The following is a 56062-nucleotide window of genomic DNA, read 5'->3' as shown; positions in this document are numbered from 1 at the left end:
CAGCTCAAGCTTGCCGCCATGCCGCGCAACTCGGCCAAGATCCGCATCCGCAACCGCTGCGAAGTCACCGGCCGTCCGCGCGCCTACTATCGCAAGCTCAAAGTATCGCGCATCGCGCTTCGTGATCTCGGCAATAACGGCCAGATCCCGGGCCTGGTCAAGTCGAGCTGGTAAGGAGGACATAACATGTCATTGAGCGATCCTCTCGGCGATATGCTGACCCGCATCCGCAACGCGTACGGCCGCAAGAAGTCGAGCGTTTCGACGCCGGCTTCGCGTCTGCGCACCCGCGTCCTCGACGTGCTGAAGGCTGAAGGCTATATCCGCGATTACAGCCAGACCGACTTCGACAACGGCAAGTCCGAAATCGAGATCGAGCTGAAGTATTTCGACGGCGCGCCGGTCGTGCGCGAAATCGCCCGCGTTTCGAAGCCAGGCCGCCGCGTCTATGTTTCGGCCAAGTCGATTCCGCAGGTCGCCAACGGCCTCGGCATCGCCATCCTTTCGACACCGAAGGGCGTGATGGCCGACCATGAAGCACGTGAACAGAACGTCGGCGGTGAGATCCTCTGCCAGATCTTCTGATCTGGCAGTTGACCGCAAAGTGGAATCCGGTCTTCGGATCGTTCCCGAAGACAGAGACCTGAAACAAGAGAAGTGACGAGGACAACAAAATGTCTCGTATTGGAAAGAAACCCGTTTCGCTGCCGCAGGGCGTGACCGCGACCGTCAACGGCCAGACCGTGACGGCGAAGGGCCCCAAGGGTGAGCTGAAGTTCGTGGTGAACGACGAAGTGCTGGTCAAGATGGAAGGCAGCGAGATCGCTGTCCAGCCGCGCGACCAGACCAAGACCGCCCGCTCCAAGTGGGGCATGTCGCGCACGCAGATCGTCAACATCCTGCAGGGCGTCAAGGACGGTTTCGAGAAGAAGCTCGAGATCACCGGCGTCGGCTATCGCGCGGCACTTCAGGGCAAGAACCTGCAGCTGGCGCTTGGCTTCAGCCATGACGTCGTCTATGAGACGCCGGCCGGCATCACCATCACCGTGCCGAAGCCGACCGAAATCACCGTGGCCGGCATCGACAAGCAGCAAGTCGGCCAGGTTGCGGCCGAGATCCGCGAGTATCGCGGTCCCGAGCCCTACAAGGGCAAGGGCGTCCGCTATGCCGGCGAGAAGATCGTCCGCAAGGAAGGCAAGAAGAAGTAGCGGGCCTGGCCTCGAGAAGTTGAGGCCAAGCCAAGAAGTGTAACGCCGCGGGGAGCGGTCGCGGGAGGCGCTTTCGCCTACCGCATATGGCGGCCCCCGTTTTTTGAAGGCAAGGAAGACCATCATGGGTACCAAGGAATCCACGCAGCGCCGCGCGCAGCGCGTCCGTCGTCAGATCAAGAAGGTCGCCGGCGAGCGTCCGCGTCTGTCGGTCCACCGCACGTCGAAGAACATCTACGTGCAGGTCATCGACGACGCCAAGGGCCACACCATCGCTGCCGCTTCGACGCTCGAGAAGGACCTCAAGGGTTCGCTCAAGACCGGCGCCGACACCGCCGCCGCCGCCGCGATCGGCAAGTTGATCGCCGAGCGCGCCACCAAGGCCGGCGTCAAGGAAGTCGTTTTCGACCGCGGTGCCTACATCTATCACGGCCGCGTCAAGGCGCTCGCCGAGGCTGCCCGCGAAGGCGGCTTGAGCTTCTAAGCATAGTCCCGAAAAGTTGCAGACTTTTCGGATAGGGATTATGCGAAGGAATTGATTTCGCCCCCGGTGACCGTTTCCCGATTTATTCGGGGCGAGGCACCGGATCTTATCAGCAACCGTGCTTCCGGAAAAAAACAAGGAACAGGATATGGCACAGGAACGTAGGGATGGCGGCCGCGGCCGCGATCGTGAAGAACGCGATGACGGCATGGTGGACAAGCTCGTCCACATCAACCGCGTCGCCAAGGTCGTCAAGGGCGGCCGTCGCTTCGGTTTTGCAGCACTCGTCGTCGTCGGCGACCAGAAGGGCCGCGTCGGCTTTGGTCACGGCAAGGCGCGCGAAGTGCCGGAAGCCATCCGCAAGGCAACTGAATCGGCCAAGCGCGACATGATCTTCGTGCCGCTGCGCTCGGGCCGTACGCTGCATCACGACGTCGAAGGACGCTGGGGTGCTGGACGCGTGCTGCTGCGCGCCGCCAAGCAAGGTACCGGCATCATCGCCGGTGGCCCGATGCGCGCTGTCTTCGAGACGCTCGGCATGCATGACGTGGTCGCCAAGTCGATGGGTTCGTCGAACCCCTACAACATGGTTCGCGCCACCTTCGACGCGCTGAAGAGCCAGATGCATCCCAAGGATGTGGCTGCTGCTCGCGGCATCAAGTATTCGACCCTTCAGGCCCGCCGCGGCACCGCCGTTGCGGCTGAAGAATAGTCGATCTGACCAGGGATTTTGACCATGGCCAAGAAAGCAACCAAGACCATCACCGTTGAGCAGATCGGTTCGCCGATCCGCCGTCCGAAGGAACAGCGCGCGACGCTGGTCGGCCTCGGCCTCAACAAGATGCACAAGCAGCGCACGCTGGAAGATACGCCCTCCGTGCGCGGCATGATCGCTGCCGTCCAGCATCTCGTCCGCGTCGTGGACGAGGGCTGAGCCAGAGCGCAGGAGAACTCAGATGAAACTCAACGATCTGCGTGACAAGGACGGCGCGACGCACTCCAAGAAGCGTCTCGGCCGTGGTATCGGCTCCGGCTCCGGCAAGACCGGCGGTCGTGGCGTCAAGGGCCAGAAGGCGCGCTCCGGCGTCGCCATCAACGGCTTCGAGGGCGGCCAGATGCCGCTCTACCGGCGCCTGCCGAAGCGTGGCTTCAACAACATCTTCGCCAAGAGCTTCACCGTTGTGTCGCTGGCCCGCATCCAGGTGGCCATCGACGCCAAGAAGCTCGACGCCAAGGCGACCGTGACGGCTGAATCGCTGGTTGCCGCCGGCGTCATCCGCCGCGTCAAGGACGGCGTGCGCATCCTCTCGGACGGCGAGATCAAGGCGAAGCTCGCCTTTGACGTCGCCGGCGCCTCCAAGGCCGCGATCGAAAAGATCGAAAAGGCCGGCGGTTCGGTCAAGCTGCCGCAGGAAAAGGCAGCTGCCGAGTAACGGCAATTTGAAGCGCGATCGGCAAGAGTGGGATCCGTTTTTGCTCACGATTGCGCTTTGATCTGCTCGACGAGGCGGCCGCGTCAACGCGGCCGCTTGCATGTTTAGAGCCCGGAGCTTATCTCGTGAGCTTCGGTGAAACGCGCCGCCTGACCTCAGGGCCATCAAGCGTTACCAAGCGGAGAATCAGGCATGGCTTCGGCTGCTGAACAATTAGCTTCGAATCTGAATTTCTCGGCCTTCGCCAAGGCGGAGGACCTGAAGAAACGAATCTGGTTCACGATCGGCGCGCTGCTCGTCTATCGCCTCGGCACCTACATCCCGCTTCCCGGCATCAATCCCGACGCCTTCGCCCAGGCCTTCTCTTCGCAGAGCAAGGGCGTGCTTGGCATGTTCAACATGTTCGCCGGCGGCGCCGTGCAGCGCATGGCGATCTTTGCGCTCGGCATCATGCCTTACATCTCCGCCTCCATCATCATGCAGCTGATGACTTCGGTCATCCCGTCGCTGGAAGCGCTGAAGAAGGAAGGCGAACAGGGCCGCAAGGTCATCAACCAATACACGCGCTACGGCACGGTGCTGCTTGCGCTGGTTCAGGCCTATGGCATTTCTGTCGGTCTGGAAGGCGGCAACGGCATCGTCAGCGATCCCGGCATGTTCTTCCGCATCTCGACCGTCGTCACGCTGGTCGGCGGCACCATGTTCCTGATGTGGCTGGGCGAGCAGATTACCGCGCGCGGCATCGGCAACGGCATTTCGCTGATCATCTTCTCCGGCATCGTCGCCGGCCTGCCGCACGCCATCTCCGGCACGCTGGAGCTTGGTCGCACCGGCGCGCTGTCGACCGGCCTGATCCTGGCGATCATCGTGCTGGCCGTCGTCGTCATCGCGCTCATCGTGTTCTTCGAGCGCGCCCAGCGCCGCTTGCTGATCCAGTACCCGAAGCGCCAGGTCGGCAACCGCATGTTCCAGGGCGATACCTCGCATCTGCCGCTGAAGCTCAACACGTCGGGTGTCATTCCGCCGATCTTCGCGTCGTCGCTGCTGTTGCTGCCGGCCACCGTCGCGGGCTTCTCGCAGACGGCCAACATGCCGGCCTGGGCCAGCACCATCCTGGCCGCGCTCGGCCATGGCCAGCCGCTTTACATGGCATTCTATGCGGCGATGATCGCGTTCTTCGCCTTCTTCTACACTGCGATTGTCTTCAACCCGAAGGACACCGCCGACCAGCTCAAGAAGCATTCGGGCTTCATCCCGGGCTATCGTCCGGGCGAGCGCACCGCCGATTACATCGATTACGTTCTCACCCGCATCACCGTCGTCGGCGCCATCTATCTGGTGCTGGTGTGCCTGTTGCCGGAGTTCCTGATCTCGGCGACTGGCGTACCATTCTACCTTGGTGGCACATCGCTTCTGATCGTGGTCAGTGTCACGCTCGATACGGTTGCGCAGATTCAGGGCCACCTGATCGCGCACCAGTATGAAGGCCTGATCAAGAAGTCGAAGCTGCGCGGGGGGAAGAAAGCCAGATGAGGTTGATATTGCTTGGGCCGCCAGGAGCGGGCAAGGGGACGCAAGCACAAAGACTGGTAGAAAAACACGGCATACCCCAGCTCTCGACGGGCGATATGCTGCGTGCTGCCGTCCAGGCAGGCACCGAAGTCGGCAAGCGCGCCAAGGCGGTGATGGATGCCGGTGAACTGGTGTCCGATGCGATCGTCAACGCGATCGTCGCCGAGCGTATCGATCAGCCCGACTGCGCCAAGGGGTTCATCCTCGACGGCTATCCGCGGACCCTGGTGCAGGCGGATGCGGTCGAGCAGATGCTGTTGGATCGCTCCCAGGCCCTCAACGCCGTCATTGAGCTCGTGGTCGACGACAAGGCCCTGGTTGGCCGGATCGTCAAGCGCGCCGACGAGGCGCAGGCCGCCGGCCTTCCCGTTCGCAAGGACGACAACCCGACCGTGTTCGAAGAGCGCCTGAGGGAATACTACAAGAAGACGTCGCCGCTGATTGGCTACTACTATGCCAAGGGCAAGCTCCGCAGTGTCGACGGCATGGCCGATATCGACGCCGTGACGGAACAGATCGAAGCGGTGCTCAAGGACGCAGTGCGGGGAAATTAACGATTGCACTTGACGGAGGCGGTTCGCTGCGGTATGGCGGCCCGTCTTCCTATCAGGCATGAGCTTTGCTTGTCCGCAAGGGCAAGGCAGCCGCATTGAACTGGAAACTCCCGCATGGGCCGGCCTCCACCGGACGCGGGGCAACTTAAGACAGCGCCGTGCCCGCCTCGTTTTTGAGGATTGGCCGGCCCACATGGAGAAGGGAAGAACATGGCTCGTATAGCCGGCGTCAACATTCCGACCAACAAGCGCGTTGTCATTGCGCTTCAGTACATTCACGGCATTGGCAAGCGGTTCGCCCAGGAGATCGTCGACAAGGTCGGCATCCCGGCCGAGCGCCGCGTCAACCAGCTGACCGACGCGGAAGTGCTGCAGATCCGCGAAACCATCGACCGCGATTACCAGGTTGAAGGCGACCTGCGCCGCGAAGTCTCGATGAACATTAAGCGGCTCATGGACCTCGGCTGCTACCGCGGCCTGCGTCACCGCCGCTCGCTGCCGGTCCGCGGCCAGCGCACGCATACCAATGCGCGCACCCGCAAGGGCCCGGCCAAGTCGATCGCCGGCAAGAAGAAGTAATTTTTTAGGGGAATAAGGGAGTAGGGGAGTAAGGCAGTAGGGAATGCCCGCCAGTCGGGTCGCACTTTTCCCTACTCCCTTACTGCCCTATTCCCCTACTCCCTTACGAAGGTGGAGCCGCTGGCATTACGGCGGTGTAGAGATCAACTGAAAGGACTATCATGGCCAAGGAAGCCGCTCGTGTTCGCCGTCGCGAACGCAAGAACATCTCGTCGGGCGTTGCCCACGTCAATTCGACCTTCAACAACACGATGATCACCATCACCGACGCGCAGGGCAATTCGATTGCCTGGTCGTCGGCCGGTGCCCAGGGCTTCAAGGGTTCGCGCAAGTCGACCCCGTTCGCTGCCCAGATGGCTGCCGAGGATGTTGCCAAGAAGGCCCAGGAACACGGCATGCGCATGCTCGAAGTCGAGGTCTGCGGACCCGGCTCCGGTCGTGAATCGGCATTGCGCGCCCTGCAGGCGGCCGGCTTCACCATCACCTCGATCCGTGATGTGACGCCGATCCCGCACAATGGCTGCCGCCCGCGCAAGAAGCGTCGCGTCTAAGCATTTACCGAACGCCGCGCGAGCGCCCTTGGGCGCTCCTCCGCGGCATTCCAGGTCGCCCGCCACGATTGGATGGTGGCGGGTCAACGGAAGGAAAGCATCATGATCCAGAAAAATTGGCAGGAACTGATCAAGCCGAACAAGATCGAGTTCTCGTCGAAGAAGAAGACGCTGACCACGCTGGTCGCCGAGCCTCTCGAGCGTGGCTTTGGCCTGACGCTGGGCAACGCGCTGCGCCGCGTGCTTCTGTCTTCGCTGCGCGGTGCGGCTGTTACCGCCGTGCAGATCGACGGCGTTCTGCATGAATTCTCGTCCATCGCCGGCGTGCGCGAGGACGTGACCGACATCGTCTTGAATATCAAGGAAATCGCCATCCGCATGGAAGGCGATGGTCCCAAGCGCATGGTCGTTCGCAAGCAGGGACCGGGTGCTGTTCTTGCCGGCGACATCCAGACGGTTGGCGACGTCGAGATCCTCAACCCCGACCACGTCATCTGCACGCTGGACGAAGGCGCTGAAATCCGCATGGAATTCACCGTCGACACCGGCAAGGGTTACGTGCCGGCCGACCGCAACCGCGCCGAAGACGCGCCGATCGGCTTGATCCCGGTCGACAGCCTTTATTCGCCGGTCAAGAAGGTCTCCTACAAGGTCGAGAACACCCGCGAGGGCCAGGTTCTCGACTATGACAAGCTGACCATGACGATCGACACCGACGGTTCGATCACCGGCGAGGACGCGGTGGCTTTCGCCGCCCGCATCCTGCAGGACCAGCTCGGCCTGTTCGTCAACTTCGACGAGCCGCAGAAGGAAGTCGCCGCCGAGGCCGTCACCGAGCTCGCCTTCAACCCGGCGCTGCTCAAGAAGGTCGACGAACTCGAGCTTTCGGTGCGTTCGGCCAACTGCCTGAAGAACGACAACATCGTCTATATCGGCGACCTGATCCAGAAGACCGAAGCCGAGATGCTGCGCACCCCGAACTTCGGCCGCAAGTCGCTGAACGAGATCAAGGAAGTCCTGGCGGCGATGGGCCTGCACCTCGGCATGGAAGTGCCGGACTGGCCGCCGGAAAACATCGAAGATCTCGCTAAGCGTTACGAAGACCAATATTGAGCATGAATTCCAAGGATGGGCGGCGTGGGCCGCTCGATCCGACGGTCATGCGGAAAACCATCAGAGGCCGCGGCCTCTTGAACAACTGAAGAAGGAAAAGAGCCATGCGCCACGGTTTCAAAGGCCGTCGCTTCGCCCGAAGCATTAGCCATCGCAAGTCGATGTTCGCCAACCTCGCCGTGTCGCTGCTCGAGCACGAGCAGATCGTCACGACCTTGCCGAAGGCGAAGGACCTGCGTCCGATCGTCGAGAAGCTGGTGACGCTCGGCAAGCGCGGCGACCTGCATGCCCGCCGCCAGGTCATTGCCCAGATCGGCAATGAAGGCGTCGTCAAGCGTCTGTTCGACACCATCGCGCCGCGCTACGCCAACCGCAATGGCGGCTATCTGCGCATCATGAAGGCGGGCTTCCGTCACGGTGACAACGCCGCCATGGCCGTCATCGAGTTCGTCGATCGCGACGTTTCGGCCAAAGGCGCCGGCGACCGCGCTCGCATCGAAGCCGAAAGCGCTGACGCGGACGCCGCAGCCGCATAAGGCTCGGTTTTCCCAAATGAGTTCAAAGGGGCCTGCGGGCCCCTTTTTTGTTTGCCGATGTTTGCTGTCCATCGGCCAGCGCCAGGTACTGGCTTCCGCTCAACAGCTTCCAATCGAATGCACCCGGTACCTCTTCAGTCTTCGGGTAAGGATATGAATAGATACTGTCGAGGACGGCTCGAGAATCGATTTTCGCCATCGCTTGCGACGGGGAGGAGGCCTTCAAATAGGTTTCGGCATCTTGGTTGCCGATGAAGTCGGCAGCCACATGAAAATGTATCTGAATCGGTCCGGCGCAGATGTTCATCCCGATGTCATGGCCGGATGCCGCGTAGAAAACCTTGGCCTGATCTGGAGTCCAAAGGCCGGCACCCAGGAACTCTGATGGCTTTGTCTTTCCGCTGAACCCGTCCAGAGAGAGTGCAAAGCGAGTGGTGAGAGCCTCCAAATCGCCTTTGAGGTAACTGGCCTGCTCAATTTGAAACCAGTTCATCTGGCGAGGCGGCGTGATATCAAAGGAAATTTCGAGCTTTCCGAACGTCCAGTAATCTGGATCGACATGCTCAGGCATGCCGAGCACTTCGACAATCTCGGCCATTGTCATGTCGGGGGAGATCGGCCCCAAGCTGCCGGTCTTCAAAAAGTCACGGAAAGACAGGAGTTGTTTTTTCATCAGGGCCACGAGGTTTTCGGTTTCAAGGTCAGCTGTAGCTGTTTTGCTGCCCAAAATAGTCGGATTTCAGCGGCTTAGCCTTTCATTTTGCACAATCGTCGGGACAATGCCCCCGAACTTGCCTTGGAGGATTCGCGAATGCGCGCCAGAAGACTGCCCTTTGTTCTGCTTTTCGCCATCATGGCGTTTGCGGCCGCACCGGTGGTCAGGCAGGCATTGGCCGAGGAGACGAAGACCGATCCCGGCCTGTCCGATGTGCTGACCGACCTGCTGCATGGCGTGGAAGGCGAAAACGCCACGGCTGGTCCCGACAAGCGCGTACCCTTCGGCCGCGAGGAGGTGCAATTGTCGTTTGCGCCGCTGGTCAAGCAGACAGCCCCGGCCGTGGTCAACGTCTATGCCTCGCAGACGGCCAAGGTCACGTCGCCTTTCGACGGCGATCCGTTCTTCGAGGAATTCTTCGGCCGCTCGCAGCCGCGTGCGCAGTCTTCGCTCGGCTCCGGCGTGCTGGTCGATCCGACCGGCGTCGTGGTCACCAATTACCACGTCATCAAGGATGCCGACCGGGTCAAGGTGGCGACGGCGGACGGACGCGAGTTCGACAGTAAGGTGCTGCTCAAGGACGAGACACTCGACCTCGCCGTGCTCAAGATCACCTCGGACAAGCCGTTTCCGGTTATCGCCATCGGCGATTCCGACGCGCTTGAGGTCGGCGACCTGCTGCTGGCCATCGGCAACCCCTTCGGCGTCGGCCAAACCACCACCAGCGGCATCGTCTCGGCACTGGCCCGCAGCCATATCGGCGTCTCCGATTCCAGCTTCTTCATCCAGACCGACGCCGCCATCAATCCTGGCAATTCCGGCGGCGCGCTGATCAACATGGGCGGCCAGCTGGTCGGCATCAACACCGCAATCTATAGCCGCAGCGGCGGTTCGATCGGCATCGGCTTCGCCATTCCCTCGAATATGGTCCGCGCTTTTGCCGACGCGGCCAAGGCCGGGCTCGACTTCTTCGAGCGGCCCTATATCGGCGCCGAGTTCGAAGCGGTGACGCCGCAGATCGCCGAATCGCTCGGCATGGAGAAGCCGACCGGTGCGCTGGTCTCGTCGGTCGAAGCGAGCGGTCCGGCCGGCAAGGCAGGACTCAAGCCCGGCGACGTGGTGCTGCAACTCAACGGCAAGCCGGTCGAGAGCATCGAAGCGCTGGACTACCGGATGGCGACGCTGTCGATCGGCACCACCGCCAATTTCGCGGTTTTGACCAAGGGCCAGCAGGCGGCGATGGATATCGCGCTGGAGCGTGCTCCGGAAGGCATGAAAGCTGCCGAGGTGACGCTGCATGGCCGCAGCCCGTTTTCGGGCGCCAAGGTCGCGGAGCTGTCGCCCCGGCTCGCGCAGCGGCTTGGCCTGCGCACGGACATCAAGGGCGTCACCGTGATCGACATCAACCGCGATTCTCCGGCCGCCGATTTCGGCTTCCAGCCGGGCGACATCGTGCGCGAGGTGAACGGCACCACCATCGATACCGCGGCGACCCTGGAGTTGGCGGCCAGGACGGATACGCGCTGGTGGCGCTTTACCGTCGAGCGTGGCGGGCAGATAATGCGTCAGGTGTTGCGTTATTAGGGCTGGGTTCCGTGCATTCGGGCTCATGCTCCAACGAAAAAGAAGTGCATGGCCGATCTGTTCAGCGTCGATGAACCGGAAAAGACCCCGCCTGGGCGGCCGCTGGCCGACAGGCTGCGGCCGAGAAACCTTGGCGAGGTCGTCGGCCAGGAGCATCTGACCGGCCCTGACGGCGCGCTGACCCGGTTGATCGGTTCCGGCTCGCTCGGCTCGATGATCTTCTGGGGGCCGCCCGGCACCGGCAAGACCACCGTGGCGCGCCTGCTTGCCGGCGAAACCAGCCTGGCCTTCGAGCAGATATCGGCTGTCTTTTCCGGCGTCGCCGACCTGAAAAAGGTGTTCGAAGCGGCCAAATTGCGCCGCACCAATGGCCGCCAGACCTTGCTGTTCGTCGACGAGATCCATCGCTTCAACCGTGCCCAGCAAGACAGCTTTCTCCCGGTCATGGAGGACGGGACAGTCGTGCTGGTTGGCGCCACGACCGAAAACCCGTCCTTCGAACTGAATGCCGCTTTGTTGTCACGCGCGCGCGTTCTGGTCTTCCATTCGCTTGGCGAGAAGAGCATCTCCAAGCTGATGGTGCGGGCGGAGGAGACCGAGGGCAGGGCGCTGCCGCTCGACGACGAGGCGCGGACCATGCTCATCCGCATGAGCGATGGCGACGGCCGGGCCTCGCTGACGCTCGCGGAAGAAGTCTGGCGGGCAGCCAAACCCGGCGAGGTCTTCGATCCCGAGGGACTGCAGCGCATCGTCCAGCGCCGCGCGCCGATCTACGACAAGGGCCAGGACGGCCATTACAATCTGATCTCGGCGCTGCACAAATCGGTACGCGGTTCAGACCCTGACGCGGCTCTCTACTATCTCGCACGCATGTTCGATGCCGGCGAGGATCCGCTCTATCTAGGCCGCCGGCTGGTGCGCATGGCCATGGAAGACATCGGCCTTGCCGACCCGCAAGCGCTTGTCGTCGCCAATGCCGCCAAGGATGCCTACGACTATCTCGGCTCGCCCGAGGGCGAGCTGGCTTTTGCCGAGGCCACCGTCTATCTCGCCACCGCGCCCAAATCCAACGCCGTCTACAATGCTTTCAAGGCTGCCACGCGGGCCGCGAAGGAACACGGCTCGCTGCTGCCGCCCAAGCACATCCTCAACGCGCCGACAAAGCTGATGAAAGAGGAGGATTACGGCGCCGGCTATCGTTACGACCATGACGAGCCGGATGCCTTTTCGGGGCAGGATTATTTTCCCGAGAAGATGGGCCGCCAGACCTTCTATGATCCGCCCGAGCGCGGCTTCGAGCGCGACATCAGGAAGCGGCTCGACTATTGGGCGAAGCTGCGCAAGGAGCGGGAGTAGCAGGCTTGCGTGAGGCCGTTGACCAGATCCGCCAGACAGCCAGCCGGCCGCGATAGCAGGGCCGTTGTGTGATACCCCAAAAAACCTTATCAAGGCGCACGACCGGGCGGTGGTCGTTGCCGTGATTTGGGCACTTCATTCGCAACAGGATCGCGCTCCGCGCGTGGAAAAATGACAAAAACCCTTCGCAAGTCCCTTCGCAAATTCGCCATTGCCATCCCGCTTCTCGCCCTTGGCTTCTATTTCATTCCCATCCTGACGACGATCTTCATCATCTGCGGCCTGATCGACGTGCTGCGCAACGACCGCAAGGATCTGTCGCTGTTCTCAGGCTATTTTCTCGGCAACGGCCTGTTCACCTGGCTGCTTTCGCCGTTCAATCTGCTGGTCGACCTCTTGTGCTACAGAAATCCGGGCGTCTGGAAGCTGGAGCAGTTTCCCGACGACTATCAGCGCGAGGTCAACGAGGTCCTGGACATCTTCAAGGCGCGCAAGGATGAGATCATTGCCGATATCGACGCCAATTTCGGCGCCGGCCGGCGCGGCATGTATGTCTACCAGTGGTACGGCAAGCACAGGATCGACAACGTCGTCGAGTTCAACAAGGATTTCAAGTACATCAAGACCATAGCCGTTTCCGTCTTCAGCAAGCGCGAATCCACGTCCTGGCATTTCGGCCCGCTGCGGCTCAGCCTGCGCATCCTCTACAATCTGATCCCGGTTAAGTCGGAGATTTTCGTCGAGTGCGGCAACGTCAAGAATTATTGGTACGACAATCCGCTGTTCATCTTCGACGACACGCTGCTGCACCGCTCGGTCAACGAGTATGACGGACGCCGCTACTGCGTGTTCGTGGACATCATCCGGCCGTCTCCGGTTCCCAGACTGATCGCGGGCATGCTCTCAATCGTCTCGGTCAGCGTCGAGCGCATCAATTCCATGTTCTACAAGAACTGGAAGATGATCGGTTCGACCAAGCCGAAGAATGCCGGGACGACCTGAACTTTAGAAAATCGGCGCTGCCGGCGGCATTTGGGTGCTCTGCGTGTGAGACTTGGCCATCCTTGTGGCCGCTCATGCGCCGGAACGGCTCCTGGCTGCATGAACGGCGGCCCCGGGCTGACTTTGACAGTTCTGCCTCTTCTCCTTCTGGCGGCTTCAAGTGACGAAGAACAGATCTCTCGGATTTTGGGCAACGACATATGTGTGCACCGCTCTGCTGGGAGTTGCTCTTGCTCTCACCTATGTAGGGCTTGAGCAGCCTGTCTATTACTGGGACTTCGCTGCCTATTTCGACACGTTCAGCCGGCAAGGCACGCTCTTGATTCAGAGCCCTCTCGAGTGGCTCAGCCATTTGAGGACCTCGATCGCCACGGATGACTACAGTGCGGCGATCCTGGTGCCGCTGATGCCGTTTCACATCATTTTTGGCGATTCGAGGTTTTCCTATATCGCCGGAATAGTTGCTGTTTATCTGGTCCCGACCGCTCTTCTCATCGGCAGAATTAGCTATCTGGAGGCGGCGACCGGGACGTCTTCATGCCGAAGCTGGCTCACCGTATGGATTGCGGCCTTTCTCTACACGCCGTTCTGGGCGGCGACGCTCCGTGGGTTGCCTGACATTGCCGGCTGTCTCGCGCTTTGCGCGGCAACCTATTTTCTCTGGAAATCGAGGTTCCTGACCCATGAACCGGTGATCAGCGGAATACGTGTCGGCGTATGCCTGTGGTTGGCGTTCGTGCTGCGCCGCTGGCACGCCTATCCTGTCATCGGGCTCGGAATTTCCGCAGCCTTCTTCTGTTTTCTGCAGGTTGCCAAAGATCGGGACTTTCCGGCACTCCGCAATGCCGCCGTCGGAGGCCTGTGTGCGATCCTCGTGGTTGTCGGAGCCGCGCTGACCTTCCAGCAACCCTTGATCTTCAAGATACTGGGAACCAGCTATGGCGATCTTTACAGCGGATACAAGACGGACTTCGTTTCGCAGATTGTCCAGGTGGGATCCCGGCTCAGCTATGTGAACTGGCTGTTGATCGTATTTGGCCTTTACATCTCCATTATACGCCAAAACAGATTTTCCCTGTTCTGTGCCGTTGCTTCGGCACTCACCTTCGTCCTCTTCACCCGCATGCAGGACCCGGATCGCCATCATTCGGTGCCGGTATTTCTTTGGCTCTTTCCTGCCTACGCCCAGGCAATCGTTGCGATCGTTTCGATGCCGGCACTGAGATCGCGATGGTCGAACGCCGCGATAGCCGTTGCCGCCGGGCTGGCGTTTTTCGGTACTTTTTTCCCGACTGGCCGCCAGGTTCTGTCGCCGATCAGCTACGTCTTTGCCAGGGAAGCCACGCTCCCGCTGCACCTCGACAATCTTCCAGAATACAGGCGCCTTATCGATGACCTTCTTGGAAAGATGGGACCTGGGGACCGGTTGTCGGTGTTTGCATCCAGCGGGATCATGAGCGATTCATTGCTGTATGAAATGGACAAGGACCTTTACCCTCGCATCGAGTGGGCTTGTCAGGTCGATAGTCGCGATCGATTCAGACCGGCGGCGTTGAAGTCCAAATACGTTGTCGTGACCGACCCGCCCGTTATCCATCTGCAGCAGGGCGCGCAGCTCTGTGTCTCGATACCGGACCAATACATCGTCGAGGGCAAAGGCATTGGCGCAGCATACAGGCGCATAGCGGCTTACCAGCTGTCCGGCGACGTCAAGGGCTACCTCTACGAACAGGTGCGCCCTATCGGCAAAACGGAGGTCGATGACCTCTATAACGAGTTCAGGAAAAAATATCCGGGATGGGCAACGCCTGAGTGGTGAGCTCGATCTGCGTGCGGTTGCGCCCGCAACGAGGGATTGACGGGGCAGCCGTGCGAGGGCAGTAAACGGTCATGTTCAATCTGCTTCTCGTCGTCGTCGGTGGCGGCATCGGCGCCGGAATTCGTCACCTTACCAACATCGGCGCGCTGCGTTTTGTCGGCCCCAGCTACCCCTGGGGCACGATGGCCATCAACATCATAGGCTCCTTTGCCATGGGGCTGTTCATCGCCTCCATGATGCGCCGTGGCGGATCGAACGAGGTCAGGCTGTTCGTTGCTACCGGCATTCTCGGCGGCTTCACCACCTTCTCAGCCTTTTCGCTTGATTTCGCGACGCTGTGGGAGCGGGGAGCCACGCTGCCTGCACTGGCTTATGCCCTTGCCAGCGTCATTGGCGCCATTATCGCCCTGTTTCTGGGACTTTGGCTCGCAAGAAGCCTGCCTTAGTGCTATTGCCGCGCCAAGAACAGGCCGAGCTTCGCTCGGGAAACGGATAAGCGACAAAAAACATGGCAGGCGTTGAACAGATCACGGTGGAGGCCGGCGAGGCGGGCATGCGGCTCGACCGCTGGTTCAAGACCCATTTCCCGGGCCTTGGTTTCGGCCATTTGCAGAAGCTTCTGCGCTCCGGCCAGATCCGCGTCGATGGCGGCCGGGTCAAGGCCGACACCCGTGTCGAGCCCGGCCAGATGGTTCGCGTCCCACCGCTCGAGGTCGACAAGAAGGGCGAGAGTGCACTGACCGGCCACTCGATCCGCAACCAGGGCGATGCCGATGTCCTGTCGAAAATGCTGATCCATGAAGATCCCAAGGTTTTCGTCTTCAACAAGCCGGCGGGCCTTGCGGTGCAGGGCGGCTCGGGCGTCACCCGCAATGTCGACGACATGCTGGAGGCCTGGCGCAGCCAGAAGGGCGAGAAGCCCAGACTGGTTCACAGGCTCGACCGCGACACTTCGGGTGTTCTGGTCGTCGCCCGCACCCGGCTGGCCGCCATGAAGCTCTCGGAAGCGTTTCGCGCCCGCGAGACCAAGAAGACCTATTGGGCGCTGGTCAAGGGCGTGCCGCCCAAGCGCGAGGACAAGATCTCGACCTGGCTGATCAAGGAGCCGACGCCGGACGGTGACCGCGTGCGTGTCGCCGCGCATGGCGAAAAGGGCGCCGATCACGCCGTCTCCTACTACCGCATCATCGAGCAGGCTGCGCAGACGATGACCTGGCTTGAAATGGAGCCCTATACGGGCCGCACCCACCAGCTTCGTGTCCACGCCGCCTACATCGGCTGCCCGATCCTGGGCGATCCGAAATATTTCGAGGCCGACACCAACTGGGACTTTCCAGGGGGCATTCAAAACCGCCTGCATCTGCACGCCCGCCGCATCATCATTCCGCATCCCGACAAGGGCGTCATCGATGTCACCGCGCCAATGCCGCCGCACATGCGCCAGAGCTGGAACCTGATCGGCTTCGACGACGCCAGCGCGGAGGACTGATCGTGAGCGGCGCCAATGACGCGCTCGACCGGCGCGACACGGTCGACATGGCCGCCGCCGCCATCATGGTCGGGCTGACCTTTTCCTGGGGGTTGAATTACGTCGCCGCCAAGATCTCCTACGCCGGCTATGACCCGGTCTTCCTGTCGATCGCGCGCTCGATCATCGGCGGCCTATGTGTCTTTGCCTGGTGCCGGTGGCGCGGCATCGCGCTTTTCACGCGCGACGGGACCTTGCTCGCCGGCATCGTGGTTGGCGCGCTTTTCGGCATCGAGTTCCTTTGCCTTTATGTCGGCCTGGAGCATACGACCGTTGCCCGCAACACGCTGCTGGTCAACACGATGCCGTTCTGGATGCTGCTCGGCGGCCATTTCCTGCTCGGTGAGCAGATCACATTGAGGAAATTCCTTGGCCTGCTGCTGGCCTTTGCCGGCCTTGTCGCGGTGTTTTCCGACAAGCTTGGCGGCGGCGGAGACATGCTGTTCGGCGATCTGCTGAGCCTCGGCTCCGGATTCTTCTGGGCTTTGACCAACATCCTCATCAAGCGGTCGAAGCTGGTCGAGGCGAGCGCCGAGAAGCTTCTGCTTTACCAACTCGCCGGGGCAGCGATCGTCGGCATATTGGTGCTGCCTCTCGCCGGCCCGCCCGTTCGCGACCCGACCGTGCTGCCGACCTTGGCGCTGCTCTTCCAGGCTGTCTACATCGTCGCCTTCACCTATGTGCTGTGGTTCTGGCTGTTGCGGCGCTATCCGGCGTCAGGCCTGTCCAGTTTCACTTTCCTGTCGCCGGTTTTCGGCGTGCTGTGCGGCGCCATGTTCTTGAATGAGCCGCTGACCATGCGCATTTTCCTGGCACTTGGCCTGATTGCCGCCGGCCTGATCATCGTCAACCGGCCAGTGCGCAAGCTGACGCCGGTGTAAGAGAGACCTTCTATGCGTGACATCCTCAACGACCTTGAAGCGGGCAAATATCTTTCGGATCCGGATCCGGTGCGCCGCGCCCAAATCCAGATGAAGACGTCTCTGCCGAAGCGCTTCTACAAGATCGTCTCGGTCGCGCCGGTCGAAGGCGGCTTTGCCGTGCATCTCGACGGCAAGCCGGTGCGCACGCCGGGCAAGGCGCTGCTGGCAGTGCCTACCGAGGCGGCAGCCGCGCTCGTCGCCGACGAGTTCGCCACCCAAAGCGAGACCATCAATCCGGTGACCATGCCGGTGATGCGGCTTGTGAACACCGCCATCGATGGCGTCGCCAGCGACCCGCAGGCGGTGCTGGAAGACATTCTGCGCTTCGCCTCGTCCGATCTGCTCTGTTACCGCGCCGACGCGCCGCAAGGGCTGGTGGAGCGGCAGAACCAGCATTGGGACTCGGTGATAGACTGGGCGAGGGGAACACTTGGGGTGCGCTTCAATCTCGCCGAGGGGATCATCCATGTCGAGCAGCCGCGTGAGACCATCGCGGTGCTGGGCAGCCATCTTGCCCAGCGAACAGAGCCGCTGCGTCTCGCCGCCATCCATGTGATGACGTCGCTCACAGGTTCGGCGCTGCTTGCGCTGGCTGTCGATTTCGGCGAGATCGACGCTGAGGCTGCATGGGCCGCGGCTCATGTCGACGAGGACTGGCAGATCGAGCATTGGGGGCAGGACGCCGAAGCCGTTGCCCGCCGCGCGGCTCGCAAGCACGACATGATGGCTGCTGTCGGCCTGCTGGAAGCGCTCAAGGGCTAAGGGTTTCCCAACTCGCCCGGTTTCATCCCGCAGCGCACCTAATACCAAAGTCATAATCCCAAAGACGCGCTGCCTTTGGCGGGCGCTTTCTGTCATTTTTCCCGAATGGCTGTCGTTGAGTCCGTGCTCGGAGGAGAACGCGGACGGTGTCGCGCAGCATCGAGAACGGGTCTCACGGGAGGATAACGAAATGGCAATAGCATCGACCGCCGGCGGAGCAAGCCGCGCCATGACGCGGGAGGAGAAGAAAGTCATCTTCGCTTCCTCGCTCGGCACCGTTTTCGAATGGTATGATTTCTATCTCTACGGCTCGCTGGCAGTGTTCATTGGTTCGACCTTTTTCAGTCCAGCCATCCCGGAAGCGACCCGCAATATCTTCGCGCTGCTGGCTTTCGCTGCCGGCTTCCTGGTGCGCCCGTTCGGCGCATTGCTGTTCGGCCGCATCGGCGATCTTGTCGGCCGTAAATATACCTTCCTCGTCACCATGACGATCATGGGCCTGTCGACCTTCCTGGTCGGCTTGCTGCCTGGCTATGCGACCTTGGGCATCGCCGCTCCGGTGATCCTGATCATCCTGCGCATGCTGCAGGGCCTGGCACTGGGTGGCGAATATGGCGGCGCGGCCACTTACGTCGCCGAACATGCGCCGGACAACCGGCGCGGCTACTATACCTCGTGGATCCAGACCACGGCGACGCTGGGCCTGTTCCTGTCGCTGGTTGTGATCCTGATCGTACAGGCTTCATTGAGCAAGGAAAACTATGCTGCCTGGGGCTGGCGTATTCCGTTCCTCGTATCCTTCCTGCTGCTAGGCATCTCGATCTGGATCCGGCTTTCGCTTTCCGAATCGCCGACCTTCCAGCGCATGAAGGATGAGGGCAAGGGCTCCAAGGCGCCGCTGACGGAAGCCTTCGGCCAATGGAAGAACGCCAAGATCGCACTGCTGGCGCTGCTAGGCCTCACCGCCGGTCAGGCCGTGGTCTGGTACAATGGCCAGTTCTACGCGCTGTTCTTCCTGACCAACGTGCTCAAGGTCGACGCGCAGTCGGTCAACATCATGATCGCGATCGCCCTGGCAGTAGGCTCGATCTTCTTCGTCGTCTTCGGCTGGCTCTCCGACAAGATCGGCCGCAAGCCGATCATCATGGCGGGCCTTGCCTTAGCGATTGTATGCACCTTCCCGCTGTTCAAGGCACTGACCAGGGCTGCCAATCCGGCGCTTGCCACAGCCCAGCAGAACACGCGGGCGACGGTGACGGCCGCACCTGGAGATTGCAAGTTCCAGTTCAATCCGGTGGGTACCGCGAAGTTCACGACATCCTGCGATATCGCGACCTCGTTCCTGACCAAGAACTCGGTTCCCTATGACGTCGTGTCGACGGCCGCCGCCGGCACACCCGCATCTGTCAAGATCGGCAACGAGACGGTCGAGTCCTATGACGCCATCGCCGCCGGCGATCAGGCCAAGGCCAAGGAAGCCGCCTTCATCAAGGCCGTCAACATGTCGCTGCAGGACGGCGGCTATCCGCTGAAGCGCGCGGCAGCCAAGGTTGCGGACCAGAAGCTCGATGCGTTTGTTGCCGCCAACCCGGAACTGAAGCTGGACGCCGCTGCCATCCGTGCCGGTGAGAAGGCGACGGTGCCGATCGACCAGGCAGTCAAGGACAAGCTGCTGACCACCGACGAGGCGGCGGGCGCACCCGAAGTCACCGTCTACAACATTCCGGGTGGTGGCGCGTTCGCCATGTTCGCCGATCCTGCAGCAGTGAACTGGCCAATGACGATCGGCATCCTGTTCATCCTGGTGCTGTTCGTGACCATGGTCTACGGGCCGATCGCGGCGATCCTGGTCGAGATGTTCCCGACCCGCATTCGCTACACCGGCATGTCGTTGCCCTATCACATCGGCAATGGCTGGTTCGGCGGCCTGCTGCCGGCAACCGTGTTCGCGCTCAGCGCCTACAAGGGCGACATCTACTATGGCCTTTGGTATCCGGTGGTGATCGCGGCGATAACGCTGGTCATCGGCATGATCTTCGTCAAGGATACGCTCGGCACCGACCTGCACGCCAAGGAGTAGGCAGGCCCGGTGTTCAAAAGAAAGCCCGGCGCGAGCAATCGCGCCGGGCTTTCTCTTTTCAGGCCAATTCGTTGGCGAGGGCTGCTGCGCTTTGTGTCAGCTCTTGCGGCCCCGGGTCTCATCCTCGATGGCTGCCTCATGGTACCAGCCGTCGCCGAAGTCTGCGCGGGCACCACGCAGCGAGGCAATCTCTGCCGCAAACTTAGCCTTGCCGCTCAAATTTGAGGCAGCGGCGCGCGCTGCCGCCGGGAACATCAAAATCTTGGCCGACGGTCGTGTGGAAATGATTTCCATTGCCGGGTTCCTTTCTTCTGCCGAACCTTCTCGATTCAACTTGATCCGAAGATAAGGTCTGCAATCAAGTTAGGCAATATGCCTATGAAAAGATCAGTAATTGCATACTATTTGTGCAAAGAACGACTGTGATTGATCCGAGCGCATCGCTTAGGCGGCTCACCGACTTCGAGTGAATGCCGGGTCAATTTTGCCGCACCCTCCACACCAAGAATGGCACACGAATTGCGTTTCAAGGATGCGGCAGGCCGGCTGCTGACGGCAGACGCATGTCGACGCCGTTCAGTGTTCGGTGATCAAGCAACGAGAGGCTAGAATGACGAAATACAAGCTCGAGTATATCTGGCTCGATGGATATACCCCGGTCCCCAACCTTCGCGGCAAGACGCAGATCAAGGAATTCGCCGAATTCCCTGATCTCGAGCAGTTGCCGCTGTGGGGCTTCGATGGTTCCTCGACCCAGCAGGCCGAAGGCCACAGCTCCGATTGCGTGCTGAAGCCGGTTGCGGTCTATCCGGATCCCGCCCGTACCAACGGCGTGCTGGTCATGTGCGAAGTCATGATGCCCGATGGCGTCACGCCGCATGCCTCCAACAAGCGCGCCACCATCCTCGATGACGAGGGCGCCTGGTTCGGCTTCGAGCAGGAATATTTCTTCTACAAGGACGGCCGGCCGCTCGGCTTCCCCGAGAGCGGCTATCCCGCACCCCAGGGTCCGTACTACACCGGCGTCGGCTATTCCAATGTCGGCTCCGTTGCGCGCCAGATCGTCGAGGAGCATCTCGACCTCTGCCTCGCCGCCGGCATCAACCACGAAGGCATCAACGCCGAAGTGGCCAAGGGCCAGTGGGAATTCCAGATTTTCGGCAAGGGCTCCAAGAAAGCCGCCGACCAGATGTGGATGGCCCGCTATTTGATGCAGCGCCTGACCGAGAAGTACGGCATCGACATTGAATACCATTGCAAGCCGCTCGGCGACACCGACTGGAACGGCTCGGGCATGCACGCCAATTTCTCGACCGCCTATATGCGCGAAGTCGGCGGCAAGGCCTATTTCGAAGCGCTGATGGCGGCCTTCGACAAGAACCTGATGGATCACATCGCCGTCTACGGCCCGGACAACGACAAGCGTTTGACCGGCAAGCACGAGACCGCGCCGTGGAACCGGTTCAGCTATGGCATTGCCGACCGTGGCGCCTCGATCCGCGTGCCGCATTCCTTCATCAAGAGCGACTACAAGGGTTATCTGGAAGACCGCCGTCCGAACTCGCAGGGCGACCCCTACCAGATCGCCTCGCAGATCCTGAAGACGATCGCCTCGGTTCCGGCAAGCGCTCAGGTTTCGGCCGCCGCGTAAGCGTTTCGGACTGCATGACAAGATGACCCCGGCGTTTCGCGCCGGGGTTCTTTTTTGGCCGTTACCCGGCTGACGGCATTCCTGGTAAAACATACCCAGAAAAAGTCAGGGAATTCACGCGGTCGCAAATCGCCCGGAAGTTCTGGCCGCAGCCATGTGAGCCTCCGGCGATCACTCCCTATAAAGCCCGGAAAAGCGCCTTTTCCAGCCCTTATCTGGGGCAATGGACCTTCCATAAGCATCTGTTCATACAGCAGAATCGGTCATTCGCGGCCCGGCTTGCAGCGTTGACAGATCACGCTACGGCATGCGTATTCGCAGGCCTTGGGGTTACGTCACGCAATGCTGTTCGGATGGGCGGGGTTTTCTGAACGGCGGCATTGGCGTGGGCGCCGGACGAGCGGTCACTGTAGCCTGAGACAGTGCTCCGCTCGCTCCTGGCTCCAACGTTGGCGACCGACCGGCCGCCTTGATCTTCACCGGACATCGCCGAGTAGTGATTGAAGTCACCGGACCGACGCGCTCAGGCCGGCCGCTCCGATGGACCGTGGGTCCAGAATCCAGGCATCGTATGATCGTCGAAGACGAAAGACCAATATGGCTGTCCATGCGTGGCTGCCGCGCAGGCGAGACATGCCGGTCGGCTGGCAATTCCTATTGGAGCGCAGCAAAAAGCCCTTGAAAGAGGGAAGTCTTTCAAGGGCTTGGTTGTTATGGCGTATCTTAGTCTGAGATTGAAGGCTCAGACAGAGTAATACATATCGTATTCGACCGGATGCGGGGTCATTTCGAAGCGCATCACTTCGGCCATCTTCAGCTCGATGTAGCTGTCGATCTGGTCGTCGTCGAAGACGCCGCCGGCTTTCAGGAAGCCGCGGTCCTTGTCGAGGCTTTGCAGGGCTTCGCGTAGCGAGCCGCAGACGGTCGGGATCTTCTTCAGTTCCTTCGGCGGCAGGTCGTAGAGATCCTTGTCCATCGGCTGGCCGGGATGGATCTTGTTCTTGATACCGTCGAGGCCGGCCATCAGCAGCGCGGAGAAAGCGAGGTAGGGGTTCGCGCCCGGATCGGGGAAGCGGACCTCGACGCGCTTGGCCTTCGGCGACGAGCCGAACGGGATACGGCAGGACGCCGAGCGGTTGCGCGCCGAATAGGCGAGCAGAACCGGCGCTTCGTAACCCGGCACCAGGCGCTTGTAGGAATTGGTCAGCGGGTTGGTGAAGGCGTTGATCGCCTTGGCATGCTTGATGACGCCGCCGATGAAGAACAGGCAGCTTTCCGACAGACCGGCATATTCATTGCCGGCGAAGGTCGGCTTGCCGTTCTTCCAGATCGACATGTGGACGTGCATGCCCGAGCCGTTGTCGCCGAAGATCGGCTTCGGCATGAAGGTCGCCGTCTTGCCGTAGGCATTGGCGACCTGGTGCACGACATATTTGTAGATCAGCATCTTGTCGGCGTTGCGTACCAGTGCGTCGAACTTGATGCCGAGTTCGTGCTGCGCCGCCGCCACCTCATGGTGATGCTTTTCGACGCGCACGCCCATCTCGGCGAGCACGGTCAGCATTTCCGAGCGCATGTCCTGCGCGCTGTCGATCGGCGGCACCGGGAAGTAGCCTCCCTTGACGCGCGGACGGTGGCCGAGATTGCCGGTCTCGTAGTCGGTGTCGTCGTTCGACGGCAGTTCCGTGGAGTCGAGCTTGAAACCGGTGTTGTAGGGATCGGCCTTGTACTTCACGTCGTCGAAGACGAAAAATTCGGCTTCCGGGCCGACATAGATGGTGTCGCCGATGCCTTCGGCCTTCATGTAAGCCTCGGCCTTCTTGGCCGTGCCGCGCGGATCGCGGTTGTAGGATTCACCCGAAACCGGATCGAGGATGTCGCACAGGATGACCATGGTCGACTGGGCGAAGAACGGATCCATGTGAACCGTTTCCGGGTCGGGCATCAGCACCATGTCGGACTCGTTGATGGCCTTCCAGCCGGCAATCGACGAGCCGTCGAACATCACGCCATCGGCGAACATGTCTTCCTCGACCTCGATGACATCCATCGTCACGTGTTGCAGCTTGCCCTTCGGGTCTGTGAAGCGCAGGTCGACGAATTTCACGTCGTTGTCCTTGATCTGCTTCATGATGTCTTTGGCTGTCGTCATGTCGTGTATCCCTGTGTGATGACTTTTTTTGATGATGACGTTTTCAGGAGGATGGGGCGGTCGGTTCAGACCGCGTCCATGCCCGTTTCGCCGGTGCGTATCCGCACGACTTCCTCGATGTTGGAGACGAAGATCTTGCCGTCACCGATGCGGCCCGTCTGGGCCGCCTTGCGGATGGCCTCGATGGCGCCTTCGACCGCGTCGTCGCCAAGCACGACCTCGATCTTCACCTTGGGCAGGAAATCGACGACATATTCGGCGCCGCGGTAGAGTTCGGTATGGCCCTTCTGACGACCGAAGCCCTTTGCCTCGGTGACGGTTATGCCTTGCAGTCCGGCCTCCTGAAGCGCTTCCTTCACTTCGTCCAGCTTGAATGGCTTGATGATCGCTTCGATCTTTTTCATGTAAAAAGTGGCCTCCACTGCCAAAAAAACGGGTTGTGACCCCCCGCTTGCGCCTCCATCAAGCACGAACTGTGCCAATTCAGCGGATTCGAAGCGGTCTCATAAGATTTCAAAGCCGCGCCGCACCGGGATGCAAATTCGCGTCATTCGCTGCACCGGAAGCGGCATGGGCTGCCAAAGCCTACACAGCGCCAGCACCCGCGTCCGCACAAAAATCAGGCATATCGCCTATCCCGCAGGCAATTTTCTGCCCGCGATGCCTTCGTGCCGACGTTATGGCTGCAGATCTCGGCAACTCCCCCTTGTTTGCTTAGGATCGAAATTGGACAATGCGCGATAGCATGCGGATCGGCAATCCATGAGCAACGAACTTCTTTCCCCGGCCGAAATGAGCGAGGCTGATCGGCTGTCGATCGCGGCCGGTCCGGCCGATGGAATCAGCCTGATGCGGCGCGCGGGCGAAGCGGTCGCGGCCGAGGTGCTCAAGCGCTATCCCTCGGCAAAGCACATCCATGTGCTCTGCGGGCCCGGCAACAATGGCGGCGATGGCTATGTCGTCGCACGCCTCCTGGCCGGCAGCGGCGTCGGCACAACGATCTGGTCATCCGGAGCGCCGAGGCCGGAAAGCGATGCGGCGCTCGCCGCCGCGGAATCCCTGGTCAAGTCCCGGCCGCTGTCTGATTTCGACGCCGAATTCGGCTCGATCGTGATCGACGGGCTCTATGGGGCAGGGCTGTCCAAGCCGCTGTCCGGCGATGCCGCGAAAGCTGTCGATACCGTGACAGCCCTGCGCCTGCCTGTGGTCGCGATCGACCTGCCGTCGGGCGTCTCGGGAGCCAGCGGCGAAATATTGAGCAGGGCGTTTCGCGCCGAGGTCACCGTCACCTTCGCGCGGAAAAAGCCCGGCCAATTGCTGCTGCCGGGGCGCGGGCAATGCGGTGAGATCGTGCTCGCCGATATTGGCATCGGTGACGGCATCATCGCCCAACTCGCCGTCTCGACCTTCGAAAATGTGCCGGACCTGTGGTTGCGGGAATTTCCGGTGCCGGCGGTGGACGCGCATAAATACAAGCGCGGCCATGTCGGCGTCTTTTCCGGCGGTCCCAGTGCTACCGGCGCGGCGCGGCTGTCGGCGATGGCCGCCGCGAGAAGCGGGGCAGGGGCGGTCACCGTGCTGTCGCCTGGCAATGCCATGCAGGTGAACGCGATACACCTCACCTCGATCATGCTGCGAGAGGCGGGGTCACTCGAGGAGGTGCAGGAATTTCTGACGGCGCGCCATCCCGAGGCGCTGGTGTTTGGACCGGGGCTCGGGCCAAAGCCCAAGGTCGGCGATTTCGCCCTGCAACTGATCAAGACCTTGGCGGAGGGTGCACGCGCATCGCAAACTGCAAACCACGGAGGAGCGATCGTGCTTGATGCCGATGCCATCACCTCTCTGGCCCATCAGCCGCAGGCGCTGTTCGAAGCCGCCCGTCAGCCAAACGCTCCAGTGTTGGTGATAACGCCGCACGAGGGTGAATTCGGCCGCATGTTCCCAGATGTGGCCGGAGACAAAACCATGTCGAAGTTGGATAAGGCGCGAGCGGCTGCCGCGCGGGCCAACGCAACGATCGTCTACAAGGGCGCCGACACGGTCATAGCTGCGCCTGATGGCAAGGCAGCCATCAATTCCAATGGTGCGCCGTGGCTGGCCACAGCCGGGTCAGGCGACGTGCTGTCGGGTATCATCGCCGGTCTGCTCGCACAAGGCATGCCGCCCTTCGAGGGCACCTGCGCAGCGGTGTGGCTACACGCTGAAGCCGGCAGCCGGTTCGGACCCGGCCTGATCGCCGAGGATCTGCCGCTGGCGCTGCTGCCGGTGTTGCGTGAACTCTTCGACGCGCGCACGGCCGCTCCATGAGCCGTCCCTTTGCTCTTTTGCTTGCCACTTTCTTTATCGCCTTCGTGGCGTCGACGGCGCGCGCCGAAGGCCCTGTAACCGTCGTCGACAATCCGGCGGTGCTCGCCGCGCTCGATGCCGGGGGTTTCGGCTTCGCCGATGTTTTGGGGGTTGACGGCGAGGACGGTCTAAAGACGCTTTACGGCGAGGCCCCCGCCTATCACGCCATCGTTGACATCGTTGCCTCCGATGTTGCGGCGCTCCGCGCCGAGATGAAGGCCGGCGGGCGGCCGCTCTACGAGGTGACAGACGGCAATGTCGGCCGCATCATGGATGTGCGCTGGCTGAAGACCGACGCCGCGCGCTTCCGTCTGGTCGGCGTCGTCAACCGGCTCGACCGTCGCGATTTCATGCCGCTGCAAGGCGACAGGAGCTGCGGCGAGGTGCGCTTCATCTACCGCCTGGCCTACAGTTTTCGCAAGAACGGCAAGCTGCTGGCATCGCGCCTGCCTTTCAACTTCAATGCCGTCTACAGCGCCGCGCCCGATGCCGATGGCGGCTGCGTCGGCACTGCCGGACGCTGGGCGCCACAGCTTGACGAGAGCGTCGATGCCGGCTGGCTGACCGGCGGGCCGCTGGAGAAGGCCGGGCTGACCTTCAAGCAGCTGGAGCTCAACGCGCAGGTGGTTCGCTTCCCGTCCGGCCAGGAAACCGAGTTCGGCGGGCAGGCGGCCTATCTCATGCGGGTATTCGGCATCTATGGCGCTGCTATCAGCGAGAAGCCGCTGGAGAACACGCCCGACACCGCACGGCTCTCGCAGGACGCGGCGCTGAAAGCACGGCTTGCCGCCTATGTCGGCGCCAATCTGCCGGCGGTCGACGAAGGCGTCTATGAAATCCCCGACGAGTTCCTGGCCAGAAAGATCATATCATGGTCGACCTTCGGCAGCGCGCGGCAGGCCAATCATCCGTTTACGCAATTATTCCAGCCCAAGGAATTCGCATCGCTCGATTATTCCGCGTTGAAACTGCTGCGCACGCCGGAAGCGCTGGTCGAGCGGCTGGACAATGGCGCCTGCCAGGGTTGCCATCAGGCCGGTTCGACCGCCGGTTTCCATTTCATCGGGCTAGACGACAAGACAACATCGCCGCTGAACCGCATCGAGGTCGGGATTTCGCCGCATCTTCATGCCGAGATCCCGCGGCGCCAGGCGTGGCTCGCCGCCACGGCCGAAGGCAAGCAGCCGAACCGCTTCCGTCCGCTCTCCTTTGCGCCGCCGGCGGTCTGGACGAACGCCGATGCGGTCGATTACGCGCCGGCGGAGATGGCCATGCCGTGCCTGATGCCGGAAGATGCCGCGCGGTTCGGCGCGACCTGGCAATGCGACGGCGGCACCGTCTGCACGCCGCTGGCCACGGCTTCGGGCGTGCACACGAAATTGGCGCAATGCCTGCTGCCCAAGGACAGCGAAACAATGTTTTCCGGGCATCCCTGCCTGACCGGCTCGATCGCCAGCAACGCGGCGCAGCCTTTCAACGACCGCTACAGCAAATCGGGCCAATTCGCGGCCTTCGCGCCTGCCGCGTCGCGCACCGCCTACACCTGCCGTCCGCCGAAGATCGGCGTGCCTGGAGGCATCGCCTATCGCGGCTGCGACGACAAGGACCGTGCCTTCGCGGCCTTCAAAGCCGGCAAGCCGATGCCGAACGAGATCTGCGGGCTGGTCGGAGGCAAGAAATTCGATATCTGCGTGGCCACCAACAATTTCGACCAATGCCTTGGCGGCGCCGTCAATCGCGGCAACCGGCCGGCGTGTTCGGCCGATCATTTCTGCCGCGAGGACTATATGTGCCAGTCGCTGCCGCCTGACACGCCGGGCATCGGCAAGGTGAAAGGCATCGGCTTCTGCTCGCCGACTTACTTTATCTTCCAGATGCGCATCGACAACCACGCAACGCCATGGGGCAGCCCCGTGCGAGCCACCATGGGAGCGGGGTTTAGTGCGGCGGAAGAGGAGTGAGCTACAGCTTTGGCAGCAATTCCGGGCGGCACCTACCGATCCAGATAGGTGGCGATTTTCGACGTCCACTCGCTATCGAAATGATGGACCCGCTCCGCAACAATTTCACTGCTCAGCAGGCTCGACAGGGCAGAAATCGAAACCGGTTCTATTGTGGGAGCCGAGTTGTATCCAAGCGCAGCCAGACGTTCCGACCATGGTGGATGGTCCGCGTTTTCGTCATCTGGGGCATCCCAGGCCCTTTGGGCATATTCTTGCAGGATGGGGCGGTTCGATAGCTCATTGGAAGCCATCAGAACCCGATCAAGCGGCGGACGAGGCGGGACCATCGTGCCAAGCAGTTCACGCTTGAGAGGAGTGTAAACCCTGTCATTGAAAAATGCATCGGCAGCGGCGATCAAGAGCAGCGCGCGCGCTGCTTCGTGAGAATCGCCTGACCTTGCCGCATGGCGATCGGCATCGATTTCCGCTCGTCGCGACAATCGTATCTCTTCGCGTTCCAGTGATTGAGAGAGCGGACCCAGCAGCAAGTAGAACAGGCTTCCGGAAACGGTTTTTCCTGGGGGAGCGTAGTCGAAGACCAAATCAAAACTTTTGTCGAGTTCGGCGAGATTGAGCCCGCCGTTCGTATCCTTGTTTTTCAAATGTGCGTCTTCGTGAGCCAGAATCGTGGCGAATGCTTTGTCGTCGGTCACCGCGATCAATGGAATGCCTACGGTCAAGACCGCCCGACGGCCGAGCAGACCGAGAAATGGACGCTCTTCCCCTATGCTGGCGTTGAGGCTGTCGCTCAGAACGATCGTGGTTCGGCTGGCGCGATGTTTGCCAGCGATGCTTTCCCACACGGCCCATAGCTGGGGAGCCGAATCCTGAGAGATGCCTTGCACCGGGCTGGGGCGAAAGCCGGCAAACAGTGCCCCGATCAACAGCACAAAAGCCAGCATCGCGGCCGGTATGGCGATGACACCACCTGCAATTACCATGAGCGGATGCCGGTCAAGCAACAACAGCCACAGAAGCACCGGGCAGAAAAGCGGGAGAGCGAAAAGCAGGATGGCGAACCTGCCAAAGCGCGTTCCCATATAGAGGACCAAGCGCGACATCGATGCCTCACAGCGGGATGTTGTCGTGCTTCTTCCAGGGGTTCTGCATATCCTTGTTGCGCAGCATGCGCAGCGCGCGCGCGATGCGGCGGCGGGTCGAGTGCGGCATGATCACCTCGTCGACATAGCCGCGCTCGGCGGCGACGAAGGGCGACAGGAAGCGATCCTCGTAAGCCTTTGTGTGGGCTGCGATCTTTTCGGCGTCACCGTTGTCCTTGCGGTAGATGATCTCGACCGCGCCCCTTGCGCCCATCACCGCGATCTGCGCGGTCGGCCAGGCATAGTTCATGTCGCCGCGCAGATGTTTCGACGCCATCACGTCATAGGCGCCTCCATAGGCTTTGCGGGTGATGACGGTTATCTTCGGCACGGTGGCCTCGGCATAAGCGAACAGGAGTTTCGCGCCATGCTTGATCAGGCCGCCATATTCCTGCGCCGTGCCGGGCAGGAAGCCGGGGACATCGACGAAGGTGACGATCGGGATCGAAAAACAGTCGCAGAAGCGCACGAAGCGCGCCGCCTTGCGGCTGGCGTCGGAATCGAGCACGCCGGCCAGTACCATCGGCTGGTTGGCGACGAAGCCGACGGTGCGGCCCTCGACGCGCCCGAACCCGGTGACGATGTTCTTGGCGAAGTTCTGCTGGATCTCGAAGAAGTCGCCTTCGTCGGCAACTTTCATGATCAGTTCCTTGATATCGTAGGGCTTGTTGGCGTTGTCGGGAATCAGCCGGTCGAGCGACAAATCATGGTCGGTGACCGACTGGTAGCATTCGATCTCGGGAAGCTCCGATGTGTTGGAAGCCGGCAGCAGGTCGACCAGCCGGCGCATCTGCAGCAGCGCCTCGACGTCATTGTCATAGGCTCCGTCGGCGATCGACGATTTCGTCGTATGGACGGAAGCGCCGCCGAGGCTCTCGGCGGTCACCGTCTCGTTGGTCACGGTCTTCACCACATCCGGTCCGGTGACGAACATGTAGGAAGTGTCGCGCACCATGAAGATGAAGTCGGTCATGGCAGGCGAATAGACGTCGCCGCCGGCGCACGGTCCCATGATGACGGAAATCTGCGGAATGACGCCTGAGGCCAGCACGTTGCGCTGAAAAATCTCGGCATAGCCGCCGAGTGCTGCCACGCCTTCCTGGATGCGCGCGCCGCCGGCGTCGTAGAGGCCGATGATCGGCGCCCGGTTGCGCAGCGCCATCTCCTGCACCTTGATGACCTTCTCGGCATGCGCTTCCGACAGCGAGCCGCCGAATACGGTAAAGTCCTTGGCGAAGAGGTAGACCGGGCGGCCGTTGACGGTGCCCCAGCCGGTGACGACGCCGTCGCCGGCGATCTTGGTGTTCTCCATGCCGAAGTCGGTCGAGCGGTGCTCGACATACATGTCGAATTCCTCGAACGAGCCCTCGTCGAGAAACACCTCGATGCGTTCGCGCGCGGTGAGCTTGCCCTTCTTGTGCTGGGCATCGATGCGAGCCTGGCCGCCGCCCATGCGGGCAATCTCGCGGCGGCGCTCGAGTTCCTTGAGAACGTCTTTCATCGATTACCTCCCAAGCCAGTGGCATTTCGTGGTAATCGTGCCGGCAAGCGAGCGCAAGCGCCGCTTGCGCCACGGGTTTTGTTGCGCTGCAGCATGACGCCCCTTGCATTTGGCGGCGAACTCAGCCATATGCAGCCCATAGGCGCTTGGGCCGGGAACGAATCCGGCCTTCTCGACGAATGAGACTGGTTGCGTCTGTTTTCCCTCTTTCCGGTATATCGGCCCTTTTTCCGGTAAATCACAAAGCGGCGAAAAAGCCCCGTGGCATGATGCCTGCGGGCACGACAGCGCAGCCGAGTGGACGAATACGTCCGCCCGCCTTGTCGTTCATCACAGATTTTTCGACGGCAGGTTGCGCCCTGCCGCCATCGATGTTTGCGGCCAGAAGCCGCGTGAAAGAAGATTATTTTGACCAACGAAAACACTTTGCCCGGTAGCACTGCGGAACTCACCGGTTTCGCGGCACTGGGTATTACGGGCGCGCTGCTCAAGGCCACCCACAACGCCGGCTTCGCCGAGCCGAAGCCGATCCAGGCACAGGCGATCCCCCCTCAGATGGAAGGCCGTGACATTTTCGGCATCGCCCAGACCGGCTCCGGCAAGACCGCAGCCTTCGCGCTGCCGATCTTGTCGAAGATCATTGCGCTTGGCACCAAGCGCCGGCCGAAGACGGCGCGTGCGCTTATCCTGGCGCCGACGCGCGAACTCGCCGTGCAGATCGAAGACACGATCAAGATCCTCGCCAAGGGCGCGCATGTCTCGACCGCGCTCGTGCTCGGCGGCGTGTCCCGCTTCAGCCAGGTGAAGAAGGTTGCTCCCGGTGTCGACATCCTGATCGCCACGCCCGGCCGGTTGACCGACCTTGTGCGTGAGGGCGACCTCGTGCTTGCCGACACCAAATGGCTGGTGCTGGACGAAGGCGACCGCATGCTCGACATGGGCTTCATCAACGACGTCAAGCGCATCGCCAAGGCGACGGCGCCCGACCGTCAGACGGTGCTGTTCTCGGCGACCATGCCCAATGAAATCGCCGAACTGGCCAAGGGCCTGCTGAAGAACCCGATCCGCGTCGAAGTCGCGCCGCAAAGCACGGCGGCGGCCGAGATCGTGCAGGGCGTCGTCTTTGCCCGCACCAAGCAGAAGCGCCAGGTTCTGTCGACGATGCTCGCCGACGAGGCGATGAGGTCCGTCATCATCTTCTCGCGCACCAAGCATGGTGCCGACAGGGTGACCAAGGACCTCGAGCGTGACGGCTTCAAGGCCGCCGTCATCCACGGCAACAAGTCGCAGAACGCCCGCCAGAAAGCGCTGAACGATTTCCGCGACGGCTCGGTGCGCATTCTGGTGGCGACCGACATTGCGGCGCGCGGCATCGACGTCCCCGGCATCAGCCATGTCGTGAATTTCGACCTGCCTGATGAAGCCGAGAGCTACGTCCACCGCATCGGACGTACCGGCCGCAACGGCATGGACGGCATCGCGATCACGCTTTGCGATCCTTCCGAGAACAGCAAGCTGCGCCAGGTCGAGCGCATCATCCGCACCAAGCTGCCGATCGTTGCCGACCATCTCGGCAGCCCCGATCCGCTGCGCAATCCGGCTGAAAAGAACGAGCGTTTCGAGCCGGCCAATGATCGCAACGACCGCAATGGCCGTCGCGACGGCAGGCGGCCCGGTGGCGAGAACAAGGGCAACGGCTTTGGCAAGAAGCGCTTCGGCGACAAGCCTGCCTTCGCAGGCGAGCGCAAGCCGGAAGGCGCCAAGCCGGCCTTCAAGGGCAACAACAAGCGCCGCTTCGGCGGTAAGCGTCCGGCGGCGCGGGCTGCGTAAGCCAGATCGCGTTGTAGTCAGTCAGGCTTAGCCTGGCTGATTGCCGGGACAGACCAAGGAAAGGGCGGCTGAAGCGATGCTTCGGTCGCCCTTTCCGTTTGCCTACTTCACCACCGCTTCGATCCAGACGGCGATCCTTTGCGCCAGAAACGCCGTGGTCGATGGCGACAGCGCGTCGCCGGCAATGACGTGATTGTCCGGGTCGCCGGTGTCATCGACCGGAACCAGTTCATGCGGCGCGCCCCAGCGCCCGGCAATCTCGCGGGTGCGGTCGGCCCGCACTACTTTGTCCGAATCAGAAAAGATGAACAAAGCAGGGATGGTCGCCTTCTCCACCGGCGCGCCATAGGCAAGCTCGGTCAGCGCCTGCATCGGCAAGGTTGCTTCGATCGGATAGCGGGTGGTCCAGAATTTTTCATTCAGCGCGTTGCGTGGCACGAAGCTGTGTTCCTTGCCGGCGACCAGCCTGGCAATTTGTTTGCCCCACGGCATGGTCAGGATCTCGGCGCCCGAAGCCTTGACGCCGAAGTTCGGCGAGATGAACGCAATCGCCGCCACCTCGTCCGATGCACCGGGCTGCGTTGCCGCCCAGACCGCCAGCGAGCCGCCGGTCGACGTCGAGATGACGATCACCTTGTCGCCGATCGCCCGGCCGATGGCGAGCGCTTCCTCATAGTCGTTGATCCAGGCGTTGATGCTGCCTTGCGTCATCGCCGCGCCATCCTGCCCGTGACCGGTGAGCCGGGTGTAGAAGAGATTGGCATCAAGCTGTTCCGCCACTTCGTCGGGCAGCGGGCGGACCTCACCCTTGGATGCGGAAAAGCCGTGGATGTAGACGATCGACAGCGGCGTCCTGGCATGCACCATCGGATCGGCCCAGACGATCTCTTTTTCCAGCCCGTCACGGATTCCGGGGATGGCGGCTTCCGCCTTTGCCACATAGGCCTGCGGATCGTCAGCGATGAGCGAGGGATCGAAACGGATCGTGGTGTCGGCGCGAACGCGCGGGCCGAGCACGAAGGCCAGTGCGAGAATGGCGATAAGGCCCAGCACAGCAAGCACGATCCGTCGCCCCATCGCAGACTCCACGTAGCACTTGTCTCAACCATGGCGACGGCGGCCCGAAACGGTGAGCCTGCCAATTTCGCCGGCGTCCTATTCGATCGGGGGCTTGCGGTCGTAATGCAGCGGCCGCGCCTTCCAACTGGTCATCAGGCTGATAAACCCTCTGCACAGCGGTCTCGGCAGCAGGCCGAGCAGTTTCAGGGGCCAGCTGGTCCGGCGCGGGAAATGGACTTCGAAGCCGCCCGACTTGATGCCCCGCGCCATGCGGCGCGATGCGCGGCTGACCGGCATCAGTCCCGGCATGGGCAGCATGTTCTTCTCGGTCAGCGGGGTGTCGATGAAGCCGGGATTGAACACCTGGATACGCACGTTCATCTTGTCGAAATCATACTTCAGCGACTCGGCCAGGATGTTGATCGCCGCCTTGGTGCCGCCATAGGCGGCCGTTGTCGGCCAGCCGAAATAGGATGTCACCGAGCCGACCAGCACGACATGGCCGCGCGCCCGCACACGCATGCGTTCGACCGCGGGCACGAGGCCGTTGATGATGCCGAAATAATTGACCTCGAAGGACCGGCGAAAGTCGTTGACGACAAGATTCTCCCCCGGCGTCGAAATGTAGTTTCCTGCATTGAAGATGGCGAGCACGATGGGACCGAGCTCCTTCTCGATCGCGGCGACGGTTCTCGCCATGCGCGGCTCGTCGGTGACATCGCAGGGAAAGGCCGTGACACTGCCCGGCATCTGCGCGGTCTCGACGACAAGCGTGTCGATCGGATCGTCGTCAAGCGCCGTCACCGCGACGGCATAGCCCTGGGAAGCAAGATCCCTGGCCAGTGCACGGCCGATGCCGCTTGAGCCGCCCGTGATCCAGGCGACGCCGTGCTTCGGGTTAGCCCGGTAGAGTGTCATGCTGCGCCCTGTCGACTTGTTGGTGCTTTGCTCTAGAGCGGTTCACCGTTTCACGGAAACGGCGAACTGCTCTATCTCCTTGTTTCTACGCAATTCCGGACGGAAAACCGTTTCACACTTTTCCTGGAATTGCTCTAGCGGTGAAGAAATCGAATGAAAAGCCGCTTTTCAACGTCAGCCGGAAATGAACAGTGGCGCAAGAGGCCAGCCTCGGGAAGCGCCGACGCAACAACAGCACTGCAAATGCGACTGGACCAGACAAATTCTTGCCTTGAAACCGCAGCTTCGGGTTTCTAGGGTTTCGGCGCACCTACACAAGGAATCCTGAATGCCCCGTTCTGTGATCGACGCGATCGGCAACACGCCTCTGATCCGCCTCAACAAAGCTTCGGAACAAACCGGTTGCGAGATCCTGGGCAAGGCCGAATTCATGAATCCCGGCCAGTCGGTCAAGGATCGTGCGGGCCTGTTCATCATCCGCGACGCCGAGAAGCGCGGGCTGCTGAAGCCCGGCGGCGTGATCGTCGAGGGAACGGCGGGCAATACCGGCATTGGGCTGACGCTGGTCGCCAAGGCGCTCGGCTACCGGACCGTCATCGTCATTCCCGATACGCAGAGCCAGGAAAAGAAGGACACGATCAAGCTGCTCGGCGCTGAGCTGATCGAGGTGCCGGCCGTGCCCTACAGGAATCCCAACAACTACGTGAAACTGTCGGGGCGGCTGGCCGAGCAACTGGCAAAGACAGAACCGAACGGCGCCATCTGGGCCAACCAGTTCGACAATGTCGCCAACCGTGACGGCCATATCCGCACCACCGCGGAGGAGATCTGGAGCCAGACCGGCGGCAAGGTCGACGGTTTCGTGTCGGCGGTCGGTTCTGGCGGCACGCTGGCCGGCGTCGCCTCCGGACTGAAGGCCAAAAGCCGGGATGTGAAGATCGCGCTCGCCGATCCGCTGGGGGCCGCGCTCTATTCTTTCTACACCAGCGGCGAGCTGAAGTCCGAAGGCAGCTCGATCACCGAAGGCATCGGGCAGGGGCGCATCACCGCCAATCTCGAAGGGTTCACGCCGGATTTTTCATTCCAGATCCCCGATGAGGATGCGCTGCCGATCGTCTTCGACCTGATCCAGGAAGAGGGCCTTTGCGTCGGCGGCTCGACCGGCATCAACATAGCCGGCGCGATCCGTCTGGCCAGGGAACTAGGCCCCGGCCACACCATCGTGACCATTCTTTGTGACTATGGCACGCGCTATCAATCAAAACTGTTCAACCCGGAATTCCTGCGCGAAAAGCAGCTGCCGGTGCCAGGCTGGATGGAGCTGAAGAGCACAATTCCGGTGCCGTTCGAAAAGGTCGCGTGATGGCAAACAGGACGGACGCCCTGTTTCGCGACGATGCCTATCTGCGGACGGCGGACGCAACTGTCGTTGCCGTCAACGATCGCGGCGGTATCATCCTCGACCGGACGATCTTCTACGCCACGTCGGGCGGCCAACCGGGCGATACCGGGTATCTCGAACGTGGCGACGGCAGCCGTATCGTCATTGCCGCCACCCTCACCGGTGAGACCAAGGACGAGATCATACACGTGCCAGCGCCGGAGCAGGCGGTTCCGCAGCCAGGCGAGGCGCTGCGGCTGGCGATCGACTGGGAGCGGCGGTATCTCCTGATGCGCATGCACGCGGCTTGCCACCTAATTACCGTCGTCTGCCCGTTCCTGATCACCGGTGCCTCGGTTTCCGAGGACGACAGCCGTGTCGACTTCGACGCTCCGGATGCCGGCTTCACCAAGGAGGACGTCACTGCCGGGCTGATGGACCTGGTGCGGGCCGATCATCCGATCTTTGTCAGGCTGATCAGTGACGAAGACCTGGCCGCCAATCCCGGCCTGGTGAAATCCAAGAACGTCCGGCCGCCGGTGGGCACAGGCAAGATCCGCCTGGTCTGTATCGGCGACAACGCTTCGGTGGACAGCCAGCCCTGCGGCGGCACCCATGTGAAAAGCACCGCCGAAGTCGGCGAAATCCACATCGGCAAGATCGAGAAGAAGGGCCGCGAGAACCGGCGCTTCCGCATCCGCTTTGGACCGATGCCGGCAAACTGAAATCAGATTGCGGTCGGCCTTGCACAATTCTTCGCTCGGTCGTGAGACACCTTACGCAAGGTGGCGGAAACCGGAAAGCGGTCTCTCCACCCAGGCTTCAATCTGCTCGGTGACGAACTTGGCTGCCTGATGGTGGATGAAGTGACCAGCGCCGGGCAGAGCGACCAGCGTGGTCACATTGTCGACCTCACGAAAGGTGCCATCGAAAGCGCTGACCGGAACATAGGGATCGTCGGTGCCAAACAGGACCAGGGTCGGGGCCTTGACGAGTGGCAGTTGCCCCAGGCTCGGCACTTTGCCGAGCGGAATGTTAGCCCTGTAATAACCAAGCATTGCTTCCGGACTGGATCGCCGCAGCGATTCCGTCAGCGCCTGCCTGTCTCGCGGATCGGCGACCCAGGTTGCGAGTTCGTCGATATTCAGCATCTGGGCTGCGCCGGGCACCTGGAAGCTGCGTATGTACGCGATCATCTCGGCGTTGGACGGGTCGGCAATGGCGTTCAGATGATTACGTGGGTGCGGCGTCGACAGCAGGACGAGATGGCGCACGACTTGCGGCGCGCGTATAGCCAGCCACCATGCAATGATGCCGCCCCAGTCGTGGCCGACAATGGCGGCCTGGGTCAGCTTTTCCGCTGCGAGAACGGCTAGCACATCGTTGACCAGGTTCGTCAGCACATAGTTGCCGTAGCCCTGCGGCGCATCGCTTTGCCCAAAGCCCCGTAGGTCGGGCGCGATCACGCGGTAGCGGCCACAAAGCGCCTCCAATTGCCGGCGCCAACCCATCCCGTGATCCGGAAAGCCGTGCAGAAACACAATCGGCGGGCCTGAGCCCGCCGCCGTGTATTTCAGTCTATTGCAGTCTGACGTTGCCGTTGACGGCAACTCTGGATTCGAATGCCACTTCCTGTTCCGTCAATTGCAATCCACTTGACGCAGTAGTCCGAGCCAGGAGGCTCGAATTGCTGGTCTACATCTTGACTTCAAGGCGCAGGAACGGCCCGTTGAACGTCTGGGTGCTCTTGTCGGACAGCTCCAGCAGATTGTGCCACTGCTCGACCCGGTAGCCCGCGGTGAACGTCGTGTTATCCCACGGCCTGAAGGTCACGCCACCGGAAAGATCAATATTCGTCACAACCTCGCTGGAATGCTGGCTTGCGCTGACATCGACGGGCAAGTCGGGCGTGGGATCAGACGGATCGGTCACTTCTGCATGCAAGCTGATCTTGTCCGTCCGGCGGCCCCACATGGCCGAGCCGGAAACGGCCCCGGTCAGACCCCATGTTTCGCCCAACGGATAATATACTTCAGCCCCGACGCGCGGGCCGATGCCGTAGAATTCGGACGAGCCAAGCTTGTCGGCGCTACCAGCCTTGTCCGTCGTCGGATCAGTCGGGGTAACCCCCTGGTGAAGGTTCAGCTTTTCTTTCGCGTGCAGCAAGCGCAGGCCTCCGAAGAAGCGGATATCGGCGCTTTGCGCCTGAACGTGCTTGCCGATGTCGAAGTCCAGCGTCTGGAAATTGTAGCTGTTGCCGAAGGATAGGTCGACGGTACCACTACCTGTGGGAACATTAAAACCGAAGTCGTTGTCCTGTCCGGCGTGGAAGGCACCGGCAAGCCGCCAGTCGACATCCGCAGAAATCGCTTTGGTCAGCGCGACCGACCCATAGAGATCACCAAAGCCGTTGTTTTCACCCAACTTGTCGCTGCTGTCGCCAAGCTTATCGACGTTGGACTGATAGACAGCGCCTTCGAAGGCAATCTTGATGCGGGAATCGACCACTGCCGGATCAGTTACCTGCGCATCGGCGGCATGAGCCGCGACCACACCAACAGATGTCACTGAAGCAGCAGACGCAGCAACAGTAGCAAGAAGCTTGCCTGAAACGTGATTTCTCATTTTTCCCCGCCTGGAATCAAACTGGATAGTTATTAGCCCATTCGCACATTACCGCAGCGGTACCTCGCGAGATAGCTGCTATAATCATTTAAGCAGGCAGTGTTACGCGTTTGCCACAGATGACTTTTTCTCTCTGCGAATCAAATAAGATAGCGGAAAATTTTGTGGTCGAAATGTCAGCACAACGCCTGCGGCGTTCGGGGTTGCAAGGGCAGCATTGATGGATGATCAGACGCGAATCGAAGGCGTTCTCAACAACCTCGTCTACGTGCTTTTTGCTCAAAGCGGGCAGATGGAAACGAATGGAAAGGCCGGCAACCTGGGCAACGTGATTGTCTTCGACAATCCGGAAGCAGTTGACGTCATCGTCAAGGCGCCAGAACTCTTCCGCAAGAACTTCTCACTGATTTCGGCACTCGGTTTCAGCCGCTTCAACACCAATGGCGAGGATTGGTCGGTCCGGCGCGCCATAACCCAGGACACGTACCTGATGGCGGCCAGGCCGGCGCAGCAGTACCCCATGGCAGAACTCTACACCGCCGTTCTTGCCGAGAGCGACCCAACGCTGCCTTCCATCCAGCAAGCTTTGTTCTCGGCATCGATGACGATATTTTATCGGGCTTTCGGCCTGGTGCCCGATATGGATGCGACGCTCTTGCTGCTCGACAGGGTCCGCGATGTGCTGAGGCGCCTCCAATATTATTCCTGGGTGTCGCCGACGAGCTCCGAGCGTGCGAATGTTATCCAAGAGGCCCGCACGATGGTTGCCGATTTCACATCTCTGCTGATGGCGGATCCCCGGGCCGCCGCTGAAATGGACCGCTTCAGGGGTATGGCTTCTGACCTGGAGGGCTTCTCGCCGGTGGAGGAGTTCGTCATGAATTTCTTCGCCGGCGTCGAGACGACGGTGACCACCGCGCTTTGGGTGATCGACCGGCTGGGGGCCAACCAGCAGGTGCAGGAGCGCATCCATGCGGAGGTTCTCTCGGGCGAAGCGCAAACGCCGTACACCGATTGCATGATCAACGAAACGATGCGTTATTTTCCACCGATACCGTTCCTAACCCGGGAGGTTGGCGCCGATACTGTACTCGACGGCCAGAAGCTCTATGCCGGCCAACTGATTATGGTATCGATTGTCGGCGTTCACCAGCATCCGGCTTTCTGGTCAAACCCGCGTGTCTTCGACGCCAGCCGCAAGGAATTCATCGAGAACAGCTTTGATCGACGGGCCTTTATTCCCTTCCTTACCGGACCGCGCATGTGCGGTGGCGCACGTCTCGGCCGGCTCGAAATCAGGGAGGCGGTACTCGCCATCGTTCGGCAGTTCGCTTTCAGCCGAGCCGACGATGTGATCCGGTTCGACTATGCGCTGGCACTGCGCCCGGCGCAGGGGTCTTCGGTCAGTGTTTCACGCCGATGAAACACCAGGTCAGGTATGGTCCTGCCAGAACCGCCTGACGTAGTCCCCAAATTGCCTTTTGATCATGGTCTTGAACTCGACATCATGCGCATAGCGCTTACTTGCCGATATCGTTTTTGATTTCAGTTCGAAGCCTGGGAACCAGTAGCTCATTGTGGTCGAAGCGTTTCCCTGCTGGTTCGCAATAAAGTCCTCATAGCAAACCTCAGCCACTCTGCGCCGATCAAGGGCGTTCAGGTAATTTTTCCACCTGATTTCGCTATCGAAAATGTATTGGGCGGTATCCCTGACGACCCTCTCGGTCAAAATTGTCACCGTGGGAATTCCAGGCAGCGTCTCTTGGCTGTCGAACGGCTGGCCGGTATGCAGCATGGAGAGCAGGCTTATGGTCTGATCGACCTTGTTTCTCCTGGAGAGAAAGACATAGAACGAGTTGTCGTCGTCACCGCCGATTGAATCGCGCGCGAATGGCAGGTTTTCGAAGAATATCTTGGCGGCGAATATGCCGTTCTCAGTCCTTTTCGCCAGGAGACGGCGACCATAGTCCGGTGCCTGCTGATTAAGTTTTTCAAGGTCCATGGCGTCGTCGGCCGACCACCGTCTCATCAGCGGCAAGGCATACTGCCACTGAAAGTACTCCGTGGGTATTCCCAGACCGAACTGCTGCAGGACCTGACAATAAGAATGCCCCGCCGTTCGCGGAGTCGTGCAAATCAGGATTTTGGCAGGGTTTTCGGCAGGGCTTTGGCGATCATAGGTCGCGGCGATATAGTCACTGTAGAGATCGTCGAAATGCATTCCGGAACCAACCCCACCACGATACTGCAGTTTTCAGGCAGCAGATAGAAACCCCAAGATGAGCAGAGCCTGGTCCAGCGTCATCAGCGATGGCGGTTCGCCGGCATCGATGTTGTCGACAAGCCATAGATCAGGCCGTGCCAGCCGCGTGCGCTCGATAATCTGCCGCTCGATGACCTGACTGCCGCGACCATACATCAGCAGGATGCGGGCGTCGATCTTAGCGGCAATTGGGAAAAGATCGTATTCGCGGCCGGCCAGGGCGCCAAAGTTTCCCGTCGTGGCCGGGTCATACGCGAGCCGGAAGCCGCGGGGGCCGGTAGCGATCCTGTTTTCGACATAGCGGTTGAACACTGTGTCCTCGATCGGGCCCATGACAGCTCTGGTGGCGCTTAGATAGTCCTTGGCCATGGCGCGGGTTTCGAACGCAAGCGTACTTTCTTTGAGGACTTCGTCTCTCATCGCGTCGATGTTCGGCCCACCGATCATGGGTACGTCGTTGAGAATGATTCGAGCGGCCTTGGAGCGGGTCATCTGAAGAAACAGCAGCAAAATCGTGCCGCCCCACGACGTGCCGATGAAGTGGTTTTCTGTACCGGCGAACTCGCCGAGCGCACGCAGGCATTTGGAATAGACATTCATGTCGTATCCCGACCCCAGATAGGCGCTGCGCCCGCGTCCCAAAAGGTCAGGACAAACAACCAGAAAGCCATTGCGACACAGAAAGGTGGCGAGATAATCGAAGTCGGCACCGTTGCCGGTGAAGCCGTGCAGGCAGAAAACTGTTGCGCGCGGCGTGCCGGAGGGGCGCCAGATGCGCACGAACATCGTAGCATAGCGATCACCCAGCCGAACGAGGATTTCTTGTGTCAGTGCCTCGGCGGGGGTGGCCGTATCCATCAGACGTCGCGCTTGCGGACGGCGCGCTTGACCGAGCCGCGGTTGTCGATGAAGTCACGTTTCCAGAATACCGATTTGCCCAGGTTGATGCGCTTGGCTTCCTTGATCATCGGCAGGATGTGGGACGAGGATCGCGTCGCCAGCACCGTAACCGCAGTGGCATCGCCATCCGGCAAGGGGTTGAGCGGCCCGCCATTCATCGCCCAGGCCTCAGCTATCTCGCGGCTGGTCTGGATCCAGCCGACGTAAGCGACGATGGCGTCATTGATCGAGCCGATCATATGTGTCTGTTGATCCAACTGGTACCGCAGCGTCTTCACCATCAGGCCGAATTCGTAGCCGTCAAAAGGCGGATAATGTGCGATGAAGTTGCAAACCAGTCCCAGCGAAACCGGATTACTGGGAATACGCGAGAACAGAAGATTGCTCATGCCGAGATTGTTGACCCCGCCCATCCCAGATCATAACGATCAATCCGTACTCGCCACGAAACAGGAAAACAATCGGAATTAGCGGGCCTGGTGCGGTTGGCCACATTGCGTATTCAAAGCGAATGTCCCGTTCTGAACGCATCCGATTTGCAAACTATACAAAGTTTTTCCGAAGACGAAGCAGGAGAACAAGAATGGCCCAGGACAGCCCCTTCACCGTCGACGCAGATTGGCTGCAGCAACGCCTCGGAGAGCCTGGCCTGACCGTTGTCGACGCATCCTGGTACCTGCCGGCGCAAAAACGCGACGCGCGTGCCGAATATAACGCGGCCCACATCCCGGGTGCACGATTTCTCGATCAGGATGCCGTTTCGGATCCGGATTCGCCCCTGCCGCATACCTTGCCGTCGCCGCAGCATTTTGCCCAGTATGTCGGCGCCATGGGCGTTTCGGCCGATGACACCATCGTCGTCTACGACGGCCCGGGTTTCTTCTCCGCACCTCGGGCGTGGTGGATGTTCCGGGTGATGGGCGTCTTTCAGACCTATGTTCTGGATGGTGGCTTCGATGGCTGGAAAGCGGCCGGCAGGCCGGTGACGGCTGAGCCGACGAAGATCGCGCCAAGCGTGTTTCATGCCGATTTCGACGCCGGGCGCGTCGCCAGCCTCGCCGACATGCGCGGGATCGTCGACACCAAGGCAAGCCAGATCGCCGACGCCCGTGGACCGGGCCGCTTCACCGGCACTGAACCTGAGCCGCGCGCGGGTATCCGCTCCGGCCATATGCCCGGCGCGCGCAATCTGCCCTATTCGGCGCTGTCGGAAAATGGCGAGTTGCTGTCGAAGGACCGCCTGCGCAAGGTGATCGAGGAGGCCGGCATCGATCTGTCGAAACCTGTCGTCACTTCATGCGGCTCCGGTATTACCGCGGCGGTGGTGACGCTGGCGCTGGAAACGCTTGGCCATACGAACAACAGGCTTTACGACGGCTCCTGGACGGAGTGGGGCGGGCTTTCCGACACGCCTGTCGTGACCGGCCCCGTTGTGATCGGCAAGGAATGAAGACGATGGAAAACGGCGCGCAGGAAGACATCGAAGTCACGGTGACGTTCCTCGAGATGCATGTGCCTCCGGCCTATTCACCGGCCGTGCCGTATAACCGTCAGGTCGCGCTGCTGAAGACCAAGGACATTCCGCTGCATTTTTACCGCTATCTGATGGACCGGGTGGGGCGCAAATGGCACTGGGTCAATGTGCTGAGGCTGGATGACGACGAGCTTTCCGCCGGCATCCATCGTGAGGATCGCGACATCAGGGTCCTTTACCTCGACGGCGCGCCCGCCGGCTTCTTCGATCTCAAGCCGCATCTGCCGGAAGAAGTCGAGCTCGCCTATTTCGGCATGATGGAACATGCCACCGGGCAAGGCATCGGCCGCTGGTTCCTGGGCTCCGCGATCGCCGCCGCATGGTCGCATGGGCCGAAGCGGGTGACGGTGCAGACCTGCACGCTCGATCATCCGGCGGCTCTGCCGCTCTACCAGAAGCTCGGCTTTGCACCGGTGGCGCAAAAGAGGGAAATCGTCCATCCGTTGCCTTTCACCGAGCGCGCGGCCAGCGTCATGCGGCCCTAGAGCCGGAAGCTGACACCAGTTCGAATCTGAACCCGCCGTTCATCGGCCCTTCAGGCTGTTTTTGGCATGTTGCCCGCACCATCAATGCGGCCAAGGCCGAAGGAGACAAAGACATGCTGACCCGCCGTACACTTGCCGCCGCGCTGATCGCGGCAATTGCCATGCCAAGCCTGGCCGCAGCCCAGGCGACAACGCCTTCGGCCGCGACGATCGAGCGGAAGCTCGAGGCGGCGCCGCGTGTGAAATTGCGGCCGAACGAGCGCGTCACCATCCGCGAATTCAAGCGGCGCCCGGATTTGCGCCGCATGGCCCGCTCGATCGATATCCAGTCGATCAACTTCGCCTTCGGTTCGGCGGCTATTGCCAACTCGCAATACGACAAGATCGAGACCATTGCCGACGCGCTGCGGCGCATCCTGCGCCGCGATCGCGGCGCCCGCGTGCTGATCGAGGGCCACACCGACGCCGTCGGCTCCTTCCAGTCGAATCAGGCTCTGTCCGAACAGCGCGCCGTTTCGCTCAAGCGCACATTGGTGCGCGAATTCGGTGTGCCGGGTCATGCTCTCGAGACAGTCGGCTATGGCGAAGAGTTTTTACTGGTGCAGACGCAGAACGAAAACTGGCAGAATCGCCGGGTGACACTGCGCCGCTTCGACGATTTCATCCGTTGAGCCGCAGTTCTGAATTTTAGTTAGCCGGCGCCTTCGACGGGACTTGATGAGAGCCGGTCGCCGACGGGCGACCGGCTCTTCGATATTTGGCAGGAATCGGGTGGGCGGCGAGAGTTCAAAGGCATAATTCCGGTAGACCACACCGGAGATTTTCCATGACCATCCAGTTCAAAGCTTTGCCGACCGAAGATGTCAGGACGCTGCAACGCGGCGGGATCGATGCTTATGGCCAAATGCCCGAGCGAAAGATCTCCGACGGTGACGGCATGCCTTGCCGGCATTGCTTGAATAACATCGCCGCCGGCGATGCCTACCTTGTTCTGGCGTACCGGCCATTCCCGCAGCTTCAGCCCTATGCTGAAACCGGGCCGATCTTCCTGCATGGCGGGGAATGCGACCGCGCTGCCGAGAGCGAGGCGCTGCCCGAGATTCTCGAAAGCCCCGACTACATCGTGCGCGGCTATGGCAGGGATGATCGCATCGTCTATGGCAGCGGCGGCGTCATCCCGACCACGGCAATTGCTGCACGGGCCGAGACGCTGTTCGAACGCGACGAGATCGCCTACGTCCATGTCCGTTCGGCGCGCAACAATTGCTACCAGTGCCGCATCGAGCGCGCTTGAGGCTGAGATTAGCCGCTGGAAAACAGTTGTCGTACTGCCGTCGCATAGTCGCGATAGAAAGCCATTGTCGATCGATTTGCCGACCGCGGATGAACCGGCGGTAAATCTCGACATCGAGGAAGCGGGGCTTTGGCTCCGCTTTTTTGTTGTAGGGCAAGAAAAAACCCGCCGGCGTGACCGGCGGGCTGACGGGAGGAATAATCCAAACGAAATCAGGCGGCGAGAACGGCTTTCGGCTCGACCAGTTCGTAGCCGAGCGCCTCGGCGACTGCCCGGTTGGTGATCTTGCCCTTGTGGACATTGAGGCCGTTGCGCAGGTGATGATCGTCGACCAGCGCCTTCAGGCCCTTGTCGGCGAGCTGCAGGCCGTTGTGAAGCGTCGCGTTGTTGAGCGCGTGGGCCGAAGTGACCGGCACGGCACCAGGCATGTTGGCGACGCAATAGTGGATGACGCCGTCGACCTCATAGGTCGGCTCGGCATGAGTGGTGGCGTGCGAGGTCTCGAAGCAGCCGCCCTGGTCGATGGCGACGTCGACCAGCACCGAGCCTTTCTTCATGCCCGACAGCATTTCGCGCGAAACCAGTTTTGGCGCCGCGGCACCCGGGATCAGCACCGCGCCGACGACGATGTCGGCTGAAAAACACTCTTCTTCCAGCGCCTCGACAGTCGAGTAACGGGTGTGGACGCGGCCGGCGAAGAGGTCGTCGAGTTGGCGCAGGCGCGGGATCGAGCGGTCGATGATGGTGACGTCGGCGCCAAGGCCGGCCGCCATCCTGGCCGCGTGCAGGCCGACGACGCCACCGCCGAGCACGGTGACCTTGCCGGGCAGCACGCCGGGCACGCCGCCGAGTAGCACGCCGCGGCCGCCATTGGCCTTCTGCAGCGCCGTGGCGCCGGCCTGGATCGACAGGCGTCCGGCAACTTCCGACATCGGCGCCAGCAGCGGCAGGCCGCCACGGTCGTCGGTCACGGTCTCGTAGGCGATTGCCGTCACGCCGGATGCAAGCAGGCCCTTGGTCTGCTCCGGATCCGGAGCAAGGTGAAGGTAGGTGTACAGGATCTGGCCTTCGCGAAGCTGCGCCCATTCGCTGGGCTGCGGCTCCTTGACCTTGACGATCATGTCCGACCTGGCGAACACCTCGGCGGCCGTCTTGGCGTCTTGGCAATCGTGGCGCCGGCGGCGCGATAGGCGTTGTCATCGGCGCCGATGCCGGCACCGGCCCCGGTCTCAACCAGCACTTCGTGGCCATGGGCGACATATTCGCGGACCGAGCCGGGGGTGAGGCCGACGCGGTATTCGTGGTTCTTGATTTCCTTGGGGCAGCCGACGCGCATTTTCTTCTCCTGATCCGGCCCTTTGGGCTCGTTCCCTGTATGGATGGAGTGAACCACGAATCGTTGCGCAGGTGTTTGCGAATGCGCTTGCGCCAACCGGCAGGTTTCGATAATCGTTGCGCGAAATAGCTGGATATTCGCAGGATTCACGAAAAATGCGGCTCGACAGGATTGATATCGCCATTCTCGAGGCTTTGCAGAAGGATGGCAGGATACCCAATGCGGCACTGGCCGAGAAGGTCGGCCTGTCGCAGTCGGCCTGTTCGCGCCGGCTCGACAATCTGGAGAAATCCGGAACCATCCGCGGCTACCATGCCCGGCTTTCCAATGCAGCACTCGGCCACCAGATGACGGCGATCGTGCACATATCGCTGTCGGGACAGTTCGAGAAGACGCTCTCGGATTTCGAGGCGGCGATCAAACGCTGCCCGAACGTGCTGTCCTGTCACCTGATGTCGGGCGAGTACGACTACATCCTGCGGATCGCGGCGAAGGATCTCGTCGACTATGAGCGCATCCACAAGGAATGGCTGTCGGCGATGCCGCATGTGACCAAGATCAATTCGTCCTTTGCGCTACGCGAAATCGTCGACAGGACCGCCATGGGCATGAAGCCGGAAATGGCCTAGGCTGCGTTGATATTCAGGTGATGCCGGCCTGCAAATGGTAGCTCCCCGCGCTTCCGGTGCTCGCGTACGAAAAGTACGCTCCGCTCCCGTTCTCGGAAGCGACCATTTTCGACTCGGCCTGACCTGAATCTCAGCACAGCCTGGACTAGCTGGCCTCCGTTACCACCCGATCCATCGGGATATCGTGCGGCTGCGGGTAGATGGTCGCGATGCGTTGCAGCTCGTAGCCGACGCCGATGACCAGCGGCTTGAACGGCATCGCTGCCAGCGTGCGGTCGAAGAAGCCGCCGCCATAACCCAGGCGGTAGTTCTGGGGATCGATGCCGACGATCGGCGAGATGACGATGTCCGGCAGCACCGGATCGCCCTCGGCCGGGATCGGGATGTTCCAGACACCTTTCTCCAGCCGGTCGCCCGCTTTGTAGGCGCGGAAGATCAGCGGGTGCCCCTTGTCGATGACGATGGGCAGGGCGGTGCGGCCGCCGCGTTCGTTTATGGACGCCATCCAAGGCCGCAAATCCGGCTCGCCGCGAAACGGCCAGTAGAGACTGACCATGCGCCCGGCGATCTCGCCGATGATCGCGTCGAGGCCATCGGCGATGCGTTGCGACATTACCGCTCGCGCGTCGGCCGAAACGGCGAGACGCGCAGCGATCAGCCGTTCGCGTTCGGCCTTGCGCCAGCGTCTCACATCGATCCAGTCGCTCGAAGGCGCACGGAATTCCGGATCGAGCTCGTGCATGAAACAGGGCGGCGAAGAATACTGCGCCGGAGCATCGTCGTCACGATCGTTGGCCATGCCTCACCTCATCGCGTGTTCGATGACGCTATACCTCGCGATACGATACAACATGTGCATTCACGACATGCAACGACGAGTCTCGGGCACCGTCCATCTGTTGTTGCATTGCACAAAAATACCTACATCCAGGACAGGCAATCTTGCCATCGGGGTGAACGAAATGAATGAAGCCAGGCATCATGTCGTCGTTGTCGGCGCGGGTTTCGGCGGTCTTGAGTTCACCCGTGCACTTGCTGGCGCTCCGGTGCGCATCACCATGATCGACAAGCGCAACCATCACCTCTTCCAGCCGCTGCTCTACCAGGTGGCGACGACGGCGCTGGCCACCTCCGAGGTTGCCTGGCCGATCCGCCACCTCCTGCGCAAGCGCAAGGATGTGACGACGCTGCTCGCCAATGTCACCGGTGTCGACCGCGCCGGCAAGCGCGTGCTGCTCGATGACGGCAGCGCGGTCGCCTACGACGCGCTGGTGCTCGCCACCGGTGCCCGCCACGCCTATTTCGGCCACGACGAATGGGAGCCGTTCGCACCGGGCCTGAAGACGCTGGAGGACGCCACCAGCATTCGGCGGCGAATTCTCCTGGCCTTCGAGCAGGCCGAGCGGGAGACCGATCCCGCCAAGCGCCAGGCGTTGCTGACCATTGCGATCGTCGGCGGCGGGCCGACCGGCGTCGAGCTTGCCGGCACCATCATCGAGCTGGCGCATGACACGCTGCGCGGCGAATTCCGCAACATCGACACGCGGCAGACGCGTGTGGTGCTGATCGAGGCCGGCGACCGCATCCTGGCCAATTTCGCACCGAAACTTTCCGACTATGCCAGCAAAGCGCTCGAGCGGCTCGGTGTGACTGTCGAGCTCGGCCGGGCCGTCACGAGCTGCGACGCCGAAGGTGTTGTATTTGGCGATAAGCAACTGGCAGCCCGAACGATCCTGTGGGCAGCCGGCGTTGCCGCTTCGCCGGCCGCTGAATGGCTGGGAGCGAAGGCGGACCGCGCGGGCAGGGTGCTGGTCGAGCCCGATCTGACTGTATCTGGCAGCCCGGAGATTTTCGTCATCGGCGACGCCGCCCTTGTGCTGCGGCCCGATGGCCGGCCGGTGCCCGGCGTCGCGCCTTCCGCCAAGCAGGAGGGCCGACATGTTGGGGCCACCATCAAGGGCAGGCTCGGCGGCGACACGACCGCGCGTCCTTTCCACTACAGGCATGCCGGCGATCTCGCCACGATCGGCAAGCGCGCCGCGGTGATCGATTTCGGCTGGCTCAAGCTGACTGGCTGGGCGGCCTGGTGGCTGTGGGGAGTGGCGCACATCTATTTCCTGATCGGTTTTCGCAACCGGCTTGCGGTTTCGCTGAGCTGGCTATGGATCTACGCGACAGGCCAGCGCAGCGCGCGGCTGATCACCCAAGGCGACGACGACAAGGGCTGATTTCCTCGCCCCGATCGTTCATCCGCACGTCATCCGTTGCTGATCGAGTGGCGGCTTCATGCGCGCGACTTGTTGAATGGACTTAAGCAGGTTTCAGAGCGAAGTTCGCTGCGGGGCAGGGCTTGTCAGTTGTCGAAGGAGAAAACATGTCGCAACTGCTCCATCCCATATCCCGCCGCGATCTCCTTGCGAGCGCCGCCGCAGGGGCACTGATCATGCTGCATCCGTTCTCCGCCCGCGCTCAAGCCAACCAGGCCCATCTCCGGATCATGGAGACCACCGACATCCATGTGAACGTGCTGCCTTACGATTACTACGCCGACAAAACGAACGACACGCTGGGCCTGTCGCGCACGGTGTCTCTCATCGATGCTGTGCGCAAGGAAGCCGTGAATTCGATGCTGATCGACAATGGCGACCTGCTGCAGGGCAATCCGATGGGCGACTACATCGCCTATGAGAAGGGGCTGAAGGACGGCGACCTGCATCCGATCATGAAAGGCATGAACCTGCTTGGCTACGAGTGCTCGACGCTGGGCAACCACGAGTTCAACTACGGCCTGTCGTTCCTGGATAAGGTGCTGGCCGGCGCCAATTTTCCCTTCGTCTGCGCCAATTTGATCCGCGGCACCGAGCTTGCCGCGAACCCGCGCGACGACAAGCTCTATCTCAAGCCCTATGTCATCCTCGACAAGAAGATCAAGGACGGTTCGGGCGCCGAGCAGCCGATCAGGGTCGGCATCATCGGCTTCGTGCCGCCGCAGATCATGGTCTGGGATCTCAAGAACCTCGAGGGCAACGTCAAGACGCGCGACATCATCGAGGCGGCCAAGGCCTGGGTGCCGCAGATGAAGGAGGAGGGCGCCGACATCGTCCTTGCGCTCTCGCATTCCGGCATCGACGTGAAGCAGGGCGACATGATGGAGAACGCCTCGTTCTTCGTCGCCGGCGTCGACGGCATCGATGCGGTGTTCACCGGCCACCAGCATCTGGTGTTCCCCGGCAAGAAGGATTTCCAGTCGCTCGACGGTGTCGACACGCAAAAGGGCACGCTGCAGGGCAAACCCGCCGTCATGGGCGGTTTCTGGGGCTCGCATATGGGGCTGATCGACCTGATGCTGGAGCGTGACGGGTCGAAATGGAAGGTCGTTTCAGCCACCTCCGAAGCGCGGCCGATCTTCGAACGCCTCGACAACAAGAACAAGCCGACTGTCCCGGACGACAAGCGCATCATCGCGGCCCTCGAACAGGACCACCAGGCGACGCTGGCCTATGTGCGGCGTCCCGTCGGCAAGACCTCCGCGCCGCTTTATTCCTATTTCGCGCTGGTCGCCGACGATCCGTCGGTGCAGGTCGTCAGCCAGGCGCAGACCTGGTACCTCAGGGATATCCTCAAGAACACGCAATGGAAGGATGTGCCGCTGCTGTCGGCGGCCGCGCCGTTCAAGGCCGGCGGGCGCAACGGCGCCGACTACTATACCGACGTGCCGGCGGGCGACATCGCCATCAAGAACGTTGCCGACCTCTATCTCTATCCCAACACCGTGCGTGCGGTCGAAATCACCGGTGCGCAGGTTAAGGAATGGCTGGAAATGTCGGCCGGCATCTTCAACCGGATCGAGCCTGATAAGGCCGACCAGGCCCTCATCAACACTGATTTTCCGTCCTACAATTTCGACGTCATCGACGGCGTCACCTACAAGATCGATCTGTCGCAGCCGTCGAAATACGATGCCAAGGGCGGGCTGGCCAACGCTGGCGCCAATCGCATCGTCGACCTGAGTTTCGATGGAAAACCGATTGATCCTAAACAGAAATTCGTCATCGCGACCAACAATTACCGGGCTGGCGGCGGCGGCAATTTCCCCGACATCAATGCCTCGAAGATCATCTACGAGGCGCCGGACACCAATCGCGATGTCATCGTCCGCTACATCGTCAGCGAAGGTACAATCAACCCGTCGGCGGACGACAACTGGTCGTTCGCACCGCTGCCTGGAGCCAGCGCCGTCTTCGAAACTGGCCCCAAGGCCAAGGATTTCATTGCGCAGGTGAAATCGCTGAAGATCGAGCCGGCGGGCGAGGGCGAGGCAGGCTTCGCGAAATACCGCATCCTGCTTTGAAGGGTGGGCTGCGGGGCGGCTCGATCCAAGCCCCTTACGGCGTGGATTGATCCGACCCGAAACGTTCCTTGATGTCAGGCATGACGAGATCCAGCGCATCCGTGGAAATGCCGCCGGAATAGCCGTCCGGCAGTTGCTTGATCAGTTCGGGATCGTCGAGCCCTTGCGAAAAGTCGCCGCCGGAATAAGGGCCGAGCAGATAGACTCTTGTATCGACTCCTTGCATGCGATCGAGAAACCGGTTCGGCCACCCCCACATCCATTTCGCGATGTTGACGGGGATGAGCAAGGTGCCTTTGCGGCAGGCATCCGGAACGTAGCCGGTCCAGCCAATTGCGGCATAGCGCAGGATGCATTGCGTCAGCGATGCGCGGCTTAGCGTATGCATGTCCGGCAGCGCAGCCTTGACCGCGGCAATCGGCTTGTCGCCGCCATAGACCGAGAGATAATTGCGCTCGGCTGGTGCCAGCGTGGCAAGCCATGCGGCCAGCTTTTCGCCTTCGCCCGGATCGTTGCTCTTGACGTTGATGTTGAAGCGGCGGGCCGGGAAGTGTGCCAGAACCTCATCCAGGGATGGCATCATGCCGATACCCTTGCTGCGGAATGGAAAGGTCTTGCCGCCATCCGCCGTATAGCCATAGCCGACGTCGAGGGTCTTCAACTCGGCCATGGAATGGCTGCGCGTTTCTCCCTTGCCTTCCGTGCGGCAATCCAGCGTCCAGTCATGGAAGACGGCGAACTTGCCGTCCTTCGTCGGATGAACATCCAGTTCGAGCGCGTCGGCGCCCAGCGCAAAGGCGGCCTCCATCGAGGGAATTGTGTTTTCGAGGTAGCCATGGCGCGGCGGCAACATGCTACTGGCGGTACAAGTCTGTCCTGTCATGCCTGCGCGCAAATAGTCCTGGGCAAGGCCGCGATGGGCAAGCATCTCCGGCTTGCCGGCGGGGCGACTCGATAACAGCGAGGTGTTGTTGAGCCAGATGCCCACCGCAGCGACAACAATGACGCCGAAGAAGATCGTCCGTCTGCGCATCAGGTGATTTCCGATTCGTCCGTCCTGCGCGGCATTCTGCTTCGCGATCGGACTTTTTGACGGCGACGGCGCGGCGATGTCGAGATCATGCTCGACATAGCCTGGTCAAGAGCGTGTCGCCTTACGCCTTGTAGATCACCTGGCGCACGTCGATGTAGCTGGCGCGGAAGCCGGCTTCGCAATAGTGCAGGTAGAACTCCCAGAGCTTCTTGAAGCGGTCGTCGAAGCCGAGCGGGACGATCTTTTCCCATGACGCCCAGAACCGGTGGCGCCACTCGGCAAGCGTGCGCGCGTAGTCGTCCGGAAACACGCGCTCGCGCAGATGGGCAAGGCCATGATCCTTGCCGAGCGCCTTCAGAATCGACGGCGTCGGCAGCATGCCGCCCGGGAAAACATACCGCTGGATGAAATCCGGCCTTGCGCGATAGGTGTCGTAGGCGGCTTCGTTGATGGTGATGATCTGCAGGCCGGCGGTGCCGCCAGGCCTTAGACAGGCCTTCATCTTGCCGAAAAACACCGGCCAGTATTTCTCGCCGACCGCCTCGAACATCTCGATCGAGGCGATGCGGTCATAGGTGCCGGTTTCGTCGCGATAATCCTGCAGCTTGATGTCGACCTTGTCGGCAAGGCCAGCCTTGGCGATGCGAGCCGTGGCAAAGTCGTGCTGCTCGCGGCTGATCGTCAGCCCGGTCACGCGGCAGCCGATCTCGCGCGCCGCGAATTCGGCGAAGCCACCCCAACCGCAACCGATTTCCAGCACATGGTCCTTCGGACCGATCCCTGTATCCTTCGCCAGAGCGCGATATTTGGCGGCCTGGGCGCCTTCCAGGTCGTTGGCACCGGTCGTGTAGAGCGCCGAGGAATAGGTCATGCTCGGATCGAGCCATTCCTTGTAGAAGGCGTTGCCGAGGTCGTAATGCGCCGAGATATTGCGTTTCGAACCGGTGCGCGTGTTCTGGTTGAACCAGTGGCGTATGCGCTGGACGGTGTTGATCAGCCAGCTGGTGCCGCCCGCGATACGCTCGCCAATGACCGAATTGACCACGAACAGCTCCAGGAAGCTGGTCACATCAGGGCTTTCCCAATCGCCGTCCATATAGGATTCGGCAACGCCGATCGTGCCGCCGGAAAAGGCGCGGCCGGGCAAGCGCCAATTCTTCAGCACCAGTTCGGCATCCGGGCCAGGTCCCTTGCCGCCGACGAGCACGGCGCGGCCGTCCGGCAGCCTCACCCTGAGCGAACCGCGAGGCAGGTTCATTGCCGCCGACAGCACCATGCGCGCTTTCGCTGGAAGGCCTTTGACGATCTCGGCGAAGTTGAATTCATCGAGCCTGACCGCGTCGCTCAATGCTACGCCAACATGTTCCTTTTGCGCCATCTCATGCCCCTGGATTTCCGCGGTGTCGGCGCAAATTGCCGGGCCACGGTTCTCTTGGATCATTCGCCAGCTTCGAACGCCGCCGCGACCGGTTCGTCGGCGAGCGGGCTCGAACGAAGTGCGCGCCCCCTACCAGAGCTTCAGCGCTTCCCGGTGAATCCGTGCGACAATCTTCCACGTCATGCGGGGAAACTTCAAGGGGCAGGCTGCAAGCGGGGCTGTGCCAAGCAGATTGCTCCCGCCGGCGGGCATCTGTGCCTGTGCACAGCCAAGGCGCAGCGCGTCAAAAAACGCCTATGACCGCAGAATTCCTTGTGCGATAGATTTAGCCATGCGTTATGTAATCGTCATTGCCGCCATCGCATTTTTTTTGATCTGGGATGGCATGTACAATCAGGGCCGCTATCTCGACACCGCTGTGAGAGAGCTTAGCCATGTTGTGCGATATGTTACCAGCAAAGCTTAACTCCAGTGGCAGCAGCCGCGACATCCTTGTCGATTGACGCCAACGTCCTGCCGTCACAAAAGACCCCGGCACTTTGATCGAGGAGGCGGGGTTGATCCGGCATATCGTTTTCTTCAGCGCGCGGCGAAAAGAGGATGTCGAGGCTGTGCGCACCGGCTTGCTGGCGCTCGGCGACATTCCTCATTCCAGCCTGTTCGAGGTCACGCTCAACACCAAGGTGGATCCGCTGTCGGATGAGGTCGACGTGGTTGTCTATGCGGAGTTCGCCGATGACGCCGCGCTGGCCGCCTACAAGGCGCACCCGCTCTACGCGCAGACCACCAGCAAGGTCAAACCGATGCGTGAACTGCGCTATTCCGCCGATGTAGTCGCGGGGAGCTGATCGAACCTTGCTCCAGGGGCGCCTTTCGACGTCCGGTGAATTGACGGGCGAACTGGCCGGTATTGCGATCAAGTCTTGAACGGCTTTGCGGAATGATGCACATCGCGCCTGCATGACCAAAACCGCAGCCGCAGGCACCCATCCGCTCGATCATCTGGTGCTGCCGACGCACAGCCTCGATGTGGCGCGAGCCCGGCTCACCGCGCTTGGCTTCGTCGTTGCCCCGACCGGAATCCATCCGTTCGGAACGGAAAACTGCTGTGTTTTCCTGGCCGACGGCACCTATCTCGAACCTTTGGCGGTCGGCGACGAGCAGGTGGCGGCAAAGGCTATCGCAGACGGCAATGTCTTCGTCGCGCGTGATCGCGCCTACCGCGACAGCAACGGCGACGAGGGATTTTCCGCCATTGTTCTAGGCACGGGCAATGCCGATGCCGACCATGCACGCTATGTCGATGCCGGCATCTCGGCGGGAGACATGCTGGGTTTTTCGCGCGCCTTCACCGACCCTGCCGGCAAAAGCGACATCGCGTCGTTCAAGCTCGCCTTTGCGGCCGGAGCCGAGGCCACGGACGCCTTTCTGTTTGCCTGCGAGCGGGTCAACGCGCCTGATGTGGATCGCACGGCTTTGCAGGCCCACGCCAACGGCGCGACCGGAATTGTCGAGATCTTGGCGGTCAGCGATGCGCCCGGAAAGCAGCATGGGCTGATTTCCGTGGCGGTGGATGATCCGGCCGCCGACGGGCAGGGCGGCATTTTTCCCTTGCCGAATGCGGATTTGAGCGTGCTTGACCGCGCGGCTTTCACCGCGCGCTTCGGCCTGCCGGCCGGCGCGCCGACAGATCTACGCTTCGCAGCGGTGGTCTTTTCGGTTCGGAACGCCGATGTGACATCGAGGCTGCTTGCAGCCAATTCCGTCCAACACGATATAGCGGGCAATGATATCGTCGTGCGGCGTGCACCCGGACAGGGCGCGGCCTTTATCTTCCGGGAGATCCCATGAGCAAGCCGCAAGCGTCCAATTCGATGGTGCCCAATTCGTCTGTAGCCGTCGGCAATGTCGTCTTCGACAACAGGGCGGCTTTGTCCCTGATCGCCGGCCCGTGCCAGTTTGAATCGCGCCAGCATGCCTTCGACATGGCCGGCGCACTGAAGGAACTGACCGGCAGGCTCGGCATAGGCCTCGTCTACAAGACCAGCTACGACAAGGCCAACCGCACCTCGCTGTCGGCGACGCGCGGCGCCGGCATCGACGCAGCCCTTCCCGTCTTCGACGAACTGCGCAAGGAATTTTCGCTCCCCGTGCTGACCGATGTCCACACCGAGGAGCAGTGCGCCATCGTCGCGCCGCATGTCGATGTCCTGCAAATTCCGGCTTTCCTGTCGCGCCAGACCGACATGCTGGTCGCCGCGGCGAAAACCGGCAAGGTGATCAATGTGAAGAAGGGGCAGTTCCTCGCCCCCTGGGACATGAAGAACGTGGTCGCCAAGATCACCGGATCCGGCAATGCCAATGTGCTGACCACCGAGCGCGGCGCCTCCTTCGGCTACAACACGCTGGTCTCCGACATGCGCGCTCTTCCCATCATGGCCGAAATCGGCGCGCCGGTGATCTTCGATGCCACCCATTCGGTGCAGCAACCGGG

At 61.4% G+C, this 56062-nt stretch carries 55 protein-coding genes and 1 pseudogene (1 of these 56 cut by a window edge); 39 read left to right on the top strand and 17 right to left on the bottom strand.

Translation table 11 applies throughout. The annotated features are described in order from the left end of the window. The 13 genes from rpsN to rplQ all read left to right on the top strand — a co-directional run. Positions 1–174, top strand: partial view of a 30S ribosomal protein S14 gene (gene rpsN, locus EOB49_RS12770; protein WP_013895695.1) — the 3' portion only. 132 nt of this gene lie to the left of the window's left edge; the window shows 174 of its 306 coding nt (coding positions 133–306); its start codon lies off the left edge, out of view; the stop codon is at positions 172–174. Positions 175–186: 12 nt separating this feature from the next. Beyond that, positions 187–585, top strand: coding sequence for a 30S ribosomal protein S8 (gene rpsH / locus EOB49_RS12765; protein ID WP_013531431.1), 399 nt, complete (start codon positions 187–189; stop codon positions 583–585). A gap of 89 nt (positions 586–674) precedes the next feature. Further along, positions 675–1208 (top strand): 50S ribosomal protein L6, encoded by a 534-nt coding sequence (gene rplF, locus EOB49_RS12760; protein ID WP_013895694.1) that lies wholly within the window; start codon positions 675–677, stop codon positions 1206–1208. Positions 1209–1332: 124 nt separating this feature from the next. After that, on the top strand, positions 1333–1692 hold the full coding sequence (gene rplR / locus EOB49_RS12755; protein ID WP_027038735.1) for a 50S ribosomal protein L18: 360 nt from the start codon (positions 1333–1335) through the stop codon (positions 1690–1692). Positions 1693–1840: 148 nt separating this feature from the next. Next, positions 1841–2404, top strand: a complete 564-nt coding sequence (gene rpsE, locus EOB49_RS12750; protein WP_006333394.1) for a 30S ribosomal protein S5 — start codon at positions 1841–1843, stop codon at positions 2402–2404. A 24-nt stretch (positions 2405–2428) separates the two neighbouring features. After that, positions 2429–2626: a 50S ribosomal protein L30 gene (rpmD, locus tag EOB49_RS12745; RefSeq protein ID WP_006205449.1), complete on the top strand. Its 198-nt coding sequence runs from the start codon at positions 2429–2431 to the stop codon at positions 2624–2626. A 22-nt stretch (positions 2627–2648) separates the two neighbouring features. Next, the gene (rplO, locus tag EOB49_RS12740) at positions 2649–3125 is read left to right on the top strand and encodes a 50S ribosomal protein L15 (protein ID WP_013531434.1); all 477 of its coding nucleotides are present in this window, start codon (positions 2649–2651) and stop codon (positions 3123–3125) included. Between the two features lie 192 nt (positions 3126–3317). Next, positions 3318–4658, top strand: a complete 1341-nt coding sequence (gene secY, locus EOB49_RS12735) for a preprotein translocase subunit SecY (RefSeq protein ID WP_027038734.1) — start codon at positions 3318–3320, stop codon at positions 4656–4658. Continuing rightward, positions 4655–5251, top strand: coding sequence for an adenylate kinase (locus EOB49_RS12730; RefSeq protein ID WP_127321838.1), 597 nt, complete (start codon positions 4655–4657; stop codon positions 5249–5251). The genes secY and EOB49_RS12730 overlap by 4 nt, the downstream gene beginning before the upstream one ends. Positions 5252–5461: 210 nt before the next feature. Then, a complete protein-coding gene (gene rpsM, locus EOB49_RS12725; protein WP_013531437.1) occupies positions 5462–5830 on the top strand; it encodes a 30S ribosomal protein S13 in 369 nt (122 codons plus the stop codon). 161 nt (positions 5831–5991) lie between these two features. Further along, positions 5992–6381 carry a 30S ribosomal protein S11 gene (gene rpsK, locus EOB49_RS12720; RefSeq protein WP_006205444.1) on the top strand — a complete coding sequence of 130 codons (390 nt, stop codon included), beginning with the start codon at positions 5992–5994 and terminating at the stop codon, positions 6379–6381. Between the two features lie 102 nt (positions 6382–6483). Continuing rightward, positions 6484–7494 (top strand): DNA-directed RNA polymerase subunit alpha, encoded by a 1011-nt coding sequence (locus EOB49_RS12715; protein WP_023812081.1) that lies wholly within the window; start codon positions 6484–6486, stop codon positions 7492–7494. Between the two features lie 104 nt (positions 7495–7598). Beyond that, entirely contained in the window at positions 7599–8030 is a 432-nt protein-coding gene (gene rplQ, locus EOB49_RS12710) for a 50S ribosomal protein L17 (RefSeq protein WP_013531439.1), read from the top strand. Between the two features lie 22 nt (positions 8031–8052). Here the strand turns inward: rplQ and EOB49_RS12705 are convergent, their stop codons facing one another. Next, entirely contained in the window at positions 8053–8712 is a 660-nt protein-coding gene (locus EOB49_RS12705; RefSeq protein ID WP_127330904.1) for a hypothetical protein, read from the bottom strand. Between the two features lie 129 nt (positions 8713–8841). Here EOB49_RS12705 and EOB49_RS12700 point away from each other — a divergent pair, with 129 nt between their 5' ends. The 9 genes from EOB49_RS12700 (at position 8842) to EOB49_RS12660 (ending at position 19799) form a co-directional block, all read left to right on the top strand. Next, positions 8842–10329 (top strand): DegQ family serine endoprotease, encoded by a 1488-nt coding sequence (locus EOB49_RS12700; RefSeq protein WP_127381197.1) that lies wholly within the window; start codon positions 8842–8844, stop codon positions 10327–10329. Between the two features lie 48 nt (positions 10330–10377). After that, positions 10378–11685 carry a replication-associated recombination protein A gene (locus EOB49_RS12695; protein ID WP_127381196.1) on the top strand — a complete coding sequence of 436 codons (1308 nt, stop codon included), beginning with the start codon at positions 10378–10380 and terminating at the stop codon, positions 11683–11685. 171 nt (positions 11686–11856) lie between these two features. After that, positions 11857–12687, top strand: a complete 831-nt coding sequence (locus tag EOB49_RS12690) for an aspartyl/asparaginyl beta-hydroxylase domain-containing protein (RefSeq protein ID WP_127381195.1) — start codon at positions 11857–11859, stop codon at positions 12685–12687. 160 nt (positions 12688–12847) lie between these two features. Continuing rightward, positions 12848–14506 (top strand): hypothetical protein, encoded by a 1659-nt coding sequence (locus tag EOB49_RS12685; RefSeq protein ID WP_127381194.1) that lies wholly within the window; start codon positions 12848–12850, stop codon positions 14504–14506. A gap of 71 nt (positions 14507–14577) precedes the next feature. Next, on the top strand, positions 14578–14952 hold the full coding sequence (gene crcB / locus EOB49_RS12680) for a fluoride efflux transporter CrcB (RefSeq protein ID WP_127321610.1): 375 nt from the start codon (positions 14578–14580) through the stop codon (positions 14950–14952). A gap of 62 nt (positions 14953–15014) precedes the next feature. Beyond that, entirely contained in the window at positions 15015–15995 is a 981-nt protein-coding gene (locus EOB49_RS12675) for an RluA family pseudouridine synthase (RefSeq protein ID WP_127271590.1), read from the top strand. A 47-nt stretch (positions 15996–16042) separates the two neighbouring features. Further along, entirely contained in the window at positions 16043–16915 is an 873-nt protein-coding gene (locus EOB49_RS12670) for a DMT family transporter (RefSeq protein WP_164748929.1), read from the top strand. Positions 16916–16927: 12 nt separating this feature from the next. After that, positions 16928–17719, top strand: a complete 792-nt coding sequence (locus tag EOB49_RS12665; RefSeq protein WP_127321608.1) for an ATP12 family chaperone protein — start codon at positions 16928–16930, stop codon at positions 17717–17719. Between the two features lie 190 nt (positions 17720–17909). Continuing rightward, positions 17910–19799: an MFS transporter gene (locus EOB49_RS12660; protein ID WP_127381193.1), complete on the top strand. Its 1890-nt coding sequence runs from the start codon at positions 17910–17912 to the stop codon at positions 19797–19799. Positions 19800–19895: 96 nt separating this feature from the next. Here the strand turns inward: EOB49_RS12660 and EOB49_RS12655 are convergent, their stop codons facing one another. After that, positions 19896–20093 carry a DUF2735 domain-containing protein gene (locus EOB49_RS12655; protein WP_127321606.1) on the bottom strand — a complete coding sequence of 66 codons (198 nt, stop codon included), beginning with the start codon at positions 20091–20093 and terminating at the stop codon, positions 19896–19898. A 316-nt stretch (positions 20094–20409) separates the two neighbouring features. Here EOB49_RS12655 and EOB49_RS12650 point away from each other — a divergent pair, with 316 nt between their 5' ends. After that, the gene (locus EOB49_RS12650; protein WP_127260164.1) at positions 20410–21450 is read left to right on the top strand and encodes a glutamine synthetase beta-grasp domain-containing protein; all 1041 of its coding nucleotides are present in this window, start codon (positions 20410–20412) and stop codon (positions 21448–21450) included. A 742-nt stretch (positions 21451–22192) separates the two neighbouring features. Here EOB49_RS12650 and glnA read toward each other — a convergent pair. Next, on the bottom strand, positions 22193–23602 hold the full coding sequence (glnA, locus tag EOB49_RS12640) for a type I glutamate--ammonia ligase (protein WP_027038720.1): 1410 nt from the start codon (positions 23600–23602) through the stop codon (positions 22193–22195). 65 nt (positions 23603–23667) lie between these two features. After that, positions 23668–24006 (bottom strand): P-II family nitrogen regulator, encoded by a 339-nt coding sequence (locus EOB49_RS12635; RefSeq protein WP_006205430.1) that lies wholly within the window; start codon positions 24004–24006, stop codon positions 23668–23670. A gap of 358 nt (positions 24007–24364) precedes the next feature. Between EOB49_RS12635 and EOB49_RS12630 the strand changes: the two genes are divergently transcribed. Both EOB49_RS12630 and EOB49_RS12625 read left to right on the top strand, forming a co-directional pair. After that, positions 24365–25909 carry an NAD(P)H-hydrate dehydratase gene (locus EOB49_RS12630; protein WP_127381192.1) on the top strand — a complete coding sequence of 515 codons (1545 nt, stop codon included), beginning with the start codon at positions 24365–24367 and terminating at the stop codon, positions 25907–25909. Then, the gene (locus tag EOB49_RS12625) at positions 25906–27909 is read left to right on the top strand and encodes a hypothetical protein (RefSeq protein ID WP_127381191.1); all 2004 of its coding nucleotides are present in this window, start codon (positions 25906–25908) and stop codon (positions 27907–27909) included. Before EOB49_RS12630 ends, EOB49_RS12625 begins: the two co-directional genes overlap by 4 nt. 32 nt (positions 27910–27941) lie before the next feature. On the opposite strand, the gene EOB49_RS12620 is transcribed toward EOB49_RS12625, so the two are convergent. Next, positions 27942–29012, bottom strand: a complete 1071-nt coding sequence (locus EOB49_RS12620; protein ID WP_127381190.1) for a M48 family metallopeptidase — start codon at positions 29010–29012, stop codon at positions 27942–27944. A gap of 7 nt (positions 29013–29019) precedes the next feature. After that, positions 29020–30552, bottom strand: a complete 1533-nt coding sequence (locus EOB49_RS12615; RefSeq protein ID WP_127381189.1) for an acyl-CoA carboxylase subunit beta — start codon at positions 30550–30552, stop codon at positions 29020–29022. 408 nt (positions 30553–30960) lie between these two features. On the opposite strand from EOB49_RS12615, the gene EOB49_RS12610 reads away from it, so the two are divergent. Next, the gene (locus tag EOB49_RS12610) at positions 30961–32382 is read left to right on the top strand and encodes a DEAD/DEAH box helicase (RefSeq protein ID WP_127381188.1); all 1422 of its coding nucleotides are present in this window, start codon (positions 30961–30963) and stop codon (positions 32380–32382) included. 102 nt (positions 32383–32484) lie between these two features. On the opposite strand, the gene EOB49_RS12605 is transcribed toward EOB49_RS12610, so the two are convergent. After that, positions 32485–33459 (bottom strand): alpha/beta fold hydrolase, encoded by a 975-nt coding sequence (locus tag EOB49_RS12605; protein ID WP_127381187.1) that lies wholly within the window; start codon positions 33457–33459, stop codon positions 32485–32487. Between the two features lie 78 nt (positions 33460–33537). Then, positions 33538–34359: an SDR family oxidoreductase gene (locus EOB49_RS12600; protein WP_023812065.1), complete on the bottom strand. Its 822-nt coding sequence runs from the start codon at positions 34357–34359 to the stop codon at positions 33538–33540. A gap of 328 nt (positions 34360–34687) precedes the next feature. Between EOB49_RS12600 and EOB49_RS12595 the strand changes: the two genes are divergently transcribed. Together EOB49_RS12595 and EOB49_RS12590 are read left to right on the top strand one after the other, a co-directional pair. Further along, positions 34688–35722 (top strand): cysteine synthase A, encoded by a 1035-nt coding sequence (locus EOB49_RS12595; protein ID WP_127381186.1) that lies wholly within the window; start codon positions 34688–34690, stop codon positions 35720–35722. Next, positions 35722–36465, top strand: a complete 744-nt coding sequence (locus tag EOB49_RS12590; protein WP_127381185.1) for an alanyl-tRNA editing protein — start codon at positions 35722–35724, stop codon at positions 36463–36465. Before EOB49_RS12595 ends, EOB49_RS12590 begins: the two co-directional genes overlap by 1 nt. Positions 36466–36516: 51 nt before the next feature. On the opposite strand, the gene EOB49_RS12585 is transcribed toward EOB49_RS12590, so the two are convergent. Continuing rightward, entirely contained in the window at positions 36517–37281 is a 765-nt protein-coding gene (locus EOB49_RS12585) for an alpha/beta hydrolase (protein ID WP_281060558.1), read from the bottom strand. 154 nt (positions 37282–37435) lie between these two features. Further along, positions 37436–38365 (bottom strand): Lpg1974 family pore-forming outer membrane protein, encoded by a 930-nt coding sequence (locus EOB49_RS12580; RefSeq protein WP_127381183.1) that lies wholly within the window; start codon positions 38363–38365, stop codon positions 37436–37438. Positions 38366–38585: 220 nt separating this feature from the next. Here EOB49_RS12580 and EOB49_RS12575 point away from each other — a divergent pair, with 220 nt between their 5' ends. Further along, positions 38586–39788 (top strand): cytochrome P450, encoded by a 1203-nt coding sequence (locus EOB49_RS12575; RefSeq protein ID WP_127381182.1) that lies wholly within the window; start codon positions 38586–38588, stop codon positions 39786–39788. 9 nt (positions 39789–39797) lie between these two features. On the opposite strand, the gene EOB49_RS12570 is transcribed toward EOB49_RS12575, so the two are convergent. From EOB49_RS12570 to EOB49_RS12560, 3 genes are read right to left on the bottom strand one after another with little or no spacing between them, the layout of a single operon-like run. Then, complete coding sequence (locus tag EOB49_RS12570) at positions 39798–40586, bottom strand: hypothetical protein (RefSeq protein WP_127381181.1); 789 nt, start codon at positions 40584–40586, stop codon at positions 39798–39800. Between the two features lie 33 nt (positions 40587–40619). Further along, complete coding sequence (locus EOB49_RS12565; RefSeq protein WP_127381180.1) at positions 40620–41486, bottom strand: alpha/beta fold hydrolase; 867 nt, start codon at positions 41484–41486, stop codon at positions 40620–40622. Continuing rightward, entirely contained in the window at positions 41486–41917 is a 432-nt protein-coding gene (locus EOB49_RS12560; RefSeq protein WP_127321596.1) for a hypothetical protein, read from the bottom strand. Before EOB49_RS12560 ends, EOB49_RS12565 begins: the two co-directional genes overlap by 1 nt. A gap of 194 nt (positions 41918–42111) precedes the next feature. Here EOB49_RS12560 and sseA point away from each other — a divergent pair, with 194 nt between their 5' ends. The 4 genes from sseA to EOB49_RS12540 all read left to right on the top strand — a co-directional run bounded on the left by sseA (position 42112) and on the right by EOB49_RS12540 (position 44841). After that, positions 42112–42978 carry a 3-mercaptopyruvate sulfurtransferase gene (sseA, locus tag EOB49_RS12555; RefSeq protein WP_127381178.1) on the top strand — a complete coding sequence of 289 codons (867 nt, stop codon included), beginning with the start codon at positions 42112–42114 and terminating at the stop codon, positions 42976–42978. A gap of 5 nt (positions 42979–42983) precedes the next feature. Beyond that, entirely contained in the window at positions 42984–43547 is a 564-nt protein-coding gene (locus tag EOB49_RS12550; RefSeq protein WP_127321598.1) for a GNAT family N-acetyltransferase, read from the top strand. Between the two features lie 113 nt (positions 43548–43660). After that, on the top strand, positions 43661–44218 hold the full coding sequence (locus EOB49_RS12545; protein ID WP_127321594.1) for an OmpA family protein: 558 nt from the start codon (positions 43661–43663) through the stop codon (positions 44216–44218). 155 nt (positions 44219–44373) lie between these two features. Next, entirely contained in the window at positions 44374–44841 is a 468-nt protein-coding gene (locus tag EOB49_RS12540; protein ID WP_127381177.1) for a DUF1203 domain-containing protein, read from the top strand. Positions 44842–45053: 212 nt separating this feature from the next. Here the strand turns inward: EOB49_RS12540 and ald are convergent. Further along, a pseudogene (ald, locus tag EOB49_RS12535) lies at positions 45054–46177 on the bottom strand (alanine dehydrogenase). Between the two features lie 155 nt (positions 46178–46332). On the opposite strand from ald, the gene EOB49_RS12530 reads away from it, so the two are divergent. Continuing rightward, on the top strand, positions 46333–46806 hold the full coding sequence (locus EOB49_RS12530) for an Lrp/AsnC family transcriptional regulator (protein WP_127269076.1): 474 nt from the start codon (positions 46333–46335) through the stop codon (positions 46804–46806). A 145-nt stretch (positions 46807–46951) separates the two neighbouring features. Here the strand turns inward: EOB49_RS12530 and EOB49_RS12525 are convergent, their stop codons facing one another. Next, positions 46952–47605, bottom strand: coding sequence for a 5-formyltetrahydrofolate cyclo-ligase (locus EOB49_RS12525; protein ID WP_127269075.1), 654 nt, complete (start codon positions 47603–47605; stop codon positions 46952–46954). A gap of 163 nt (positions 47606–47768) precedes the next feature. On the opposite strand from EOB49_RS12525, the gene EOB49_RS12520 reads away from it, so the two are divergent. After that, complete coding sequence (locus EOB49_RS12520) at positions 47769–49034, top strand: NAD(P)/FAD-dependent oxidoreductase (protein ID WP_127381176.1); 1266 nt, start codon at positions 47769–47771, stop codon at positions 49032–49034. Between the two features lie 146 nt (positions 49035–49180). Further along, positions 49181–51157 (top strand): bifunctional 2',3'-cyclic-nucleotide 2'-phosphodiesterase/3'-nucleotidase, encoded by a 1977-nt coding sequence (locus tag EOB49_RS12515; protein ID WP_127381175.1) that lies wholly within the window; start codon positions 49181–49183, stop codon positions 51155–51157. A gap of 34 nt (positions 51158–51191) precedes the next feature. On the opposite strand, the gene EOB49_RS12510 is transcribed toward EOB49_RS12515, so the two are convergent. Continuing rightward, positions 51192–52190: a glycerophosphodiester phosphodiesterase family protein gene (locus EOB49_RS12510; RefSeq protein WP_127381174.1), complete on the bottom strand. Its 999-nt coding sequence runs from the start codon at positions 52188–52190 to the stop codon at positions 51192–51194. A 121-nt stretch (positions 52191–52311) separates the two neighbouring features. Further along, a complete protein-coding gene (locus EOB49_RS12505) occupies positions 52312–53568 on the bottom strand; it encodes a cyclopropane-fatty-acyl-phospholipid synthase family protein (protein WP_127381205.1) in 1257 nt (418 codons plus the stop codon). Between the two features lie 557 nt (positions 53569–54125). On the opposite strand from EOB49_RS12505, the gene EOB49_RS12500 reads away from it, so the two are divergent. From EOB49_RS12500 to kdsA, 3 genes are all read left to right on the top strand, one after another. Beyond that, complete coding sequence (locus EOB49_RS12500) at positions 54126–54416, top strand: Dabb family protein (RefSeq protein ID WP_023812050.1); 291 nt, start codon at positions 54126–54128, stop codon at positions 54414–54416. A gap of 112 nt (positions 54417–54528) precedes the next feature. After that, positions 54529–55419 (top strand): VOC family protein, encoded by an 891-nt coding sequence (locus tag EOB49_RS12495; protein WP_127381173.1) that lies wholly within the window; start codon positions 54529–54531, stop codon positions 55417–55419. Further along, a partial coding sequence (gene kdsA / locus EOB49_RS12490) for a 3-deoxy-8-phosphooctulonate synthase (RefSeq protein WP_127381172.1) occupies positions 55416–56062 on the top strand: 647 nt, incomplete at its 3' end. The genes EOB49_RS12495 and kdsA, both read left to right, overlap by 4 nt.

It is taken from the genome of Mesorhizobium sp. M7A.F.Ca.MR.148.00.0.0 (genome assembly GCF_003997735.1).
Classification (GTDB): Bacteria; Pseudomonadota; Alphaproteobacteria; order Rhizobiales; family Rhizobiaceae; genus Mesorhizobium.
The sequence above is the reverse complement of the archived record's forward strand: the minus strand, read 5'-3'. Positions and strand labels throughout refer to the sequence as shown.

Coding starts and splice junctions, on each gene's coding strand:
- rpsH (WP_013531431.1), top strand. CDS start 187: ATGTCATTGAGCGATCCTCTCGGCGATATGCTGACCCGCATCCGCAAC.
- rplF (WP_013895694.1), top strand. CDS start 675: ATGTCTCGTATTGGAAAGAAACCCGTTTCGCTGCCGCAGGGCGTGACC.
- rplR (WP_027038735.1), top strand. CDS start 1,333: ATGGGTACCAAGGAATCCACGCAGCGCCGCGCGCAGCGCGTCCGTCGT.
- rpsE (WP_006333394.1), top strand. CDS start 1,841: ATGGCACAGGAACGTAGGGATGGCGGCCGCGGCCGCGATCGTGAAGAA.
- rpmD (WP_006205449.1), top strand. CDS start 2,429: ATGGCCAAGAAAGCAACCAAGACCATCACCGTTGAGCAGATCGGTTCG.
- rplO (WP_013531434.1), top strand. CDS start 2,649: ATGAAACTCAACGATCTGCGTGACAAGGACGGCGCGACGCACTCCAAG.
- secY (WP_027038734.1), top strand. CDS start 3,318: ATGGCTTCGGCTGCTGAACAATTAGCTTCGAATCTGAATTTCTCGGCC.
- EOB49_RS12730 (WP_127321838.1), top strand. CDS start 4,655: ATGAGGTTGATATTGCTTGGGCCGCCAGGAGCGGGCAAGGGGACGCAA.
- rpsM (WP_013531437.1), top strand. CDS start 5,462: ATGGCTCGTATAGCCGGCGTCAACATTCCGACCAACAAGCGCGTTGTC.
- rpsK (WP_006205444.1), top strand. CDS start 5,992: ATGGCCAAGGAAGCCGCTCGTGTTCGCCGTCGCGAACGCAAGAACATC.
- EOB49_RS12715 (WP_023812081.1), top strand. CDS start 6,484: ATGATCCAGAAAAATTGGCAGGAACTGATCAAGCCGAACAAGATCGAG.
- rplQ (WP_013531439.1), top strand. CDS start 7,599: ATGCGCCACGGTTTCAAAGGCCGTCGCTTCGCCCGAAGCATTAGCCAT.
- EOB49_RS12700 (WP_127381197.1), top strand. CDS start 8,842: ATGCGCGCCAGAAGACTGCCCTTTGTTCTGCTTTTCGCCATCATGGCG.
- EOB49_RS12695 (WP_127381196.1), top strand. CDS start 10,378: ATGGCCGATCTGTTCAGCGTCGATGAACCGGAAAAGACCCCGCCTGGG.
- EOB49_RS12690 (WP_127381195.1), top strand. CDS start 11,857: ATGACAAAAACCCTTCGCAAGTCCCTTCGCAAATTCGCCATTGCCATC.
- crcB (WP_127321610.1), top strand. CDS start 14,578: ATGTTCAATCTGCTTCTCGTCGTCGTCGGTGGCGGCATCGGCGCCGGA.
- EOB49_RS12675 (WP_127271590.1), top strand. CDS start 15,015: ATGGCAGGCGTTGAACAGATCACGGTGGAGGCCGGCGAGGCGGGCATG.
- EOB49_RS12670 (WP_164748929.1), top strand. CDS start 16,043: ATGGCCGCCGCCGCCATCATGGTCGGGCTGACCTTTTCCTGGGGGTTG.
- EOB49_RS12665 (WP_127321608.1), top strand. CDS start 16,928: ATGCGTGACATCCTCAACGACCTTGAAGCGGGCAAATATCTTTCGGAT.
- EOB49_RS12660 (WP_127381193.1), top strand. CDS start 17,910: ATGGCAATAGCATCGACCGCCGGCGGAGCAAGCCGCGCCATGACGCGG.
- EOB49_RS12655 (WP_127321606.1), bottom strand. CDS start 20,093: ATGGAAATCATTTCCACACGACCGTCGGCCAAGATTTTGATGTTCCCG.
- EOB49_RS12650 (WP_127260164.1), top strand. CDS start 20,410: ATGACGAAATACAAGCTCGAGTATATCTGGCTCGATGGATATACCCCG.
- glnA (WP_027038720.1), bottom strand. CDS start 23,602: ATGACGACAGCCAAAGACATCATGAAGCAGATCAAGGACAACGACGTG.
- EOB49_RS12635 (WP_006205430.1), bottom strand. CDS start 24,006: ATGAAAAAGATCGAAGCGATCATCAAGCCATTCAAGCTGGACGAAGTG.
- EOB49_RS12630 (WP_127381192.1), top strand. CDS start 24,365: ATGAGCAACGAACTTCTTTCCCCGGCCGAAATGAGCGAGGCTGATCGG.
- EOB49_RS12625 (WP_127381191.1), top strand. CDS start 25,906: ATGAGCCGTCCCTTTGCTCTTTTGCTTGCCACTTTCTTTATCGCCTTC.
- EOB49_RS12620 (WP_127381190.1), bottom strand. CDS start 29,012: ATGTCGCGCTTGGTCCTCTATATGGGAACGCGCTTTGGCAGGTTCGCC.
- EOB49_RS12615 (WP_127381189.1), bottom strand. CDS start 30,552: ATGAAAGACGTTCTCAAGGAACTCGAGCGCCGCCGCGAGATTGCCCGC.
- EOB49_RS12605 (WP_127381187.1), bottom strand. CDS start 33,459: ATGGGGCGACGGATCGTGCTTGCTGTGCTGGGCCTTATCGCCATTCTC.
- EOB49_RS12600 (WP_023812065.1), bottom strand. CDS start 34,359: ATGACACTCTACCGGGCTAACCCGAAGCACGGCGTCGCCTGGATCACG.
- EOB49_RS12595 (WP_127381186.1), top strand. CDS start 34,688: ATGCCCCGTTCTGTGATCGACGCGATCGGCAACACGCCTCTGATCCGC.
- EOB49_RS12590 (WP_127381185.1), top strand. CDS start 35,722: ATGGCAAACAGGACGGACGCCCTGTTTCGCGACGATGCCTATCTGCGG.
- EOB49_RS12580 (WP_127381183.1), bottom strand. CDS start 38,365: ATGAGAAATCACGTTTCAGGCAAGCTTCTTGCTACTGTTGCTGCGTCT.
- EOB49_RS12575 (WP_127381182.1), top strand. CDS start 38,586: ATGGATGATCAGACGCGAATCGAAGGCGTTCTCAACAACCTCGTCTAC.
- EOB49_RS12570 (WP_127381181.1), bottom strand. CDS start 40,586: ATGCATTTCGACGATCTCTACAGTGACTATATCGCCGCGACCTATGAT.
- EOB49_RS12565 (WP_127381180.1), bottom strand. CDS start 41,486: ATGGATACGGCCACCCCCGCCGAGGCACTGACACAAGAAATCCTCGTT.
- EOB49_RS12560 (WP_127321596.1), bottom strand. CDS start 41,917: ATGAGCAATCTTCTGTTCTCGCGTATTCCCAGTAATCCGGTTTCGCTG.
- sseA (WP_127381178.1), top strand. CDS start 42,112: ATGGCCCAGGACAGCCCCTTCACCGTCGACGCAGATTGGCTGCAGCAA.
- EOB49_RS12550 (WP_127321598.1), top strand. CDS start 42,984: ATGGAAAACGGCGCGCAGGAAGACATCGAAGTCACGGTGACGTTCCTC.
- EOB49_RS12545 (WP_127321594.1), top strand. CDS start 43,661: ATGCTGACCCGCCGTACACTTGCCGCCGCGCTGATCGCGGCAATTGCC.
- EOB49_RS12540 (WP_127381177.1), top strand. CDS start 44,374: ATGACCATCCAGTTCAAAGCTTTGCCGACCGAAGATGTCAGGACGCTG.
- EOB49_RS12530 (WP_127269076.1), top strand. CDS start 46,333: ATGCGGCTCGACAGGATTGATATCGCCATTCTCGAGGCTTTGCAGAAG.
- EOB49_RS12525 (WP_127269075.1), bottom strand. CDS start 47,605: ATGGCCAACGATCGTGACGACGATGCTCCGGCGCAGTATTCTTCGCCG.
- EOB49_RS12520 (WP_127381176.1), top strand. CDS start 47,769: ATGAATGAAGCCAGGCATCATGTCGTCGTTGTCGGCGCGGGTTTCGGC.
- EOB49_RS12515 (WP_127381175.1), top strand. CDS start 49,181: ATGTCGCAACTGCTCCATCCCATATCCCGCCGCGATCTCCTTGCGAGC.
- EOB49_RS12510 (WP_127381174.1), bottom strand. CDS start 52,190: ATGCGCAGACGGACGATCTTCTTCGGCGTCATTGTTGTCGCTGCGGTG.
- EOB49_RS12505 (WP_127381205.1), bottom strand. CDS start 53,568: ATGGCGCAAAAGGAACATGTTGGCGTAGCATTGAGCGACGCGGTCAGG.
- EOB49_RS12495 (WP_127381173.1), top strand. CDS start 54,529: ATGACCAAAACCGCAGCCGCAGGCACCCATCCGCTCGATCATCTGGTG.